This is a genomic window from Streptomyces sp. NA02950 (assembly GCF_013364155.1).
Taxonomy (GTDB): domain Bacteria; phylum Actinomycetota; class Actinomycetes; order Streptomycetales; family Streptomycetaceae; genus Streptomyces.
The window spans coordinates 8933777-8989797 of the sequence record NZ_CP054916.1 but is presented as its reverse complement, the minus strand read 5'-3'; the positions used below and the strand labels follow the sequence as shown (position 1 = coordinate 8989797).

Annotated in this window: 48 protein-coding genes and 2 pseudogenes (2 of these 50 running past the window's edge); 28 read left to right on the top strand and 22 right to left on the bottom strand. The window is 72.3% G+C overall.

Going from position 1 to position 56021, the window contains the following annotated elements; genetic code table 11:
* The 7 genes from HUT19_RS38620 to HUT19_RS38590 form a co-directional block, all read left to right on the top strand.
* Positions 1 to 945, top strand: the 3' portion of a protein-coding gene (locus HUT19_RS38620) for a MerR family transcriptional regulator (protein ID WP_176185629.1). It extends 141 nt beyond the left edge of the window; the window shows 945 of its 1086 coding nt (coding positions 142-1086); its start codon lies beyond the left edge, outside the window; the stop codon is at positions 943 to 945.
* Positions 946 to 1126: 181 nt separating this feature from the next.
* Positions 1127 to 3100, top strand: a complete 1974-nt coding sequence (locus tag HUT19_RS38615) for a glycoside hydrolase family 127 protein (protein ID WP_176185627.1) — start codon at positions 1127 to 1129, stop codon at positions 3098 to 3100.
* A 467-nt stretch (positions 3101 to 3567) separates the two neighbouring features.
* Positions 3568 to 4386, top strand: a complete 819-nt coding sequence (locus HUT19_RS38610; protein WP_254886021.1) for an ABC transporter substrate-binding protein — start codon at positions 3568 to 3570, stop codon at positions 4384 to 4386.
* Positions 4387 to 4427: 41 nt separating this feature from the next.
* A complete protein-coding gene (locus HUT19_RS38605; RefSeq protein WP_176185623.1) occupies positions 4428 to 5213 on the top strand; it encodes an amino acid ABC transporter permease in 786 nt (261 codons plus the stop codon).
* A 5-nt stretch (positions 5214 to 5218) separates the two neighbouring features.
* Positions 5219 to 6055, top strand: coding sequence for an amino acid ABC transporter ATP-binding protein (locus HUT19_RS38600; protein ID WP_176185621.1), 837 nt, complete (start codon positions 5219 to 5221; stop codon positions 6053 to 6055).
* A 229-nt stretch (positions 6056 to 6284) separates the two neighbouring features.
* Positions 6285 to 7253 carry an alpha/beta fold hydrolase gene (locus tag HUT19_RS38595; protein WP_176185619.1) on the top strand — a complete coding sequence of 323 codons (969 nt, stop codon included), beginning with the start codon at positions 6285 to 6287 and terminating at the stop codon, positions 7251 to 7253.
* A 79-nt stretch (positions 7254 to 7332) separates the two neighbouring features.
* Positions 7333 to 8472, top strand: a complete 1140-nt coding sequence (locus tag HUT19_RS38590) for a CaiB/BaiF CoA-transferase family protein (RefSeq protein WP_176185617.1) — start codon at positions 7333 to 7335, stop codon at positions 8470 to 8472.
* A gap of 78 nt (positions 8473 to 8550) precedes the next feature.
* Here HUT19_RS38590 and HUT19_RS38585 read toward each other — a convergent pair whose 3' ends face one another.
* The gene (locus HUT19_RS38585; protein ID WP_176185615.1) at positions 8551 to 10368 is read right to left on the bottom strand and encodes an ABC transporter ATP-binding protein; all 1818 of its coding nucleotides are present in this window, start codon (positions 10366 to 10368) and stop codon (positions 8551 to 8553) included.
* A 140-nt stretch (positions 10369 to 10508) separates the two neighbouring features.
* On the opposite strand from HUT19_RS38585, the gene HUT19_RS38580 reads away from it, so the two are divergent.
* On the top strand, positions 10509 to 10949 hold the full coding sequence (locus tag HUT19_RS38580; protein WP_176185613.1) for a MarR family winged helix-turn-helix transcriptional regulator: 441 nt from the start codon (positions 10509 to 10511) through the stop codon (positions 10947 to 10949).
* A gap of 107 nt (positions 10950 to 11056) precedes the next feature.
* Here HUT19_RS38580 and HUT19_RS38575 read toward each other — a convergent pair whose 3' ends face one another.
* Both HUT19_RS38575 and HUT19_RS38570 read right to left on the bottom strand, forming a co-directional pair.
* Positions 11057 to 12454 (bottom strand): alpha-amylase family protein, encoded by a 1398-nt coding sequence (locus HUT19_RS38575; protein ID WP_176185611.1) that lies wholly within the window; start codon positions 12452 to 12454, stop codon positions 11057 to 11059.
* 241 nt (positions 12455 to 12695) lie between these two features.
* A complete protein-coding gene (locus HUT19_RS38570; RefSeq protein WP_176185609.1) occupies positions 12696 to 13430 on the bottom strand; it encodes a L,D-transpeptidase family protein in 735 nt (244 codons plus the stop codon).
* 154 nt (positions 13431 to 13584) lie between these two features.
* On the opposite strand from HUT19_RS38570, the gene HUT19_RS38565 reads away from it, so the two are divergent.
* Together HUT19_RS38565 and HUT19_RS38560 are read left to right on the top strand one after the other, a co-directional pair.
* Positions 13585 to 15558, top strand: coding sequence for an ABC transporter ATP-binding protein (locus tag HUT19_RS38565; protein ID WP_176187814.1), 1974 nt, complete (start codon positions 13585 to 13587; stop codon positions 15556 to 15558).
* Complete coding sequence (locus tag HUT19_RS38560) at positions 15555 to 17336, top strand: ABC transporter ATP-binding protein (protein WP_176185607.1); 1782 nt, start codon at positions 15555 to 15557, stop codon at positions 17334 to 17336. The genes HUT19_RS38565 and HUT19_RS38560 overlap by 4 nt, the downstream gene beginning before the upstream one ends.
* Before the next feature lie 109 nt (positions 17337 to 17445).
* On the opposite strand, the gene HUT19_RS38555 is transcribed toward HUT19_RS38560, so the two are convergent.
* The gene (locus tag HUT19_RS38555; protein WP_176185605.1) at positions 17446 to 18237 is read right to left on the bottom strand and encodes a metal-dependent hydrolase; all 792 of its coding nucleotides are present in this window, start codon (positions 18235 to 18237) and stop codon (positions 17446 to 17448) included.
* Between the two features lie 136 nt (positions 18238 to 18373).
* Between HUT19_RS38555 and HUT19_RS38550 the strand changes: the two genes are divergently transcribed.
* Positions 18374 to 20887, top strand: a complete 2514-nt coding sequence (locus HUT19_RS38550; RefSeq protein ID WP_176185603.1) for an RNA helicase — start codon at positions 18374 to 18376, stop codon at positions 20885 to 20887.
* 73 nt (positions 20888 to 20960) lie between these two features.
* Entirely contained in the window at positions 20961 to 21851 is an 891-nt protein-coding gene (locus HUT19_RS38545) for an acyl-CoA thioesterase II (RefSeq protein ID WP_176185601.1), read from the top strand.
* Positions 21852 to 21891: 40 nt separating this feature from the next.
* Here HUT19_RS38545 and HUT19_RS38540 read toward each other — a convergent pair whose 3' ends face one another.
* Both HUT19_RS38540 and HUT19_RS38535 read right to left on the bottom strand, forming a co-directional pair.
* Positions 21892 to 22824, bottom strand: coding sequence for a DUF6397 family protein (locus tag HUT19_RS38540; RefSeq protein WP_176185599.1), 933 nt, complete (start codon positions 22822 to 22824; stop codon positions 21892 to 21894).
* 147 nt (positions 22825 to 22971) lie between these two features.
* Positions 22972 to 23376 carry a roadblock/LC7 domain-containing protein gene (locus tag HUT19_RS38535; RefSeq protein ID WP_176185597.1) on the bottom strand — a complete coding sequence of 135 codons (405 nt, stop codon included), beginning with the start codon at positions 23374 to 23376 and terminating at the stop codon, positions 22972 to 22974.
* A gap of 117 nt (positions 23377 to 23493) precedes the next feature.
* On the opposite strand from HUT19_RS38535, the gene HUT19_RS38530 reads away from it, so the two are divergent.
* Positions 23494 to 23922: a PPOX class F420-dependent oxidoreductase gene (locus HUT19_RS38530; RefSeq protein ID WP_176185595.1), complete on the top strand. Its 429-nt coding sequence runs from the start codon at positions 23494 to 23496 to the stop codon at positions 23920 to 23922.
* A gap of 63 nt (positions 23923 to 23985) precedes the next feature.
* Here the strand turns inward: HUT19_RS38530 and HUT19_RS38525 are convergent, their stop codons facing one another.
* Entirely contained in the window at positions 23986 to 25176 is a 1191-nt protein-coding gene (locus tag HUT19_RS38525; protein WP_176185593.1) for a zinc-dependent alcohol dehydrogenase, read from the bottom strand.
* Positions 25164 to 25664, bottom strand: a complete 501-nt coding sequence (locus tag HUT19_RS38520) for a roadblock/LC7 domain-containing protein (protein WP_176185591.1) — start codon at positions 25662 to 25664, stop codon at positions 25164 to 25166. Before HUT19_RS38520 ends, HUT19_RS38525 begins: the two co-directional genes overlap by 13 nt.
* Positions 25665 to 25941: 277 nt before the next feature.
* On the opposite strand from HUT19_RS38520, the gene HUT19_RS38515 reads away from it, so the two are divergent.
* Positions 25942 to 26583: a class I SAM-dependent methyltransferase gene (locus tag HUT19_RS38515; RefSeq protein WP_176185589.1), complete on the top strand. Its 642-nt coding sequence runs from the start codon at positions 25942 to 25944 to the stop codon at positions 26581 to 26583.
* A gap of 23 nt (positions 26584 to 26606) precedes the next feature.
* Here the strand turns inward: HUT19_RS38515 and HUT19_RS38510 are convergent.
* Positions 26607 to 26824 (bottom strand): annotated as a pseudogene (locus HUT19_RS38510) (alpha/beta fold hydrolase); the annotation flags it as partial.
* 197 nt (positions 26825 to 27021) lie between these two features.
* Between HUT19_RS38510 and HUT19_RS38505 the strand changes: the two are divergent.
* Together HUT19_RS38505 and HUT19_RS38500 are read left to right on the top strand one after the other, a co-directional pair.
* Entirely contained in the window at positions 27022 to 28596 is a 1575-nt protein-coding gene (locus tag HUT19_RS38505; protein ID WP_176185587.1) for a GMC family oxidoreductase, read from the top strand.
* Positions 28597 to 28959: 363 nt separating this feature from the next.
* Complete coding sequence (locus HUT19_RS38500) at positions 28960 to 29754, top strand: hypothetical protein (protein WP_176185585.1); 795 nt, start codon at positions 28960 to 28962, stop codon at positions 29752 to 29754.
* Positions 29755 to 29879: 125 nt separating this feature from the next.
* Here the strand turns inward: HUT19_RS38500 and HUT19_RS38495 are convergent, their stop codons facing one another.
* The 3 genes from HUT19_RS38495 to HUT19_RS38485 are packed head-to-tail and all read right to left on the bottom strand — an operon-like array spanning position 29880 to position 30590.
* Complete coding sequence (locus HUT19_RS38495) at positions 29880 to 30071, bottom strand: hypothetical protein (RefSeq protein ID WP_176185583.1); 192 nt, start codon at positions 30069 to 30071, stop codon at positions 29880 to 29882.
* Positions 30049 to 30279 carry a hypothetical protein gene (locus tag HUT19_RS38490; RefSeq protein ID WP_176185581.1) on the bottom strand — a complete coding sequence of 77 codons (231 nt, stop codon included), beginning with the start codon at positions 30277 to 30279 and terminating at the stop codon, positions 30049 to 30051. The genes HUT19_RS38495 and HUT19_RS38490 overlap by 23 nt, the downstream gene beginning before the upstream one ends.
* Positions 30261 to 30590, bottom strand: coding sequence for a hypothetical protein (locus HUT19_RS38485; protein ID WP_176185579.1), 330 nt, complete (start codon positions 30588 to 30590; stop codon positions 30261 to 30263). Before HUT19_RS38485 ends, HUT19_RS38490 begins: the two co-directional genes overlap by 19 nt.
* 176 nt (positions 30591 to 30766) lie before the next feature.
* Here HUT19_RS38485 and HUT19_RS38480 point away from each other — a divergent pair, with 176 nt between their 5' ends.
* Entirely contained in the window at positions 30767 to 31156 is a 390-nt protein-coding gene (locus HUT19_RS38480; RefSeq protein WP_254886020.1) for a hypothetical protein, read from the top strand.
* 231 nt (positions 31157 to 31387) lie between these two features.
* Here HUT19_RS38480 and HUT19_RS38475 read toward each other — a convergent pair whose 3' ends face one another.
* Entirely contained in the window at positions 31388 to 31570 is a 183-nt protein-coding gene (locus tag HUT19_RS38475; protein WP_176185577.1) for a hypothetical protein, read from the bottom strand.
* A 164-nt stretch (positions 31571 to 31734) separates the two neighbouring features.
* Between HUT19_RS38475 and HUT19_RS38470 the strand changes: the two genes are divergently transcribed.
* Together HUT19_RS38470 and HUT19_RS38465 are read left to right on the top strand one after the other, a co-directional pair.
* Entirely contained in the window at positions 31735 to 34743 is a 3009-nt protein-coding gene (locus HUT19_RS38470) for a DEAD/DEAH box helicase (RefSeq protein WP_176185575.1), read from the top strand.
* A 14-nt stretch (positions 34744 to 34757) separates the two neighbouring features.
* Positions 34758 to 36077: an SWF or SNF family helicase gene (locus HUT19_RS38465; protein ID WP_254886019.1), complete on the top strand. Its 1320-nt coding sequence runs from the start codon at positions 34758 to 34760 to the stop codon at positions 36075 to 36077.
* Between the two features lie 443 nt (positions 36078 to 36520).
* Here the strand turns inward: HUT19_RS38465 and xylA are convergent, their stop codons facing one another.
* A complete protein-coding gene (gene xylA / locus HUT19_RS38460) occupies positions 36521 to 37693 on the bottom strand; it encodes a xylose isomerase (protein WP_176185571.1) in 1173 nt (390 codons plus the stop codon).
* Between the two features lie 148 nt (positions 37694 to 37841).
* Between xylA and xylB the strand changes: the two genes are divergently transcribed.
* Together xylB and HUT19_RS38450 are read left to right on the top strand one after the other, a co-directional pair.
* A complete protein-coding gene (gene xylB, locus HUT19_RS38455) occupies positions 37842 to 39296 on the top strand; it encodes a xylulokinase (protein WP_176185569.1) in 1455 nt (484 codons plus the stop codon).
* A 27-nt stretch (positions 39297 to 39323) separates the two neighbouring features.
* The gene (locus HUT19_RS38450; protein WP_254886018.1) at positions 39324 to 40547 is read left to right on the top strand and encodes an ROK family transcriptional regulator; all 1224 of its coding nucleotides are present in this window, start codon (positions 39324 to 39326) and stop codon (positions 40545 to 40547) included.
* Here the strand turns inward: HUT19_RS38450 and HUT19_RS38445 are convergent.
* The 3 genes and pseudogenes from HUT19_RS38445 to HUT19_RS38435 all read right to left on the bottom strand — a co-directional run bounded on the left by HUT19_RS38445 (position 40534) and on the right by HUT19_RS38435 (position 42706).
* Positions 40534 to 41292, bottom strand: a complete 759-nt coding sequence (locus tag HUT19_RS38445; protein WP_176185567.1) for a GNAT family N-acetyltransferase — start codon at positions 41290 to 41292, stop codon at positions 40534 to 40536. The two genes, HUT19_RS38450 and HUT19_RS38445, sit on opposite strands and share 14 nt — an antisense overlap.
* Positions 41289 to 41776: pseudogene (locus tag HUT19_RS38440) on the bottom strand (N-acetyltransferase family protein). Before HUT19_RS38440 ends, HUT19_RS38445 begins: the two are co-directional and overlap by 4 nt.
* 66 nt (positions 41777 to 41842) lie before the next feature.
* Positions 41843 to 42706 carry a phosphatidylinositol-specific phospholipase C/glycerophosphodiester phosphodiesterase family protein gene (locus HUT19_RS38435; protein ID WP_176185565.1) on the bottom strand — a complete coding sequence of 288 codons (864 nt, stop codon included), beginning with the start codon at positions 42704 to 42706 and terminating at the stop codon, positions 41843 to 41845.
* Positions 42707 to 43075: 369 nt separating this feature from the next.
* Here HUT19_RS38435 and HUT19_RS38430 point away from each other — a divergent pair, with 369 nt between their 5' ends.
* Complete coding sequence (locus tag HUT19_RS38430) at positions 43076 to 44488, top strand: family 2B encapsulin nanocompartment shell protein (protein WP_176185563.1); 1413 nt, start codon at positions 43076 to 43078, stop codon at positions 44486 to 44488.
* A 71-nt stretch (positions 44489 to 44559) separates the two neighbouring features.
* A complete protein-coding gene (locus HUT19_RS38425; RefSeq protein ID WP_176185561.1) occupies positions 44560 to 45948 on the top strand; it encodes a family 2B encapsulin nanocompartment shell protein in 1389 nt (462 codons plus the stop codon).
* Between the two features lie 28 nt (positions 45949 to 45976).
* On the opposite strand, the gene HUT19_RS38420 is transcribed toward HUT19_RS38425, so the two are convergent.
* From HUT19_RS38420 to HUT19_RS38405, 4 genes are all read right to left on the bottom strand, one after another.
* On the bottom strand, positions 45977 to 46171 hold the full coding sequence (locus tag HUT19_RS38420; RefSeq protein WP_069860708.1) for a hypothetical protein: 195 nt from the start codon (positions 46169 to 46171) through the stop codon (positions 45977 to 45979).
* Positions 46172 to 46384: 213 nt separating this feature from the next.
* Entirely contained in the window at positions 46385 to 47521 is a 1137-nt protein-coding gene (locus tag HUT19_RS38415) for an acyl-CoA dehydrogenase family protein (RefSeq protein ID WP_176185559.1), read from the bottom strand.
* On the bottom strand, positions 47518 to 48723 hold the full coding sequence (locus HUT19_RS38410; RefSeq protein WP_176185557.1) for an acyl-CoA dehydrogenase family protein: 1206 nt from the start codon (positions 48721 to 48723) through the stop codon (positions 47518 to 47520). The genes HUT19_RS38415 and HUT19_RS38410 overlap by 4 nt, the downstream gene beginning before the upstream one ends.
* Positions 48720 to 49724: an NADPH:quinone oxidoreductase family protein gene (locus tag HUT19_RS38405; RefSeq protein WP_176185555.1), complete on the bottom strand. Its 1005-nt coding sequence runs from the start codon at positions 49722 to 49724 to the stop codon at positions 48720 to 48722. The genes HUT19_RS38410 and HUT19_RS38405 overlap by 4 nt, the downstream gene beginning before the upstream one ends.
* 254 nt (positions 49725 to 49978) lie before the next feature.
* Here HUT19_RS38405 and egtA point away from each other — a divergent pair, with 254 nt between their 5' ends.
* Genes egtA through egtD form a run of 4 tightly spaced genes read left to right on the top strand, consistent with a single transcriptional unit; the run spans position 49979 to position 54339 of the window.
* Entirely contained in the window at positions 49979 to 51235 is a 1257-nt protein-coding gene (gene egtA / locus HUT19_RS38400; RefSeq protein ID WP_254886017.1) for an ergothioneine biosynthesis glutamate--cysteine ligase EgtA, read from the top strand.
* Positions 51232 to 52575: an ergothioneine biosynthesis protein EgtB gene (gene egtB / locus HUT19_RS38395; RefSeq protein ID WP_176185552.1), complete on the top strand. Its 1344-nt coding sequence runs from the start codon at positions 51232 to 51234 to the stop codon at positions 52573 to 52575. Before egtA ends, egtB begins: the two co-directional genes overlap by 4 nt.
* A gap of 46 nt (positions 52576 to 52621) precedes the next feature.
* Complete coding sequence (gene egtC, locus HUT19_RS38390; protein ID WP_176185550.1) at positions 52622 to 53377, top strand: ergothioneine biosynthesis protein EgtC; 756 nt, start codon at positions 52622 to 52624, stop codon at positions 53375 to 53377.
* Entirely contained in the window at positions 53374 to 54339 is a 966-nt protein-coding gene (egtD, locus tag HUT19_RS38385) for an L-histidine N(alpha)-methyltransferase (protein ID WP_176185548.1), read from the top strand. The genes egtC and egtD overlap by 4 nt, the downstream gene beginning before the upstream one ends.
* A gap of 191 nt (positions 54340 to 54530) precedes the next feature.
* Here the strand turns inward: egtD and HUT19_RS38380 are convergent, their stop codons facing one another.
* On the bottom strand, positions 54531 to 55592 hold the full coding sequence (locus HUT19_RS38380; RefSeq protein WP_176185546.1) for a LacI family DNA-binding transcriptional regulator: 1062 nt from the start codon (positions 55590 to 55592) through the stop codon (positions 54531 to 54533).
* 201 nt (positions 55593 to 55793) lie between these two features.
* Here HUT19_RS38380 and HUT19_RS38375 point away from each other — a divergent pair, with 201 nt between their 5' ends.
* Positions 55794 to 56021, top strand: the start of a protein-coding gene (locus tag HUT19_RS38375; protein WP_176185544.1) for a sugar ABC transporter substrate-binding protein. 1068 nt of this gene lie beyond the right edge of the window; only the first 228 of its 1296 coding nucleotides appear in the window; its start codon is at positions 55794 to 55796; the stop codon falls past the right edge of the window.

Here is a 56021-nt window from a genome sequence, read left to right as displayed (position 1 = left end):
CTGGAGCGGGCCCGACTGGTGGTCTGGCTGCGGCGCCTGGGCATGCCGCTGGCCCGGATCCGGGCCGTGTGCGAGCTGCCGCCCCGGGCCGCTGCTCGGGAGGTCCGCGCGTACTGGTCGCAGGTGGAGGCGGACACGGCGGCCCGCCGGGAACTGGCCGCCTTCCTCGAGGACCATCTGTCCGGGAAGGACACCGCGATGTCTTCTGTTCACAGCACCCTGGAAATCCGCTACGCCGTGCTCTCCGACACCGGCGCCGTCCGTGAGAGCAATGAGGACGTCGGGTACGCCGGTCCGCGGCTGTTGGCCGTGGCCGACGGCTTCGGCGGTGGACGGCAGGCAAGCGAGGCCGCGATCGAGGCGCTGAAACCGCTGGAGGCGAATGTGCCGGGCGGTGAACTGCTGAGCGCACTGGAGGACGCCGCACGGCGGGTCCATGCGTCGGTCAGCGAACTCGCGACGTCCGACCCGGCGCTGGCGGGGGTCGGGACCACGCTCACCGCACTCCTGTGGTCGGGATCGGAACTGGGTCTGGTCCACATCGGGGACTCCCGCGCCTATCTGCTGCGCGAGGGTGAGCTGTTCCAGATCACCCATGACCACACCCTGGTGCAGTCGATGGTCGATGACGGACGGCTCACCGAGGAGGAGGCCGCGTCGCACCTCCCGCGGGCGCTGCTGCTGCGGGCCGTGGGCGGCGGAGCGGAGTTCGAACCGGACCTCGCACTGCGGGACGCCCGGGACGGTGACCGCTATCTGCTGTGCTCGGACGGGCTGAGCGGGGTCGTGCCCACCGAGGAGATCCGGCGCGTACTGGTCGCGGAGTCCGATCCGGGGCGATCGGTACGGAAGTTGGTCGCCCTTGCCCATCGGGCCGGCGGACCGGACAACGTCACCTGTGTGGTGGCACATGTGGAGGAGCGACGGGCCCTGGTCCCGGCCTGAGCGCCCCGGCCTCCAGCCGCGCAACCGTCCCCAGCGTGGGGGCGGTTGCGCCGGTCCTTGGGAAGTGGGGGACTTGTCGTGGGCAAAGCGCCTGCTTATGCTCACCGCGGCGACCGGTTCCCGTGCCTGCGACCAGGAGACTCGGCAGGATCACCGGCGGTCCGCCGTAAGGGGAAGTCACATGTCCGCAGGACCGATCCGCCTCTCGCCGGAGGCGCGCACCGCGCTGTGCCCGGCGACCGCGGCCCGTATCACCGGTGGTTTCTGGGCCACCCGACGCCGTATCAACGCGGAGGTCAGCGTTCCGCAGGGGTGGGACCGGCTCGCGGAGGCGACCGTCGTGAGCCGCCCCCGGGCCGCCGCCTGCGAAGGGCCGGGGGACGGTCGCGCGGCCGACGGCCCGTTACGGGGCGCGGAGGACCACCTGTGGCTGGAAGCGGCGTGCTGGCAGCTCGCCGAGGACGGCGGGGGCACGGCGCTGGAGGAGCTGGCCGGGCGGGTGGAGCGGCTGGTCGCGGCGGCACGGACCGAGGAGGACCGCCGTGGGCCCTCCGGCCGGATCCGGACCGAGGACCGACGGTGGCCGACACCGGTTCCGGAGTGCGGGCCGCTGCTGCCGGAGACCGAGCTGTACGGCGCGGTCCCACTCCTCCGGGCCGCGGTCGCGCACCGGCGGGCCACCGGCGAGAGCACCCTGCTCGACGTGGCGCAGCGCTACGCCGACCGCATCGGCGCCGTGTTCGACGCGGGCGGCGACATGGAGCCGGTGTGCGGGCCTCCGGGGATCGGCACGGCCCTGGTCGAGCTGTACCGGGAGACCGGGGAGCGGCGCCATCTGGAGCTGGCCGAGTACCTCCTCGACCGGCGGGAGAAGGACGGCCTCGACGCCCGTTGGCTGGAGGACCGGCCCGGCGCTGCCGGGGCGTCCTCGCGGCGGGACCGGGTGCCGGTGCGGGAGGCGTCGGAGGTCACCGGGCACGCGGTGGACCGGCTGCGGCTGCTGACCGGGGTCGCCGACCTGGCGGCCGAGACCGGCGACCTGGGGCTGCGGGAAGCGCTGGTGCGGCTGTGGGAGGACATGGCCGCCACGAAGACCCATGTGACGGGCGGGGTGGCCGCCCGGCACGGCGGGGAGTCCTTCGGCGAGGCGTACGAGCTGCCGCCGGACCGGGCCCATGCCGAGACCTGCGCGGCCGTCGCCTCGATCGGGTTCAGCTGGCGGATGGCGCTGCTGACCGGCGACGCACGCTACAGCGACCTCATCGAGCGGACCTTGTTCAACGCCTTCGCGGCCGGGGGGTCGCTGGACGGCGAGCGCTGGTCCGCCGAGAATCCGCTCCAGGCCCGTGGCCACTCCGGGGGTGGGCCCGACGGCGCACCCGACGGCCGGGAGCCGCGGCGGGCGCCGTGGGCCCGGGGTGCGTGCTGCCCGCCCCGGGCGGTACGGCTGCTGGCCTCGCTGCCGTACTACATGGCGAGCGGCGACGCCGAGGGCCTCCAACTGCACCAGTACGCCTCGGGCTCGTACACGGCGGGAGGTGGGGCGGTGCGGGTCGGCACCGCCTACCCCTGGGAGGGCCGGATCGCGGTGGTCGTGGACAAGGCCCCCGAGGACGCCGACTGGACGCTGTCACTGCGCATACCGCACTGGGCGCGGGAGTACGAGGTGACCGTCGGCGGAGAGCCGCTGGCGGTGAGGGCGCGGGACGGCTGGTTGCGGCTGCGGCGGCGCTGGCGGCCCGGCGAGGTGGTGGTGCTGAGCCTGCCGCTGTCGCCCCGGCGCACCCGGGCGGCCGCGCGGATCGACGCGGTGCGCGGCTGCGCCGCGATCGAGCGGGGGCCGCTGGTGTACTGCCTGGAGGAGGCCGACCAGCCGGACGGGGTACGGCTGGACGACCTCGCGCTCCATCCGGGCGCCCCGCTCAGCGCGGAGCACCGGCCGGGGCTGCTCGGCGGGGTGACCGTGATCGCGACCCGCGGGGTACGGAGGGCGGTCCCGCCCCGCACCTGGTGGCCGTACACGGCGGACTGCGGCGATGGCAAGGGCGCTCCGGAGGTGCCCACGGACCCGGTGCCGGTGCACTTGACCGCGATCCCGTACTACGCCTGGGCGAACCGCGGCGACGGCCCGATGCGGGTCTGGATCCCGGGGTAGCCCCGGCCCGTCCGCTCCCGTGCGGGACCGGAACTCGGCCGGTGCCCCGCACGTTCCCCGGTCAAGGGACTGTGCCCGAGCGGCACCGGCGGACGGGAGGTGCCCCTGTGAGCAGCGGATCCACGGATCGAGGACGGGAAGACGACGCGGACGGCTGGGACGACGTCGTTCTCGACGAGGATTTTGTGCGCGGAGCGGAGGTCTCCGAGCCCTCCGCGCGGACCCGGATGCTGAGCGCGCGCTGGCGGCGCGGTGCGCCCGAGTCCCGGCCCTGGCGGGCGGACGAGCCCCCGGCAGGCTGTTCTGGAGCAAGCGCCGCAGGTGGCGGCGTCGCCGCTAGCCCCGACGCCGTTATCCGGTCGCAACGCACACGGCGGGGACAAGGGGGCACGACCGATGGCAGGATGCGGGCCATATCACTGATCACGGGTTCTGTGGGGTCGTCCCCGACCATGTCCGGAGGTGCCGTGTCCGCTCGCTCCGCACTGTCCGCCACCGCCGTAGCCGCCGCATCCGCCCTGCTGGCCGGGTGCACCAGTACCGCGTCGTCCGGGTCCGGCGGCTCGGACATCAACCTGGTGCAGTCCGGGAAACTCACCACCTGCACCCATCTGCCGTACGCCCCCTTCCAGTCGAAGGAGGGCAAGGAGATCGTCGGCTTCGATGTGGACCTGGTCGATCTCATCGCGTCGTCGCTCAAGGTGAAACAGGAGATCGTCGACACGCCCTTCGAGGGCATCCAGTCCGGTGAGGACCTCAACGCCAACAAGTGCGATGTCGCCGCCGCCGGAATGACCATCAACGAGGTGCGGGAGAAGAACCTCGACTTCTCCGCCCCCTATTTCGAGGCCACCCAGGCCCTCGTCACCAAGAAGGGCAAGCCCTACTCCTCCCTCGCCGACCTCAGCGGCAAGAAGGTGGCGGTCCAGCAGGGAACCACCGGTGAGGCCTATGCCCAGAAGCATGCCAAGGGCGCGAAACTCGTCCAGTTCGAGGACCTCGCACTGCTGCTGACCGCCGTCAAGACCGGGCAGGTCGACGCGGGCGTCAATGACAACGGCGTGCTCTACGACTACGTCAAGGACAACCCGGACACCGAGGTGACGGCCGAGTTCAACACCGGTGAGCAGTACGGCATCGCCGTGCGCACGGGCAATGACGCCCTCCGTAAGAAGATCAACAAGGTGCTCAAGGCGGCCCGGTCGGACGGCCGTTACGACCGGATCTACAAGAAGTGGTTCGGCACCACACCCAAGAAGTCCGCCACGAAGCCCGCTGCGAACTGACGCCCGTGAACCGCCATCGGAGCTGAGGAGTCCGCACACTTATGGCAATGACCCGTCGGCAGCGGGCACGGGCGATACGGGCGGTGCAGTACGCCGTACTGGTCGCCGTGCTCCTCGTCTTCGTCCTGGCCGCGGACTGGGGTGAACTGCGCCGCGCGTTCTTCGACGCGGAGGTCGCCCGGTCCCTGTTCCCCGATGTCATCACCACCGCGCTGGTCAACACCGTCGTCTACACCCTGCTCGGCTTCGGTTTCGGACTGGTACTGGGGCTGATGCTCGCGTTGATGCGGCTCTCCCAGGTGCCGCCCTACCGGTGGCTGTCGATCGCCTACATCGAGTTCTTCCGCGGGGTACCGGCGCTGCTGGTGTTCATCGCCCTGGGCTTCGGTGTGCCGCTCGCCTTCCAGGTGGCCCTGGACCGCTATGTCACCGTGATGCTGGCGCTCGGGCTGGTCGGCGCCGCCTATATGGCGGAGACGATCCGCGCGGGCATCCAGGCGGTGCCCAAGGGGCAGATGGAGGCGGCGCGTTCACTGGGGATGTCCCACGCCCGGGCCATGATCTCGATCATCATTCCGCAGGCCTTCCGGATCGTGCTGCCGCCGCTCACCAATGAGCTGATCCTGCTCACCAAGGACTCGTCCCTGGTCTATCTGCTCGGTCTCTCCCTGGACCAGTACGAACTGTCCAAGTTCGGCCGGGACGCGCTCAATCAGCACCGCAGCCTCACCCCGATCCTGGTGGCCGGGGTGTGCTACCTGGTCATCACCGTTCCGCTGGGACATCTGGTGCGGCGGCTCGAGGCCCGTACGGCGAAGGCGAGGTGAGGGAGATGGCAGAGCGGAAGCAGCAGCAGGAGACCGAGCGGCCAGACGGTGTTGCCATCCGGGTCGAGAAGCTGCACAAGTCCTTCGGGGAGCTGGAGGTGCTCAAGGGCATCGACCTCACGGTGCGGCGGGGCGAGGTGGTGTGTGTGATCGGCCCCTCGGGGTCGGGCAAGTCGACCCTCCTGCGCTGTGTGAACCTCCTGGAGGAGCCCACCTCGGGCTCGGTGACCGTGGCCGGGGCGGAGGTCACCGACCCGGATGTGGACATCGACCGGGTGCGGCGCCGGATCGGCATGGTGTTCCAGGCGTTCAACCTCTTCCCCCACCTCACCGCGCTGGAGAACCTCACCATCGCCCAGCGGCGGGTGCTGCGCCGTGACAAGGCGGAGGCCCGGCGCGTCGGCCGGGAGAATCTGGGCCGGGTGGGCCTCACCGCCAAGGAGGACGCCTACCCGGCGCAGCTGTCGGGCGGCCAGCAGCAGCGGGTGGCCATCGCACGGGCGCTGTCCATGGACCCGGAGCTGATGCTGTTCGACGAGCCGACCTCGGCCCTCGACCCGGAGCTGGTCGGCGATGTCCTCGCCGTGATGCGCTCGCTGGCCGACGAGGGGATGACGATGCTCGTGGTCACCCATGAGATGAGCTTCGCCCGCGAGGTCGCGGACCGGGTCGTCTTCATGGACGACGGGGTGATCGTGGAGGAGGGCGGTCCACAGCAGGTGGTGGCCGATCCACGCCATCCGCGCACCCGGGCGTTCCTCAACCGGGTGCTGGATCCGGCCGCGGCCCGCGTCGGGGAGGTGCCGGACTCCGGGCCGCATGACGCCCGGATCGACCGCTGAGCGCGGGGCCGCGCCCGGCGTTTCCCCGGCCGGACCATCGGCACCCACTGGACGCCGCCACCACCGCTCGGACGACTCCCCGCTCCCCCGCGAGGCCCCCGGCACCGCGGGACCGGGTGTGCCCGCGCGGTGGCCGCTGTGCCTCGGAACTCCCTTGACCAGCACTTCGAACGCTGATCGGATACCCGGACAGCCACCGGCTGACGGATGACTTCGGAGGTTCTTCCGCGTGTTTGTCGATCTGCCTCTGGACCAGCTGCACGCCTACCGTCCCGCGCTGGCCGAGCCCGAGGGCTTCGACACCTTCTGGGAGCGCACCCTCGCCGAAGCGCGCACCACGGACCTGGACGCGGTGTTCACGCCGTACGAGGCGGGTCTGGGCCGGGTGCACACCGATGACGTGGAGTTCGCCGGCTTCGGCGGGCACCGGATACGGGGGTGGCTGCTGGCCCCGCGCGACGCGGCGGGTCCGCTGCCGTGCGTGGTGCAGTACGTCGGCTACAACGGCGGACGCGGGCTGCCGCACAACTGGCTGCTGTGGCCGTCCGTGGGCTACGCGGTCCTCGTGATGGACACCCGTGGCCAGGGCTGGTCCCAGCAGACGCCCGGCGCGACCGCCGATCCGGCGGGCGGCACCGGGCCCGAGGCACCCGGCATGATGACCAAGGGAATCCTCTCCCCGGACGACTACTACTACCGGCGGCTCTACACCGACGCCGTGCGCGCGGTGGCGGCGGCCCGGGCCCATCCGCTGGTGGACCCCGAGCGGATCGTGGTCAGCGGCGGCAGCCAGGGCGGCGGCATGGCGCTCGCCGCGGCCGGGCTGGTGCCCGATCTGACCGCGGCCCTGGTGGATGTGCCGTTCATGACGCACATCCGGCGCGCGCTCGAGATCACCGACGCCGATCCGTACGGCGAGCTGGCCCGGTTCTGCGCCGGTCAGCGCCATCTGACGGACCAGGTGCTCACCACGCTCGACCACTTCGACGGACTCAACTTCGCGGCGCGCGCGCAGGCGCCCGCGCTGTTCTCGACCGCGCTGCGCGATGAGATCACCCCAACCTCCTGCGGCTTCGCCGCGTACCACCACTACGCGGGCGAGAAGGAGCTGAAGGTGTGGCCGTTCAACGGCCATGAGGGCGGGGGCACCCATCAGCAGGCGGAGCAGATCACCTTTCTGCGGCGGCTGCTCGGCTGAGCCGGGTGGGGCGGGCGGTGTTGGGCCGCCGCCCCGCGCGGGGAAGACACTGGCTTATCCGTATCCGAAGGAGTCATCCGTGCCCGCACAGCCGCTGGACGGCATCACTGTCGTCGCCCTGGAACAGGCCGTCGCCGCTCCGTACGCCACCCGCCAGCTCGCCGATCTGGGTGCGCGGGTGATCAAGGTCGAGAGGCCGGGGCGGGGCGACTTCGCCCGTGACTACGACCGTGCGGTGAAGGGGGCCTCGGCCTACTTCGTCTGGATCAATCGCGGGAAGGAGAGCGTCGTCCTCGACATCAAGGACGACGCCGACCGGGCCGTTCTCGACGCGCTGCTCGCCCGCGCGGATGTCTTTGTGCACAATCTGGCGCCCGGGGCGGTGGATCGGCTCGGTCTGGGGTCACAGACGCTGCGGGCCCTGCATCCCCGTCTGATCACCTGTGCCATCTCGGGGTACGGCGCCAGCGGACCGTACCGGGACAAGAAGGCGTACGACCTGCTCATCCAGTGCGAGACGGGGCTGCTGTCGATCACCGGCAGCCCCGCGGAACCGGCACGTCCCGGCATCTCCATCGCGGACATCGCGGGCGGGATGTACGCCTACAGCGGGATTCTCACCGCGCTGTACGAGCGGGAACGCACCGGCGAGGGGACGGATCTGAGCGTGAGTCTCCTGGACGCGCTGGGCGAGTGGATGGGGCACCCGTACTTCACCCAGGAGTACGGCGGTACGCCCCTCGCACGCAGCGGCGCCCGCCATCCGTCGATCTCCCCGTACGGCGCCTATCGCTGCGGCGACGGCGCCCAGGTGTTCCTGAGCGTGCAGAGCGACCGCGAGTGGGTGGCCCTGTGCGAACGGGTGCTGCGCCGCCCCGAGCTGATCCGTGATCCGCTGTTCGCCGACAATCCGACGCGCCGCGCCCATGACGAGAAGCTGACGGCCGAGCTGGAGGAGTGTTTCGCGGGGCACACCGCCGAGGGGCTGATCGCGCTGTTGGACGGGGCCGGTATCGCCAACGCCCGGCTGCGGGACGTCGCCGGGTTCGCCGCGCATCCTCAGCTGGCGGCCAGGGAGCGCTGGGGTGAGTTCGGCTCCCCCGTCGGGCCGCTGCGGGGGCTGCTGCCCCCGGTCGAGGTGGCGGGGCGCCGGGCGCCGATGCGGCCGGTGCCCGAACTCGGCGAGCACACGGAGGCGGTGCGCGCCGAGTTCACCTGAGCCACCCGCTGTCGGTATTCCGGGGCCGCTGCCGCTGTTGCTGGACCTGCCGGTGTTGCTGAACCGCTGCCGCTGTTCCTAGACGGCCGGGGCGGGCGACAGCTGGGCGTCACGGCGCACCAGGGCGGCATAGCGGCCGTCCCGGGCCATCAGCTCCTGGTGGGTACCGCTCTCGGCGACCCGGCCGCCGTCGAGCACCACGATCTGGCCGGCGTCCCGCACCGTGGACAGCCGATGGGCGATGGTGATCGTGGTGCGTCCCGCCGACAGCGCGTCGATGGCCTCCTGGACGGCCTGTTCGGTGCGGGTGTCGAGAGCGCTGGTGGCCTCGTCGAGGATCAGCACCGGCGGGTCGCGCAGAATCGTCCGGGCGATGGCGAGGCGCTGCTTCTCGCCGCCGGAGAACCGATAGCCCCGCTCGCCGACCAGGGTGTCGTAGCCGTCGGGGAGGGATGCGATGTGGTCGTGGATTTGCGCGGCCTTCGCCGCCGACACGAGCTGCTCATGGGTCGCGTCGGGCTTGGCGAAGCGCAGGTTGTCGGCGATCGAGGCGTGGAAGAGATAGGTCTCCTGGGAGACCACGCCGACCGCGCGGGCGAGGGTGTCGAAGTCGAGGTCCCGGACGTCGACTCCGTCGATCAGCACCCGGCCGCCGGTCACGTCGTAGAGCCGGGGCACCAGATAGCTGAGGGTGGTCTTGCCGGAGCCGGTCGGACCGACGACGGCCAGGCTGTCGCCCGCCGGAACGGTCAGCTCGATTCCGCGCAGCGTCCCCTGGGCGGAGGCGGGGTCCTGGGTGTTGTAGTCGAAGTCGACGCCGTCGAAGCGGACTTCACCGCGCACGCTCTCCAGCCGCCGGGGCTCGGCGGGCTCGGTGATGTCGATCGGCAGGTCGAGGTACTCGAAGATACGGGCGAAGAGCGCCAGGGAGGTCTGCACCTGGACACCGGTGGACAGCAGGCTCACCGTGGGCCGGAACAGACCCTGCTGGAGCGAGACGAAGGCGACGAGGGTGCCGATGGAGACCGAGGGGCCGCCCGTCTGGAGGGCGACTCCGGCGGCCCAGTAGATGACGGCGGGCATGGCGGCCATGACGATGCCGATGGTGGACATCCGCCAGCGGCCCGCCATGTTGGAGCGCACCTCGAGTCCGACCAGACGCTCGGACTCCCGGGAGAACTCCTCGGTGAGCGAGGCGGACCGGCCCATGGTGCGGCCGAGCAGGATTCCGCTCACCGACAGGGATTCGGTGACCATCGCGGACATCGAGGCCATCTGCTTCTGGCGCTGTGAGGTGATCTTCTTGCGCTCGGCGCCGACGCGGCGGCTGATCCAGACGAACAGCGGCAGCAGGAGCAGCGAGACCACGGTCAGCCGCCAGTCGAGGGCGAGCATGGCGACGACCGTGGCGACGACGCTGGTGAGGTTGGAGACCAGTGAGGTCGCGGTGGAGGTGACGGTGGCCTGCATGCCGCCGATGTCATTGGCGATCCGGGACTGGACCTCACCGGTGCGGGTGCGGGTGAAGAAGGCGAGCGGCATCCGCTGGAGCCGGTCGTAGACGGCGGTGCGCAGGTCGTGCATCACCCGCTGGCCGACGGTGGTGGAGATGAACGTCTGGAGCACCCCGAAGCAGCTGGTGACGACGGCCGCGGCGATCATGCCGAGGGCCAGGAGGGTCAGCAGTCCGGTGCGGCGCTCGGGGATGGCGGTGTCGAGGACCTCACGCAGCAGAAAGGGCGAGGCCACCGAGACCAGTGCGGAGGCGGCGACGAGCAGGCCGACCACGGTGAGGCGGCTGCGGTAGGGGCGGAAGAGCCGGAGGATGCGGCGCACTTGGGCGGGACGCTCCGGCTCGGCGGCCGATGCGGTCCCTGACGCGTCGTCGTGGTGCATGGGCTCCTTCTGGTGGCAGGGTCCGGCGGCGGAGGACGCACCGCCGCCGGGGACCGGGCGGTCCGGTCGGCAAAGTCATCGGAGCATAGCTCATTGTTACCTACGCTCACAATGAACACGGTCCTGATAGACTGCCGATCATGCCCGAGCCCGAGACCTCCGGCCTCCTGGCGGAGCAGCTGCTGCGCCTGACACGGAAGCTGCACCGTGCCCAGAAGCGCCATATGGAGCCCCTGGGTATCACCCCCGCCCAGTCCCGGCTGCTGCGCACCGTCGCACACACCGACGAGCCGCCGCGGATGGCGGATCTGGCGCAGCGGCTGGAGGTGGTGCCGCGTGCGGTGACCACGCTGGTGGACGCCCTGGAGGCGCATGGCTCGGTGCGCCGGGTACCGGATCCGACCAACCGGCGGGTGGTGCGCGTCGAGCTGACCGACTCCGGCCGCTCGACCCTGCGGGCACTGCGTGACGCACGCCGGACGGCCGCCGAGGACATCCTGGCGCCGCTCAGCGCCGAGCAGCGGGAGGTCCTCGGCGGACTGCTGGACACCCTGTCCACCGCTCACGGCCACGGCTGCTGAGACACCATCGCCGCGATCGCGCCGCGCGTACCCGAGACACGATCGCGCCCCGCGTGCGTCAGGCGCGTACGCGGGGCGCGGGGCGCCGACCGGAAGCCGGCGGGGGGTCAGCCCTTGGCGCCGGTGTGCAGCGCCAGTGCGCTCTTGGCCGGGACGGTGGTCCGCACCGTGCCGTCGTCGGCGACCGTCACCGTGTTGCCGTCACACCTGTCCGGTGCCGCCTTGGCCACATTGCAGTAGGTACCTGCCGGAAGCGAGGTGCTGAAGGTCTCCCTCAGCTCTCCGTCGCCGTTGTTGAGGGCGACGAACCCCTTGCCGCCGCGGCTGAAGGCGAGGGCGCTGCCGCCGTTGTCCCACCAGCCCTTCAGCTCGGCACCGGCGACCTGGTTGCGGAAGCCGACCATGCCGGTGATGTCGGTCCTGGCGTGGGTGCAGGTCCAGCCGCTGCCGTTGCCGCAGCGGGCCGCGCCGCCCGCGGGCGGGCCCGCGTCCCTGTCGGTCCACTCGTAGCCGGAGTACACATTGGGCGAACCATAGGGCGAGGCGAGCATGAAGACGTTGGCGAGGGTGTAGGACGCGCCGTCCTTGGAGGTGAGGGTCGAGCCGTTGCGCTCGGTGTCCCAGTTGTCGACGAAGGTCCGGGCCTTGTCGCTGCTCAGCTTTCCGTCGGCCACCGACTTCAGCTGGGCGATGTTGCCGCCCTGGAACGCGCTCTTGAGGTGGCCGCCGTAGCGGAACTCGTCCACGTCGCCGATACCGGTGTACTCCTCGGGCGAAACGGCCTCGCCCGCACCGTAGATGACTTCCGATACCCACATGCCCGGGTCGGCCATCCTGCCCTTGATGGCGGCCAGGTCGCCGGCGGCCATGTGCTTGGCGGCGTCGATGCGGAATCCGTCCACGCCCAGCGAGCGGAGGTCGCTGAGATAACCGGCGATGGCACCCCGGACGTAGTCGCTGCCGGTGTCGAGGTCGGCGAGGCCGACGAGTTCGCAGTTCTGGACCTCGCCTCGGTTGCCGTAGTCGCCGATGTCCTTGCGGCAGCCGTGGAAGTCCTGGTCCTGGTAGGTACCCGGATAGGTGTACTTCGTGTAGGCCGTACCGCCGGTGCCGGTACCGGAACCCGACGACATGTGGTTGATGACCGCGTCGGCGATCACCTTCACACCCGCCTGGTGACATGCGCCCACCATGTTCTTGAAAGCGTGCCTGTCACCGAGCCGTCCGGCGATCCGGTAACTGACGGGCTGGTAGGAGGTCCACCACTGCCCGCCCTGGATGTGCTCGGAGGCGGGCGAGACCTCCACATAGCCGTAACCCGCCGGGCCGAGCGAGTCCTTGCACGCCTGGGCGACCGCGTCGTACCTCCACTCGAACAGTGTGGCGGTGACCGTCTTGTCGCCCGGCGGTGTGGCCTGGGAGGACCAGGGGGCGACGGTGGCGATGGCGGCTGCCGTGAGCAGCCCGGCCAGCGCTCCGCCCAGCAGACGGGACCGGTGTCGCATAAAGCGGCTCCTTCGGGATCCGGGCACCGGAGTGCCCACGAAGGCAGCCACGCGCCAGGCCACCGTGGGGGGTAGCGGAACCGCCGCACCGGGGGCGGTGGTTCCGCACGGCAGCCTGCCGGGCTGGCGCTGAACACGTCAAGAGATGACGCAAAGGTTTCCAGTCAGTTGCAGAAACATTTTGCGCAGTGACGTACGGACGCAACGGGCGCAAGCTCAGGCGTCTCAGGCGTGCGCAACCTCAGGCGGCCAGATGCGCGCCGTCCCCCATGACCACCACCGGGTGCTGCTTGGGGTCGAGGTTCTTCAGCAGATACTCCATCCCGGACTTGGAGAGGCTGACACACCCCGACGTACCGCTGCCGTGATCCATGTGCAGCCAGATGGAGCCGCCCTTGCGCTGCCCTTCGGGCCGGGTCGGATCCAGCGGTGAGGCGCCCTTGACGCGGTTGTAGTCGATGGCGATGACGTAGTTGAAGTCGGTCCAGTGGGACTTGGGCCAGTAGTGGGGCGCGGCAAAGGAGTTGGACGCGCTGTAGGGCAGCCGGGCGCCGGGGTCGGGCAGCACGCCACCCGCGTCGCTGAGCGTGTAGACGCCCACCGGGCTGCGCTTGTCGCCCTCGTGATGGCTCGTCGTCCAGCCGCGCTTGCCGTTGTGCGCCGCCCAACTCCGAGTGCGCTCCCAGGACTTGCCCTGCTTGGTGTACAGCACGACAGTGGAGTCCGCGGAGTTCACCCCCTTGCCGTAGACCGCCACGACCTGGCGGGCCTGGGACGGGATCCGGGACTGGAGGGCATCGCCGACCTTCGGGATGCGGGTGGGGTCCGACGCGGACGCCGCGCCGCGCTGGGCCTGCTTGCCCTCGCCGTCCTTGTCGCCCCCGCTGTCACCGCCACCGCCGCAGGCCGTGAGGAGGAGCAGGGCGGCGGCGGCAGCGGCCGCCGTACGCATGGACATCGTGCCGGACATTCGCATGTCTCCCATCGTCCCATCCCGGCGCGGAAGCACCGTACGCGGAGTGGCGTGTTCCCTGCTCTCGCAGGAAAAAGCAGTTGAATCCGCATCCCCCGGGAGGCGAGCCTTGCTCGTCTGTCTGCCAGCCCGAGCACTGCCCGAGACCTGGGACGTCATGCACATTCGCGATCTTCCCTACATCGATCCCGGCCGACCCGACGTACGGTCAGGTTCCCGGTTTCTCTTCTGGCTGGGCAGGAACCAGCTGGGCGGACAGATCAAGGCCGCGCTGTGGGGGCTGCTGCACATGGCGGCCCTGGTGTGCTTCCCCGTAGCGATCGGCTTCGGAGTGCAGGCGGTGGTGGACCGCTCAGGTGGTCGCCTCGCCCTGGCCGGGGCGCTGATGGTGGGGCTGACCGTGCTCACCGCGCTCGGGGACGTGATGCTGCACCGGGCCGCCGTCACCAACTGGATCACCGCCGCGGCGCGGGTGCAGCAACTGCTGGCCCGCAAGGCGGTGGAACTGGGCTCGGCCCTCACCCGCAAGGTGGCGGCGGGCGAGGTGGTGGCCGTCTCCACCGGCGATGTCGAGAAGATCGGCTGGTTCGTGGAGGCACTGTCCCGCTTCACCGCGGCCGCGCTCACCACCATCGGGGTGTGTGTGGCCCTGGTGATCTACCAGCCCGCGCTGGGCGCGGTGGTGGCACTCGGGGTGCCCGCGCTGGCGCTGGCCGTACTACCGCTGCTGCCGCCCGCGGCCCGGCGGGCCGATCAGCAGCGGTCGAAGGCCGGGCGGGCGACCGAGCTGGCCTCGGACACCGTGGCCGGGCTACGGGTGCTGCGCGGTATCGGCGGTGAGGAACTGTTCCTCGGCCGCTACCGGCGCGCGTCGCAGGAGGTGCGGGTAGCGGCGGTGCGCAGTGCGCGGATGTGGGCGCTGATCGCTGCCGTCCAGGTGGCCCTTCCGGGGCTGCTGCTGATCGGCGTCGTCTGGTACGGGGCGGTGCTGGCCCAGGACGGGCGGATCACGGTGGGCGAGCTGGTCACCGTCTACAGCGCGGTCACCTTCCTGCTCTTCCCGCTGCGCCACTTCGAGGAGATCGCCATGGCGTACTCCTTCTCCCGGCCGTCCGCGCGGCGCGCGGCACGGGTGCTGGCACTTGAACGGCCCTCACCGGGGCGCGGCGGCGCCGGCCGGGACCTCGATGGCGGGAGCCGGGGCGCCGGGGGCGGCGACCACGCGGCGGCGGACGGCGTGACAACGCTCCGCGGCGATCTGTACGACCCTGCGAGCGGCATGCTCGCACCGGCCGGGCGGCTGACCGCGGTGGTCTGCGGCGACCCGGACGCGGCGGGGCGGCTGGCGGACCGGCTGGGCGGGCATCCACCCGAGCGGGCCACGGACGCCGATGGCTCCGGCGCGGCGCCGTCGGCGCTGCTGGGCGGGGTCGCGCTGGACGAGGTGCCGCTGGCCGCGGCGCGCGGCGCGGTGCTGGTGCAGGACAAGGATCCGGTGCTGCTGTCGGGGACGCTCACCCAGCTGCTCGACGTACCGCGGTCGGGCCGGGTCGGCGCGCAGCAGGCTCTGGACGCGGCCCAGTGCGGCGATGTGCTGGAGGCGCTGGCGCAGGCGTCCCTCGACGAGGCGGGTGAGGCGGACGCGATGCGCACACGGATCACCGAGCGCGGCCGTTCGCTCTCGGGTGGCCAGCGGCAGCGGCTCGCGCTGGCCCGTTCGCTGGTGACCGACCCGGAGGTGCTGGTGCTCGACGAACCCACCTCCGCCGTGGACTCGCACACCGAGGAGCGGATCGCGCAGGGGGTGCGACGGCTGCGGGAGGGGCGGACGACGGTCGTCCTCACCTCCAGCCCGCTGCTGCTGGACCGGGCTGACCGGGTGGTCTTCGTGCACGAGGGCGAGGCGGCCGGGGTGGGCACCCATCGGGGACTGCTGCGCAGCCACCCCGTGTACCGCGCGGTCGTCACCCGTGAAGCGGACGACGAGCCCGGCGGCCGGACGGCGCCGCGGGACGGTGCGGAGCCGGGCGGCGCGGAGCCGGGCGGCGCGGAGCCGGGCGGCGCGGAGCCGGGCGGCGCCGCTCTCGTGGACATCGAACGGATCGAGGAACAGATCGAGGAGTCGGCATGATCGGTGTGGCACCCCCCGGCTACGACCCGGCCGCGCCGGAGTCGGCGACAACACTGCCCGTCGGCACGCCTACAACCGTGCGGGCCTATGTGCGGGAGCTGCTGCGGCGGCACCGCGGGGCGTTCACCGTGCTGATGGTGGTGAACGCCACCGCCGTGCTCGCCTCGATGGTCGGCCCGCATCTGCTCGGCCGTTTGGTCGAGGATCTCGCGGAGGGCCGGGACGATCTGCCCGTCGGGCGCACGATCACGCTGTTCCTGGCGGCACTGGTGGTGCAGACCGTGTTCGTGCGGATGGTGCGGCTGCGCGGTGCGGTGCTGGGCGAGCAGATGCTCGCGGATCTGCGGGAGGATTTCCTCGTACGGTCGGTGGGTCTGCCGCCGGGTGTGCTGGAGCGGGCCGGGACCGGTGATCTGATCTCCCGGATCACCACCGATATCGATCGGCTGGCGAACGCGATGCGCGAGGCCGTGCCGCAGCTGGTCATCGGTGTGGTGTGGACCGGGCTGCTGCTGGGCGCGCTGACCGTGACCGCCCCGCCGCTGGGGCTGGCGGTACTGGTGGCCCTTCCGGTGCTGGTGGTCGGCTGCCTCTGGTACTACCGCCGGGCGCCGGGCGCCTACCGCTCGGAGGCGGCCGGGTACGCGGCGGTGGCCGCGTCCCTCACCGAGTCCGTGGACGCCGGGCGCACCATCGAGTCCCATCGGCTGGGCGACCGGCGGATCGCCCAGTCCGAGCAGCGCATCCAGCAGTGGGTCGCATGGGAGCGCTACACGCTCTGGCTGCGGTCGGTGCTGTTCCCCGTGATCAATGTGAGCTACACGCTGATCACCGGATCGGTGCTGATGATCGGCGGCGTCTGTGTGATGCGGGGCTGGATGTCCATCGGCGAGCTGACGACGGGGGCACTGCTGTCGCAGATGCTGGTGGAGCCGATCGGACTGATCCTGCGCTGGTACGACGAGCTCCAGGTGGCCCAGGTGTCGCTGGCCCGGCTGGTGGGAGTGCGGGAGATCGAGCAGGGTTCCGGGGACGGGGGTGTGACGCCCGAGGGCCGGGATGTGCGCGCCGACGAGGTGCGCTTCGGCTACCGGGCGGGCAGCGATGTGCTGCACGGGGTGTCCATGAAGGTGCGGCCGGGGACCCGGCTGGCACTGGTGGGGCCGTCCGGGGCGGGCAAGTCCACCCTGGGACGGCTGCTCGCCGGGATCTACGCGCCCCGGGCGGGCGAAGTGACCCTGGGGGGTGCGGAGCTATCGCGGATGCCCGCGGAGCGGGTGCGTGAGCATGTCGCCCTGGTCAACCAGGAACACCATGTCTTCGTGGGCTCACTGCGGGACAACCTGCTGCTGGCCCGCACCTCCGCGCGGGACGCGGAGCTGTGGGCGGCACTGGGCGCGGTGGACGCCGACGGCTGGGCACGCGCGCTGGAGGACGGCCTCGACACGGAGGTGGGCTCGGGCGGGCTGGCGCTCACCCCGGCGCAGGCGCAGCAGATCGCGCTCGCCCGGCTGGTGCTCGCCGATCCGCAGACCCTGGTGCTGGACGAGGCGACCTCGCTGCTGGATCCGCGGGCGGCGCGCCATCTGGAGCGCTCGCTCGGCCGGGTGCTGGAGGGCCGGACCGTGGTCGCCATCGCCCATCGTCTGCACACCGCGCATGACGCGGATGTGATCGCCGTGGTCGAGGCGGGCCGCATCAGCGAACTCGGCAGTCATGACGAACTCGTCGCGGCGGACGGGGCGTACGCGGCCCTGTGGCGGTCCTGGCACCAGTGAATGTCCCGGTGCGGGTGCCGGTGAGCTGCGGCGGGCGCCCCGGCCCGGTGGGAACCGGGCCGCGGTGGTCGGATCCGGATGCGGGATGGCCGGATCCGGTCCGGAATGGTCAGATGAGACCGAGGGCGCCCAGTCCGCCCACACCGCCGAGCACCATGAAGACCGGCATCAGCACCTTCAACTCGACCCAGCTGCCCGCCCGGAAGCGCATCGGCTTCGGCGGGCCGACCGGGTACCAGCGCTTGCGGCCGATCGGGATGGGCCACAGGATCGGGCAGCCGGAGACGGTCAGGGCGTCGCCGACGTCGTGCACCAGGGCGCCGAGGACGATCGGCAGCCCCAGCCAGAGGTACTCCTGTCCGGGCGCGGTGAACAGCCAGTCGGCACCGTTGCCCGGCTTGTTCAGGATGTCGGCGAGGATCCAGGCGCTCGTCGCTCCGAGCAGCCAGACCAGGACATCGCTGGAGACCCGGGCCATACGCCACAGCAGCCCCTCGACGGCCAGCACCATATGAACGAAGAGGATGAAGAGAACGGCCCAGCGGCCGCCGGCCATGGCGAGCACCGAGGCACCGGCGCCGATGAGAACGGCCCAGAGCCAGGTGTGGGTGAGGGTGCGATGGCCTCCCGTGCGACGGGGGTCGCCCGGCTTCTTGGTGGCCTTGTAAACGGAGTACGAGATCTTGTCGATCACTTCGCACAGGCCCCGGGAGATCGGCCCGAAGGCGCGGGATATCGTCGCCGCCTTGTGGTCGAGGTCGGGGGCGAGCGCCGCTCCGGCGCAGATCAGGGCGCCGGCGGCCAGCACCGGCCAGGGCATCTCGTGGCCGGCTGCCGCGGCGGCCGCCCCCACCCCCAGCCAGGCCGCCGCTCCGGACAGCGAATGCGCCGGTCCCATCATGGTCGTACCCCGCCCCTGTTCGTGCCCCCGCCCAGGCGGGAGTTGGTTGCTTCGGCCCGCCACAGCCTAGCGGTGGACGATCTTCGTCCGCACAGCCGGTTCCCGTCCCACCGCGGAAAGCAGGCAGTATAGAGACGTGACTCTTATCGATCAGCTGCCGAGCGACGCCGACCCCGACGCCCTCTTCGAGGCTTTCTCGTCCTGGGTCGAGGAGCGGGGCATCTCGCTCTATCCCGCCCAGGAGGAAGCGCTGATCGAGGTGGTGTCGGGCGCGAACGTCATCCTGTCCACGCCGACCGGTTCGGGGAAGAGTCTGGTGGCGGCGGGCGCCCACTTCGCCGCCCTCGCCCGTGACCAGGTCACCTTCTACACGGCGCCGATCAAGGCGCTGGTCTCGGAGAAGTTCTTCGAGCTGTGCAAGCTGTTCGGCACCGAGAACGTCGGCATGCTGACCGGGGACGCGTCGGTCAACGCGGACGCCCCGGTCATCTGCTGTACGGCCGAGGTCCTGGCGTCCATCGCGCTGCGGGACGGCAAGGACGCCGATATCGGCCAGGTGGTGATGGACGAGTTCCACTTCTATGCGGAGCCGGACCGCGGCTGGGCCTGGCAGATCCCGCTGCTGGAGCTTCCGCAGGCCCAGTTCATCCTGATGTCCGCGACGCTCGGCGATGTGAGCCGGTTCGAGGAGGATCTGACCCGGCGCACCGGGCGGTCCACCGCGGTGGTGCGGTCGGCGACGCGGCCGGTGCCGCTGAGCTACGAGTACCGCACGACACCGCTCACCGAGACGCTGACCGAACTTCTGGAGACCCGGCAGGCGCCCGTCTACATCGTGCACTTCACCCAGGCCGCCGCCGTGGAGCGGGCCCAGGCGCTGATGAGCATCAATATGTGCACGCGCCAGGAGAAGGACGAGATCGCCTCGCTGATCGGCAACTTCCGGTTCACCACCAAGTTCGGCCGGAACCTGTCCCGTTACGTCCGGCACGGGATCGGTGTGCATCACGCCGGAATGCTGCCGAAGTACCGGCGGCTGGTGGAGAAGCTGGCGCAGGCCGGACTGCTCAAGGTCATCTGCGGTACGGACACCCTCGGAGTGGGCGTCAATGTGCCGATCCGGACGGTGCTGTTCACCGCGCTGACGAAGTACGACGGGCAGCGGGTGCGGACGCTGCGGGCACGGGAGTTCCACCAGATCGCGGGACGCGCCGGTCGGGCCGGTTTCGACACCGCGGGATTTGTGGTGGCCCAGGCGCCCGAGCATGTCGTCGAGAACGAGAAGGCGCTCGCGAAGGCCGGGGACGATCCGAAGAAGCGCCGCAAGGTGGTCCGCAAGAAGGCGCCGGAGGGCTTCGTCAACTGGGGCCAGAACACCTTCGAGAAGCTCATCGCCTCCGACCCCGAGCCGCTCACCTCGCGCTTCCGGGTCACCCACGCGATGCTGCTGTCGGTCATCGCCCGGCCGGGCGACCCTTTCGAGGGAATGCGCCGACTGCTCGAGGACAACCACGAACCGCGCAAGAACCAGCTGCGGCACATCCGCCGGACCATCGCCATCTACCGCTCGCTGGTGGACGGCGGGGTGGTCGAGCGGCTCGGCACACCGGACGCCGAGGGCCGTATCGTCCGGCTGACGGTGGATCTGCAACAGGACTTCGCGCTCAACCAGCCGCTGTCCACCTTCGCACTCGCCGCGTTCGAGCTGCTGGACCCCGAATCGCCGTCCTACGCCCTGGACATGGTCTCCGTCGTGGAGTCGACACTCGACGATCCGCGGCAGATCCTCGCCGCGCAGCAGAACAAGGCGCGCGGCGAGGCGGTCGCGGCGATGAAGGCGGACGGCGTCGAGTACGAGGAGCGCATGGAGCGCCTCCAGGACGTCTCCTATCCCAAGCCGCTCGAGGAACTGCTCTTCCACGCCTACGGTCTCTACCGCAAGAGCCATCCGTGGGTCGGGGACCATCCGCTGTCGCCCAAGTCGGTGATCCGCGACATGTACGAGCGGGCGATGACCTTCACCGAGTTCACCTCGTTCTACGACCTCGCCCGGACCGAGGGCATTGTGCTGCGCTACCTCGCCAGTGCCTACAAGGCGCTGGACCACACGGTGCCGGACGATCTGAAGTCGGACGACTTCCAGGACATCATCGCCTGGCTCGGCGAGATGGTGCGCCAGGTCGACTCCAGCCTCCTCGACGAATGGGAGCAGCTGGCCAATCCGGAGGAGGAGTCCGCGGAGGAGGCGCAGGAGCGCGCCGATCAGGTCCGGCCGGTCACCGCGAACGCCCGCGCCTTCCGCGTCCTGGTGCGCAACGCCATGTTCCGCCGGGTGGAGCTCGCCGCGCTCGACCATGTCGCGGAGCTCGGCGAGATGGACGCGGACGCCGGCTGGGACGAGGACGCCTGGGCGGAGGCGATGGACAAGTACTGGGAGGAGTACGAGGAGCTGGGCACCGGACCGCAGGCCCGCGGGCCGAAGCTGCTGCGGATCGAGGAGCGGCCGGAGGACGGGCTGTGGCGGGTGCGGCAGACCTTCGACGACCCGAACGGGGACCACGACTGGGGCATCTCGGCCGAGGTCGATCTGACCGCCTCCGACGAGGAGGGCCGCGCCGTGGTCCGGGTCACCGACGTGGGTCCGCTGTAGCCTCGGTAGCCTCCTGAGCCCCGTCCCCACCGCGAGCCGCCTCGCGGGCCCCCTCAGCGAAGGAACACCGCCGATGACCAATCCCGCCGAGCGTCTGGTGGATCTGCTCGATCTGGAACGGATCGAGCAGAACATCTTCCGCGGTCTGAGCCCCGATGAGTCGCTCCAGCGCGTCTTCGGCGGCCAGGTGGCCGGACAGGCGCTGGTGGCCGCCGGGCGGACGACCGACGGGCAGCGCCCGGTGCACTCGCTGCACGCGTACTTCCTGCGCCCGGGGCGGCCTGGCGTGCCCATCGTGTACCAGGTGGAGCGCGTCCGGGACGGACGTTCCTTCACCACCCGCCGGGTCGTCGCCGTGCAGCAGGGTCGGACGATCTTCAATCTGACGGCCTCCTTCCACCGTCCGGAGCCGGGCATCGAGCAGCAGCTGCCGATGCCCGAGGTGCCTGAGCCGGAGAGCCTGCCGAAACTCGCCGACGAGATCCGCGCCCATCTGGGGGCCCTCCCCGAGGCGCTCGCGCGGATGGAGCGCCGTCAGCCCTTCGACATCCGCTATGTCGAGCGGCTGCGCTGGACGGACGACGAGCTCAAGGGCGCGGAGCCGCGCAGCGGCGTCTGGATGCGGGCGGTCGGCCCGCTCGGGGACGATCCGCTGGTGCACACCTGCGCGCTCACCTACGCGAGCGACATGATGCTGCTGGACGCGGTGCGGGTGCCGGTCGAACCGCTGTGGGGCCGGCGGGGCTTCGACATGGCCTCGCTGGATCACGCCATGTGGTTCCACCGGCCGTTCCGCACCGATGAGTGGTTCCTCTACGACCAGGAGTCCCCCGTGGCCACCGGGGGCCGGGGGCTGGCGCGCGGCCGGATCTACAACCGCCAGGGGCAGTTGCTGGTCTCGGTGGTGCAAGAGGGGCTCTTCCGCCCGCTGACACCCGGCGCGGGAGCCTCACAGAGCAGCTGAGGGCAACGGCACGGATCGTGAGGGCGCTTCCGGCCATGGCTCAGCGCCTGCCGGTCAGCCTGCGCCACAGCCCCCGCGGACGGTCCGGGGACCGGTGACGGCCTCCCCGGTGCGGGGTCTCCTCCGCCTCCGGGCACGGTGCGGGCCGTAACGCGCGGGCGTTTCTCAGGGCTTCGGTGAGCGCGGCCCCGTAGCGCAGGATCTCCCGCGGGTCGTCCGCCGTCACCGTCCTGTCGATCACCTCGCGCACCGGACCGCTGTCGGGACGGACCCGGACCAGGGCGGGCCTCAGCTCCCGCAGCTGACTCCGCTCGTACGGATCGCCGACGACGGAGGCGAGGTCGTCCGGCCCGAGCGCCGAGGCGAGGACCGCGGCCCGGGCCCAGGGCTCCTCGGTCCGGGTGAGCAGCTGCCCGATCCGGCGGCTGCGCCAGGTCTCGGCGCGCCGGTCCTCCCCCGCGGCCAGCGCCGCGCTCAGTCCCGGCGGGGTGCGGCCGGACAGCAGCTCCGGCTGCCGTGCCCCCAACTCGGTCAGATCCGCCGCCAGATAGAGCCACACCACCGCCCGATAGCGGTTGACATAGAAGCGGACCGGGGCGAAGAAACCGCCGCGCGCCAGCCGGGTGAGCCGCCCCGGGCTGATGTCCAACAGCTCGGCCCCGTCCGCGGTGCCGACCACCCGGAGCCGGGCGGCCAGCGCCTCCGGGAAGCCCTCGGCGGTGGTCAGCCGCACCAGCTCCGCGCGCGCCACCCGCGGACCCGCGTCGGTGGTGAGAGTGCGCACCTCTCCCAACTGAACGGCGAGCTCGAACTCGCGCGGCTTGAGCCCCAGTGCACGGGCCGCCGCACCGAACGCGACGCCCTCCCCCGCCCGGGCCGGGCGGGGCTCCTCCCCCGACGAGCCGGGCTCCGGTCCGGGCGGAGCCCATGGTCCCTGACGCTCCTTCAGCCCCGCATGCATCTGCACAGTCATCGCGCTGTCCTCCCCCGCGACCCATCAATCACTGACAGTGACGACGATAGCCGCGTGGCGCGGCGGTGCGTCAGGGCTGTGGATAACTTTCGCGGGGCGCGGGTCAGCGCCTCACGAGCACCTGCGGAAGGCCTGTGCCGGGCCGGGTCAGCTGGGCGCGCCGCTCTCCTGCCTCGCCTCCACACCCAGGTGCTCTCCCACTCGGTTCACCAGCAGCGTCATCTCGTAGGCGACCTGGCCCACATCGGCCTCCGGCCCGGTGAGCACGCACAGGCAGCTGCCGTCACCAGCCGCCGTGACGAAGAGGACCCCCTCGTCGAATTCGACCATCGTCTGCCGCACCCGGCCGGTCCGGAAGTGCAGACCGGAGCCCTTGGCCAGGCTGTGCAGCCCCGAGGCGACCGCCGCCAGGTGCTCGGCGTCCTGGCGCTCGAGCGTGGAGCTCGCCCCCGTCACCAGCCCGTCGTTCGACAGCACCAGAGCGTGCTGTATCTGTGCGATCCGCTCGGTCAGGTCGTCCAGTAACCAGTCGAGTCCCTTGTTGAGTGCCATGTCATTTCCTCCCCGATTCCCCAGAGCTGCGTGCCAGCCTTTCTCACTGCCGCCGTCTGGGCAACCCGCCCTGTCCGCCATCGCGGGGATGTGGACCGTTTGACGCAGGATGGAGACATGGCACAGAAAATGACCAAGGATCAGTGGCAGACGTTCGTCTCCGAGGGCACCCGCACCGGCAAGCTCTCGACCGTACGGGCCGACGGAAGCCCGCACATCGCGCCCGTCTGGTTCCTCCTCGACGGCGACGACCTCGTCTTCAACACGGGCCAGGACACGGTCAAGGGGCGTAACCTGGCCCGGGACGGCCGGGTCAGTCTCTGCGTGGACGACGATCGGCCGCCGTTCTCGTTCGTCACCGTACAGGGCCGCGCCGAGCTCATCGACGACGTGCCGCAGGTCCGTGACTGGGCGACGCGGATCGCCGCGCGGTACATGGGCGAGGACCGCGCCGAGGAGTACGGCGCACGCAACGGCGTACCGGGCGAATTGCTGGTCAGGGTGCGCATCGAGAAAGTCGTCGGGTTGGCTGACATCGCCGACTAGCCACCAGCTGGCGACATTCGACCGAAATCCTTCGCTTCGCGGCGGGCTGTTGTCCACCCACCTCTACGGTCGCATCAGGACTTTGATCGCTCCGTCCTCCTTGTGCTGGAACAACTCATAGGCACGGGGAGCCTCGTCCAGCGGCATGCGGTGGGTGGCGAACCCGTCGACGTCCAGCGGGTCCTCGTCCGTCAGCAGCGGCAGGATGTGATCGACCCAGCGCCGTACGTTCGCCTGCCCCATCCTCAGCTGGATCTGTTTGTCGAACATCGTCATCAGCGGCAATGGATCGGCCATACCGCCGTACACCCCGGTGAGGGAGATGGTGCCGCCGCGCCGTACCAGCGCGATGGCGAGGCGCAGCGCCGCCAGCCGGTCGACCCCGGCCTTCGCCGTGAGCCGGGCGGCCCAGTCCCGGGGGAGGAGGCCCGCGGCCCGCTGGGCCGTCCGGCCGAGCGGGCTGCCGTGGGCCTCGGCGCCCACGGCGTCGATGACGGCGTCCGGTCCACGGCCGTCGGTGAGGGAGACGACGGCCTCGACGAGATCTTCCTGGCGGTCGAAGTCATGGAGGTCAAAGACCTCCACCCCGTCGGCGCGCGCCCGCCGCAGCCGCTCGGGCACCAGGTCCACCCCGATGACCCGGCCGGCTCCCTGGAGCGTCGCGACCCGGCAGGCCATACCGCCGATGGGGCCGAGTCCGAGGACGGCCAGCGTGCCGTCCTGCGGAATGGCCGCGTACTCCACCGCCTGCCATGCCGTGGGCAGGACGTCGGAGAGGTACAGGAAGCGGTCGTCCGGCGGTCCTTCCGGCACCTTGATCGGTCCGTAGTGGGCCTGGGGCACCCGCAGATACTCCGCCTGGCCGCCCGGGACCGCGCCGTAGAGCCTGCTGAAGCCGAAGATCTCCGCGCCCATGCCGTGTTCGACGACCTGGGTGGTCTCGCACTGCGTCGGCAACTCCGAGCGGCACATCCAGCAGTTTCCGCAGGCGATCTGGAAGGGCACCACGACGCGGTCGCCGGGGCTGAGGTTCGTCACCTCCGGGCCGGTCTCCTCCACGATGCCCATCGGTTCGTGGCCGAGGATGTCGCCGGGGGTCATGAAGGGCGTCAGCACCTCGTAGAGGTGGAGGTCGGACCCGCACAGCCCGGTGGTGGTGATCCGGACGATCGCGTCCGTGGGCTCCTTGATGATGGGGTCGGGGACCGTCTCCACGCTCACCTCACGCCGGCCCTGCCAGGTCACCGCTCGCATCGCCGTGTCCCTTCGCCGTGGTTCTCGGCAGCCCCGTCCGGGTACCCCGGGGGGGGCCGGCCGAAGCGGCGCCGGGGCCACGATCCGCGCCGCCCGTGCGGGAACGCGTCCATACGCTCCACCAGCCGGGCCGTCTCGGCGACCACCGCGGCCGGGGCGGCTCCGGCGGCGCCCAGGACGGCCAGACACCCGCCGTCCCCGGTCGCCGCGACGCAGAGGTGGCCCGCTGCCGTCTCGATCACCGTCGGACGGGCCCGGCCGGCGCGGGAGCGGCGCCCGGCGCTCCTGGCGAGGCTGTGGAACCCGGAGGCAACGGCCGCCAGGTGTTCGGCGTCGGGGCGGGAGAGTCCCCGGGACGCGCTCACCGTGGTCCCGTCGCCGGAGAGGATCACCACGTGGCGTACGCCGCGGCCGCGGTCCACCAGATCGTCCAGCACCCGGTCGAGATCGGTCAGGGAGCGAGCGTCGGCACCACGATGCTTGGTCATGAGCGGTCTCCCTCGGTCCGCGCCCACCGCACCGGGCGGCGCTCCGGCTGTCCCTTGGGCCAGGTGTCCCCCTTGGGGCAGGGACGCTAGACCCGGTCGGGGCGCACGATGGGGGCGGGTTACGGAACTGCCGGATATTGACAGGGACAGATGCCAGTGCGATCGATCTATGCCCGAATGTGTACGTCAACGGAGGCCGGCCATGGCTTCCGCTTCACGGAGAGTGGTGCACCGGGAGTGGTCCTTCCACGGTGACCGGCCGACAGCGAGGAGTGATATGCCCCAGGACGAGTACAAGCAGCACCGCCACCACGGCCCCGGTGCGGGCAGCACGGCCGAGGTACGTGAGTTCTTCACACCCCGGGCCGCGGGCTGGGACAGCCGATTCCCGGACGACGGACCCGCCTACGTGGCCGCCGTCGCCGAGCTGGGGCCGCGCACCGGGGACGCGGTGCTCGACGCGGGCTGCGGCACCGGCCGGGCGCTGCCCGCCCTGCGCGCCGCCGTCGGTCCGCGGGGCACCGTTCTGGGAGCCGATCTCACCCCCGCCATGCTGGAAGCCGCCGTCCACGCGGGGCGGGACGGCGCGGCGGTGCTGATCCTCGGCGACGTCACCCGGCTGCCCCTCCGAGACAACAGCCTCGACGCGGTGTTCGCCGCCGGGCTGATCTCCCATCTCGGCGAACCCGGCCCCGGGCTGCGCGAACTGGCCCGGGTGGTACGCCCCGGCGGACGGCTCGCGCTGTTCCACCCGGTCGGCCGGGCCGCGCTCGCCGCCCGTCACGGCCGTCACCTCACCCCAGGCGATCTGCGGGACGAGCCCAATCTGCGGCCGCTGCTGGCCCGCTCCGGCTGGCACCTGGAGTCGTACACGGACGAGGACACCCGCTTTCTGGCGCTGTCGGTACGTCAGGACTGAGTGCAGGGCCGAGTCACGACCTCGAGCCGCATCGTCGCCCGCCACAACGGGCCGACCCGCTCGAGCGTCTCCTCGAAGCCGCCGCCCCGTACGGACGCCTCCTCCGTGTACGAGGCGATCTTGCTGGTGCCCGCCGTACGCGGCGGATCCGGATCGAGACTGGCCTCGGTGAGCACCAGACGGGAGACCAGTTCGGGCGGCGTGCCGCGAGCACGGTGGCGACCGCCCCGCCCATGCTGTGCCGGGCCTTGGGACTGGTAGGCCACGACAGCGAAGGGCAACTTCACAGCTGCGCTCACGATGGCGACCGTCTGAGGCACGCACCCATATGTCAAGGGCGGTCCTCCGGCCAAGCTCCCGGCAACCGCGAACGCTCCTGGCGGTCCTCGACCAGACTGGTCGGTCAGGCATCAGAGGCACGCGCCGAAAGGACGTTGGATGTACGACTACATCATCGTGGGGGCGGGATCTGCCGGCTGCGTGCTTGCCGCCCGTCTCAGTGAGGATCGGGACGTGCGGGTCTTGCTGGTGGAGGCCGGCCCGGTCGACGACGCGCGGGAGATCCACGTCCCGGTGGCGTTCGCGAAGCTGTTTCGCACCAAGTATGACTGGGACTACCTGACCGAGCCCGAGCCGGGTCTCGAGGACCGCCGCTGCTACCTGCCCCGCGGCCGGATGCTCGGCGGCTCCTCCTCGATGAACGCCATGATTTACATCCGCGGCAACCGCCGGGACTACGACGCCTGGGCCGCGGCCGGGGCCCAGGGCTGGAGCTGGGACGACGTCCTGCCGTACTTCCTGCGCGCCGAGGATCACCACGCCGGTGCCTCCGCCTGGCACGGTGCGGGCGGGCCGCTCCCGGTCAATCCGGGGCGTTCGCGCAGCCTGCTGGTCGACGCCTTCCTCGCTGCGGCCCAGCAGGCGGGGCACCGGTTCAACCCCGACTTCAACGGCCCGGAACAGGATGGCGTCGGGTACTACGAGCTTACCCAGCGCAACGGCTTGCGGTGCAGCGCGGCCGCCGCCTACCTGCATCCCGTCCTGGATCGGCCGAACCTGCGGGTGCTCACCGCGGCCCAGTGCACCAGGATCCTCTTCGACGGGGGCCGGGCCGCCGGCGTCGAAGTGGACCGCGGCGGCGTCATGGAAGAACTGCGGTGCGAGGGCGAGGTCATCGTGTCGGCGGGGGCCTACAACTCGCCCCAGCTGCTGATGCTTTCGGGGATCGGCATCGCGGACGAGCTGGCGGCCCATGGCATCACGCCCCGGGTGGACCTTCCGGTGGGCGAGAACCTCCAGGACCATCCGCACCTGCCCGTCATCCATCTGACCGACACCGAGTCCCTGTTCACCGCGGAGACCCCCGAGAACGTGCGGCTGCTGGAGTCCGAGGGCCGCGGCCCGCTGACTTCGAACGTCGGCGAGGGCGGCGGATTCTTCCGCACCACCGACGGCCTCGACGCCCCGGACGTGCAGATCCATGCCGTGCCCACGATGTTCCACGAGGAAGGCCTGGGCGCGGCCACCGACCACGGCTTCCACATCGGCGCGGTGCTGCTCGCGCCTACCAGCCGCGGCAAGGTCGCGCTGCGCTCGGCCCTGCCCAGCGCGAAGCCGCGCATCGTCCACCATTACCTGGCCACCGGGGAGGACCGGGCGACGGCGGTACGCGCGCTGCGGCTGGTGCGCGATATCGTCGGCCGCCCTGCCTTGCGGGCGCACCACCGGGCGGACTTCCTGGTGCCGGCCGACGACAGCGGTGCCGGCCTTCTCGCGCACGCGCGGTGTGTCCTGCACACCCTGTACCACCCCACGAGCACCTGTGCGATCGGCCCGGTGGTGGACCACGAGCTGCGTGTGCACGGCGTGACGGGGCTTCGGGTGGCCGACGCCTCGGTGATGCCCACTGTGGTCCGGGGGAACACCAACGCGCCGACGATCATGATCGCGGAGCGGGCGGCGGATCTGATCCGCGGTGCGTCGGCCGCGGCGGCTGCCGCAGGGACCCGGTAACGGTGCACCACGCGGCGCTGAGCAGAAGATGATCCACCCTGACAGGGCCGCACCAGCCACCGCGGTGACACAGTGCAGCGCAACCCACACCACGTATGACCGCATTCTCCTCAGCTGCGGGAAACGAGCCCGCTGGGCAGGGTGCGACAACAGGCGCAGGGCGACCGACTGGCAGCATCAGCCCACCACCTCCCTCGCCACCTCGGGCCGAACCGACCTGGCTGCGGCGCACCCTGGAGACCCTGCGCGCCGATTCCGGCGACTGACCTGGTCGCAGCCGTCTCGACGCCGTGGCTACTGGCTGGTTAGGGTGCGCCGACGACGGATCGCCCATCGGATCCGGGAGCTCAAGAGGAGGCTGCCGTGCCCGCCACGGAGGAGTCAGGCGACGACGCGCTGTATGTGCTGACCGCGGTACTGCTGACACCCGCTCAATTCCCGAGCGTGCTCGGCGACGACTACCCCGAGGTGTGCGCCGCCCTCGGTCTGGAGCCCTACGACGTCGGTTACGGCCTGGTGCTGGGGCAGGACGGCCGCGGGGCGCGCTGGACGGTGGTCACCGACGACGTCTCGCTCGTGGCCTGCGCCATCGCGACGTGGGACTGCGGTATGGAGTACGACCTGTCCCTCAACGAACGCACCGTGGTCGCCTCCCTTCCCGGCTGGCCGCTCGCGGTGGCCGTGGCCGCCCCCGGCGTTCCCGCACCGCACGACCCCGAGCCCGACCCGAAGCTCGGGCACACCGCCAGGCCGCCGCTCGCACCGCCGGACTCCGAGCGGTGGGGGCCGGCGCAGCGGCGGCTCGGCGCGGACGAGATCGCCCTCCAGTGGGCGATCTGGCGTGAACAGGTGGACAGCGACGTCACCTTCGTCGCCCCCGGCGAGAAGCCGCACACAGGGGTGCGAAGGGTGCTCGAAGAGGTGCGCGGCTATCTGCACACGCCCCCGCCGCTGGGCCGGGTACGCTCCGCGTTCGCCGCCGGTGACGCGCGGACCCTGCGGGCCGACGGGCCGGGCTGGAGCATGGTGGCTCGCACCGACGACATCGCCTTCGTCCTGCTGGACGACGAACCGGGCGAGGTGCTTCCGGTGGGGCGCGGCCCCGAACTCCCGGGGCTGCTGACGGCGCTGGACGAACTGGCCGTACGCCCCCACTGAGCCCGGGGGCGCGGGGCGGGCGTGCGCCCGTCCCGCGCCATGGCGCGCACGACGCGGCGTGGCCCCGGGCGGATGGGCGCTGAGGCGGGCGCGTGCCGGGAGCAGACGCGCGCCGGGGCGGACGGTCACCAACCATCCCCGGGGTCGACGAGCAGGGCCTGTTCGGCCGTGTCCGGGTCGTCGTACCGGCGCAGCGCGTCGAGCTCGGCCCGCCAGACGTCCGCCCAGCCGCTCTGCCTTCCGATCACGCGCACCAGCGTGAGGGCGGTGAGTCCGGCCGCCCCGCCGCCGTGCTCACGCAGTTGTGCGGACGACACTGAGGGTCGCTTCGCGCACCGCGAGGTTGTCGTGGCTCAGAAAGGTCTCACGGCCGGTCAGCCGGTCGGGGCGCTCCTCGACCAGCGCCAGATAGCGTTCCCAGCGGGCCGGGGAGGCGTCGCCCGCGTGCAGCCCGGCGCAGGCGACGGCGAAGGCGGCGTCGGACGCCTCGCGCCGCAGTCCCGCGGTCAGGAGCCCGTCCACCACGGTGTTAGCCGGTCGGCGACGCCGGGTTCGCCGATGCGGGCGAGCAGTCCGCGGGCGAGGACGGCGCGGACGTCATGGTGCCGCCCCGGTTCGTCCCAGGCGGCGAGCAGGGCGGCGAATGCCGTCTCACCGGGCAGTTCCACCCGTGCGCGGGCGGCCTGCTTACGGCTGCCGACCGGGGTGTCCCTCGCACGCGCGACGGGTGCGAGGGTGGCGACGGCCGCACGATCGGGCACGGATGCCAGCACCCGGCGCACCGCGCCCATGGCGGCCCGGCCGCGCACCCCACCGGTGCCCGCGTGGTGGAGCAACAGGGGCAGTACGGGGCCGAGGGGGGCGGAGACGAACGGCTGCGCGCGCGGTTTTGACGCCTGACGGGAATCCGTTGGGCTCTGGCAATCTCGCCACTTCTGGGGTGGATACGACGTCCTGGCGTCGGGCCGGCGCTTCCGGCCGGGTAGCCCGATGGCGGTGGAGGATTGACGAGATGCTTGCCCAGTTCGTGTCGTTCGACGGGTTCGATCCGATGGATGTCATCGCGCCGTCCGCCGCGACCGCCGCGACCGCCTCCGCGACAGCTGTGCCGCGGCCGGAGCACGGTGTCCCGCACACCCCACTGTGGCCATCCGACGCCGACAGCCCGTACGGCTCCCCCTGCGAGCTCGATCGCCTGCCGGTCAGCGCGGCCACACGGACCGAGCTGGAGACGTTGTGCGAGTGGGACCAGTCGTCGATCGACTGGGACTACCCACCGGATCCGTCCCCGTGGCCCGAAGAGGAGTGGCGAGCGTTCAGAGAACGGGCGCACGCCGCACTGGCGGCTCTGCGCCGTGAGGTGGGCGATGGCTGGACGGTCGAGGACCGAAGCCGGTTGTGACTCCGGGCTCGGGGATCCGGGGACCCCGGGTGGATCGCGGTCTTCGTCATGACCCGGCCGGTACGGCGGTGCGTATCCGCGCTGCCGTACCGGCCGCGGCCATCCCTCTCCCCCGCCTGGCCGGGTCCCGCGTGGGGGCTCCGGGCGGCCCGCGATCGGTGCTGCACGGTCACTCCCACGTGCGTGCCGCCGTGGGCCCCGGGCCCGGCCAGCGGTCCTGGGCGGCCGGGGTCAGCGGCCGAGCTCCTTACGGGAGACCCGGCGCAGCCTGCGGCGCTGGGAGGGATCCAGCAGCAGATAGGCCGCGGCGGGCACGCCGACGAGCACCAGCAGGGCCGCCCAGAAGGGCAGCAGCCACATCAGGATCACACCTGCCGCCACACCTCCGGCGGCGACCTTCGCGCGCGTGGACATCTCACCCGCCTCCTCTTCGGCTCCGAGCCGCGTTCCTCACGGCCCTGAGCCGCGTTCACTCCTCACAACGCACACCGGCGGTCTCCGGTTCCTCATTCCTCCCGCAGTCCTGTACCCTCGGCCGCCCCGACCCGCTAGTCAAATTTGAGGAATAAATCAGCGCTGTGACACCACCCCGCGCGGCGACGCCCTCCGAGATCGCCGAACTCTGCCGTTCCACCACGGTCTTCCTGCCCGCCGACCCGGCACGCACCGGACGGGTCGCCTTCTGGTGTCCGGGCGGGCCGCCCCCGTCCGGCCCCGGCTCCGTCGAGGAGCTGACCGTCGTCGTTCCCGAGGTCCCGCACGGCCCGCATGACCCGGACGACCGCGCGGACGGCGGTCCCGACGACGGCCGTGCCGTCCGCACCCGTACCGTCCCGGCGCTCGTACTGCCCCTGAGCGCCGCGCTACCGGTGCTCACCCGCGCCCGCGCACGGGCCGCCGCCCGCTCGGCGGACAGTGCGGCCGACACCGACCCCACGGCGGCCTTCTGGGGCGCCGCCGCCGTGCTCGCCCTCCAACTCGCCGCCCGCGGACGGCTGCTGCCCGGCCTCACCGCCGCCGACCACGACGCCTGGCGCGTCGGCCCGCTCACCCCCGAAGATCTGGACCGGCTGCGCGAGCTGGCCGCCGCCATGCCGCCCGCCGCGCACGCGCTGCCGCTGCCCGGCACCGACCCCGTTCTGCTGCCCGAGCCCGAGCGGCATCTGCGCGCCTTCCTCGACGCGGTGGCGGACGGGCTGCCGCGCTCCCCCGCCGCGTCCCTGGCCGCGGGCGGCCCCGCGTTCGCCGCCGCCGCGCCACCGGTGCGTCTGCCCCAACAGCGTGCCTGGGCGGCCGATGTGGCCGCCGGGCACGACGCCGGAGTCCGGCTTTCGCTCCGTATCGAGGTGCTGCACGGCGACATCCAGCCCGCGGACGACGATCACAGCCGTGCGGACGACCACAGCCAGGCGGACGACCACGACCAGGCGGCCGGACCGGACTTCCGCGCCGTTCTCCAGCTGCACAGCCTCACCGACCCGGCCCTCGTCGCGGACGCCGCCGACATCTGGGCGGGCACCTCCTCCGTCGGCGCGGCACTGGGCCCGCGCGCCCGGATGGACGCGCTGCTCACCCTGCGGCGCGCGGCCCGCGCCTGGCCCCCGCTCACCCCACTGCTGTCGGCCGCCGTGCCCGATGCGATCGACCTCGCCGACGAGGAGGTCACCGAGCTGCTCGGCTCGGCGGCGGAGGCGCTGGACGCCGCCGGAGTCCAGGTGCACTGGCCCAAGGAGCTGGTGCGCGGGCTCACCGCCCGCGCCGTCATCGGACCCGACGAGGACGGTGACGCCGAGGGCGACCACGGCCCCCGGACGCCGTCCTTCCTCTCCGCCGACGCGCTGCTCCGCTTCAGCTGGCGGTTCGCCATCGGCGGCCAGGACCTCACCCGCGAGGAGCTGGAGCGGCTCGCCGAGGCCAGTCGACCGGTGGTGCGGCTGCGCGACCAATGGGTCGTCCTGGACCCGGAGTCGGCGCGCCGCGCCCGGGATCGCACGGACCGCAAGCTCACCCCCGTCGACGCGCTCGACGCCGTCCTCACCGGACGTACGGAGGCCGACGGCACCGTCGTCGACGTCCAGCCCACCGGCTGGCTCGCGGCGCTGCGCGACCGGCTCGCCGACCCCGAGGGGACCGCCCACCCCGGGCAGCCGTCCGTCGCCCATCCCGCGGCGCTCGCCGCCACCCTGCGCGACTACCAGCTGCGCGGGCTGGACTGGCTGGCCCGGATGACCTCGCTCGGCCTCGGCGGCTGTCTCGCCGACGACATGGGCCTCGGCAAGACCGTCACGTTGATCGCGCTGCATCTGCACCGCCAGGGCGTCCCCGAGGCCGCCGGGCCCACCCTCGTGGTGTGCCCCACCTCCCTGATGGGCAACTGGCGGCGCGAGATCGAGAAGTTCGCGCCGGGCACCCCGGTGCGCCTCCATCACGGCACCGCCCGCAGCCTGGACCATCTCGGCGACGGGGAGTTCGTCCTCACCACCTACGGAACGATGCGGCTCGACGCCCGGCGCCTGGCCGAGGCCGGACCCTGGGGCATGGTGGTCGCGGACGAGGCCCAGCACGTCAAGAACCCGTTCTCGGCGACCGCCAAGCAGCTGCGCACCATCGGGGCGAAGGCCCGCGTCGCACTGTCCGGAACACCCATCGAGAACAACCTGTCCGAGCTGTGGGCGATTCTCGACTGGACCACCCCCGGGGTGCTGGGCACCCACGGCGCCTTCCGCAGGCGCTACGCCCAGGCGGTCGAGAGCGGCAGCGATCCGTCCGCCGCCGCGCGGCTGGCGAAACTCGTCCGGCCCTTCCTGCTGCGGCGCCGCAAGTCCGACCCGGGCATCGCCCCCGAACTGCCGCCGAAGACCGAGACCGACCGCGCCGTGGCGCTCACCGCGGAACAGGCCGGGCTCTACGAGGCGGTGGTGCGCGAAATCCTCGCCGAGATCTCCGGTACCGACGGCCTCGTCCGCCGCGGGCTGATCGTCAAGCTGCTCACCGGCCTGAAGCAGATCTGCAACCACCCCGCCCAGTATCTGAAGGAGGAGCGCCCCACCGTCCCCGGCCGGTCCGGAAAGCTGGAGCTGCTGGACGAACTGCTGGACACCATCCTCGCCGAGGGCGCGAGCGTGCTGGTGTTCACGCAGTACGTCCAGATGGCCCGCATCCTCGAAACACACCTGGCCGCCCGCGGGGTGGCGACCCAGCTGCTGCACGGGGGCACCCCGGTGGCACGGCGCGAGGAGATGGTGGGGCGCTTCCAGGACGGTGAAGTGCCGGTGTTCCTGCTGTCGTTGAAGGCCGCGGGCACCGGGCTGAACCTCACCCGGGCCGAACATGTCGTGCACTACGACCGCTGGTGGAACCCGGCCGTCGAGGCGCAGGCCACCGACCGCGCCTACCGCATCGGGCAGACCCAGCCGGTGCAGGTCCACCGCATCATCGCCGAGGGCACGGTGGAGGACCGCATCGCCGCGCTGCTCGAGCGCAAGCGAGAGCTGGCGGACGCGGTGCTCGGCACCGGCGACGCCGCGCTGACCGAACTGACCGACGCCGAGCTGGCGGAGCTCGTGGAGCTGAGGGGGACCGAGTGATGAGCCATGAAGCCATGAGCCATGACCGGAACGCCGGTGCCGTCCCGCGCCCGGAGCGGGTCTTCGACGCGCTGCCGCCCGCCCGCGGCCGCGGTTTCGCCCGGACCTGGTGGGGCCAGGCGTGGCTGAAGGCCCTGGAGGACACGGCGCTCGACGGCGAGCAGCTCAGAAGCGGGCGCAAGCACGCCCGCGAGGGCGCGGTCGGCGCGGTGTCCGTCCGTCCGGGCCGGATCACCGCGGTGGTGCGGGACCGGGACCGTACGCCCTACCGCTCCGACGTCCTGCTCCAGGAGCTGAGCGAGGACGCGTGGGACCGGCTGCTGGAGGTGGTCGCGGACCGCTCGGGCCATATCGCCGCACTGCTGGACCGCGATATGCCCCCGCAGCTCGTCGAGGACGCGGCCGCCGCGGGTGTCGAGCTGCTGCCGGGGATCGGCGATCTGGAACCGGAGTGCGCGTGCGAGGCGTGGGACCACTGCCCGCACACCGCCGCGCTCTGCTACCAACTGGCCCGGCTGCTGGACGAGGACCCGTTCGTGCTGCTGCTGATGCGCGGGCGTGGGGAACGGGAACTGCTGGACGAACTCCAGGTGCGCAGCGTGGCGCGGGCCGCCCGGCAGGCGTCGGGCGAGTACGCCACGGCGGGGCCGGAGCCGGTACCCGCCCCGGCGGGCGTCCCGGCCCGGGAGGCATTCGCCGCGCCCGGCCCTGTCGCGCTGCCCGTGCCCCCGCCGCCGGTGACCTCACCGGGCCGGCCACCGGCGCTGGCCGGTGGCGCGGAACCGGCACCGGGGCTGGATGTGGCGGCGCTGGAGTTCCTCGCCGCGGACGCGGCCGTACGCGCCCAGCGGCTGTTGGCCGAGGTGCTGTCCCCCGGCCACGCGACCGCACCGGTCACCCCGGCGGTCCCGGACACGCTCACGGTGTGGCAGGACACGGTGCGGCTGTCGGCGGCCGGGCCTCCGGAGGAGGTCGCGGGGCGGCTCGCGGCGGGCTGCGGCCGCGAACGCGCCGAACTGGCGCGCGCGGTCAGGGCGTGGGGGCACGGCGGACCCGCCGCCCTCGCCGTCCTGGAGGAGGAGTGGACCCCGGACGCGGAGGCGCTGGCCCGTGCCCGCGCCCGCCTCTCCGCCGCGTGGGAGGACGGCGAGCGGGCGCCGCGGCTGCGGATGGCGGGCAACCGGTGGACGGTGGTGGGGTCCGACACCCAGGTGCGCCTGGGGCACGACGGCCGCTGGTGGCCGTACCGCAAGGAGCGGGGCCGCTGGTGGCCGGCCGGGTCCGCCGCCGACGACCCGGCGGCGGCCCTGGCGGCCTTGGAGTCGTCCGGCTGAGGACGCGGCACCCGGCCGACCCCGGGTGGTGGCCCTCGTCCGGGGGCCACCACCCGGGGCACGCGGTTCCGCCGTGTGCCGGAAACCACCGGGTGGTCGGCGTCCCGCCGGTGACGCGCCGTGCCGCGGGTGGCAGCCGCCCGGCACCGGCAGCCGGTCGGTGCGCCGCCCCGGGGGACGCCTCGCGCACCGGCCACGCCCCGACAGCCCGAGGCCAAGGCCAGGCGCGGGCGCGTACGGCCGCCCTGCCGCACGCGGCGGCAGACGCCGCACACCGCGATACCCCTCGCGTCCCCTCGGCTCAGCCAGGCGGGCCGGGCAGCGGTCCCGTGGCCGGGAGCACCACGCCCGTCCCGCGGGTCGACCAGCGGCCCGTCGGTGCGCTGTCCCACGGGCCGCGGTCGTATCCCGGCCGCCCGGCCGCTACGGGCCGCAGGAGCCCCTCAGCCGCGTGCCCCCAACAGGTGGTCCATGGCCAGCTGGTCGAGGCGTTCGAAGGCCATACCACGTGAGGCGGCCGCCTCGAGGTCGAACTCCTCGAAGGCGGAACGGTCCGTGAGCAGGGCTGCCGGGGTCTCGCCCGCGTCGAGGGTGGGCCGGGACAGCTGGTCCAGGCGGGAGGCGCGCAGCGCCTGCTGGACCTCGGGGTCGGCGCGGAAGGCCGCGGCCCGCTCCTTCAGGATCAGGTAGTTCCGCATGCACCCGGCGGCGGAGGCCCAGACGCCCTCGATGTCCTCGGTGCGCGGCGGCTTGAAGTCGAAGTGGCGCGGGCCCCGGTATCCGGCCGTCTCCAGGAGGTCGACGAGCCAGAAGGCCGCCCGCAGATCGCCCGCGCCGAAGCGCAGGTCCTGGTCGTACTTGATGCCCGACTGGCCGTTGAGGTCGATGTGGAAGAGCTTGTCCGCCCACAGGGCCTGGGCGATGCCGTGCGGGAAGTTCAGCCCGGCCATCTGCTCGTGGCCGACCTCCGGGTTCACCCCGAACAGCCCCGGCCGCTCCAGCCTCTCGATGAAGGCCAGGGCGTGGCCGACGGTCGGCAGCAGGATGTCGCCGCGCGGCTCGTTCGGCTTGGGCTCGATGGCGAAACGCAGATCGTAGCCCTGCTCGGTGACATACGCGCCGAGCAGGTCGAACGCCTCCTTCATCCGGTCCAGCGCGGCGCGTACGTCCTTGGCGGCGCCGGACTCCGCGCCCTCGCGCCCGCCCCAGGCAACATAGGTCGTGGCGCCCAGCTCGACGGCGAGGTCGATGTTGCGGAAAGTCTTGCGCAGGGCGTACCGGCGTACGTCCCGATCGTTGGCGGTGAAGGCGCCGTCCTTGAAGACCGGATGGGTGAAGAGGTTGGTGGTGGCCATGGGCACGGTCATACCGGTGGCCTCCAGGGCCTGCCGGAAGCGTTTGACGCGGGCTTCGCGCTCGGCCTCCGGCGCGCCGTGGGGGATCAGGTCGTCGTCGTGGAACGTGACGCCCCAGGCGCCGAGTTCGGCGAGCCGGGTCACCGCCCCAACGGGGTCGAGCACCGGGCGGGTGGCGTCGCCGAACGGGTCCCGGCCCTGCCAGCCGACGGTCCAGAGGCCGAAGGTGAACCTGTCCTCGGGGGTGGGGATGTAGCTCATCGCGGCTCCCTCGCCTATTTCGTCATGGCGCTTTACAAATTAGTATGCGCAAGCATTCCGGGGAAGCCCCGACAGCCGCACACCGCACCCCCTCACACACCACACACCCATAAGCCCCGCACACCTGGGACGCAAGGGAGGGCCCGAGATGGCAGCAGCCGTGCCCGTGCCGGAAGGACCGCTGGTCGTCGGCGTGGACAGCTCCACGCAGTCGACCAAGGCACTGGTCGTCGACTCCGCGACGGGGCGGGTCGTCGCACGCGGACAGGCCCCGCACACCGTCACCGGCGGCACCGACGGCACCGGCAAGGAGTCCGTGCCGGAGCAGTGGTGGGAGGCGCTGGCCGAAGCGCTGCGCCAGTGCGGGGCCCCCGCCCACGAGGCGGCCGCGGTCTCCGTCGGCGGCCAGCAGCACGGTCTGGTCACCCTGGACGCCTCCGGCCGTTCGGTGCGGCCCGCGCTGCTGTGGAACGACGTGCGCTCGGCCCCGCAGCGCGACCGGCTGGTGGCGGAGCTGGGCGGTCCGAAGGCGTGGGCGGAGCGGATCGGCAGTGTGCCCGCGCCCGCGTTCACCGTCACCAAGTGGGCCTGGCTCAGGGAGAACGAACCGGAGGCGGCGCGTGCCACCGCGGCCGTACGCCTCCCCCACGACTACCTCACCGAGCGGCTGACCGGTCACGGCGCGACCGACCGCGGGGATGCCTCGGGCACCGGCTGGTGGGCGTCGGCGACCGAGGCGTACGACGAGGACATTCTCGAGCGGGCGGGGCTGTCGCCGGAGCTGCTGCCGCGGGTACTGCGCCACGGCGAGGCCGCCGGGACCGTACGGGACCTCCCGGACCTCTCCCTCCCCAGCGGCGCCCTGGTGGCCACCGGCACGGGCGACAACATGGCCGCCGCCCTCGGACTCGGGCTGCGCCCGGGGCAGCCGGTGCTGAGCCTGGGGACTTCCGGCACCGTGTACGCGGTCTCGGCGCACCGGCCCGCCGACCCCACCGGGGTGGTCGCGGGGTTCGCCGACGCCCGTGACGCCTGGCTGCCGCTCGCCTGCACCCTCAACTGCACACTGGCGGTGGACCGGATCGCGGCGCTGCTCGGCCGGGAGCGGGAGGCGGTGGAGCCGGGCGGCTCGGCCGTACTGCTCCCCTTCCTGGACGGCGAGCGCACCCCGCATCTGCCGCGGGCGTCCGGTCTGCTGCACGGGCTGCGCCATGACACGACGCCCGGCCAGGTGCTCCAAGCCGCCTATGACGGCGCCGTGTTCGCCCTGCTCACCGCGCTGGACCGGGTGCTGTACGGCGAGAACTCGTCCGATGCGCCGCTGCTGCTCATCGGCGGCGGCGCCAAGGGCACGGCATGGCGGGAGACGGTGCGGAGGCTGAGCGGCCGTCCCGTGCAGGTGCCGCGCGCCCAGGAGTTGGTCGCCCTCGGCGCCGCGGCCCAGGCCGCCGGGCTGCTGCTGGGGGAGGACCCGGCGGCGGTGGCCCGGCGCTGGGCGACGGCACAGGGGCCGTCCTACGATGCGGTGCCGCGCGACGAAGCGACGCTGGAGCGTGTCGCGGGGGTGCTGTCCGACGCCGACGGTCTGCTCCACCGGACCTGACGCACCACGAGAGAGGAGACCACGACGGTGGCACCGCCACTGCCCCACACCCAACAGGCGATGCGCCGGCGCAATCTGTCCCTCGTCCTGCACACCGTGGCCGCGCGGGGCCCGCTGTCCCGCGCGGCCGTCGCCGGTGAGGTCGGGCTGACCCGGGCCGCGGTCTCGACCCTCGTCGACGAGCTGATCAGGGACGGGCAGCTGGTCGAACTGGGCCCCTCCTGGCCCGGTACGGTCGGCCGCCCCGGCAGCGCGCTCCAGCTGAACGAGCGCGGTCCGGCCGGACTCGGCGCGGAGATCGGGGTGGACCGGCTGGCGGTCTGCGCGGTGGACCTGCGCGGGCGGATACGGGCCCGGACGGAGATCGCCGCGGCGAACCGGGACCGCGCCCCGGAACCCGTCCTCGGCCAACTGGCCGACCTGGTACGGCAGGTGGCAGCCGACGCGGAGGGCGCGGGGCTGCGGCCGGTGGGGCTGACCGTGGCGGTGCCCGGTCTGGTGGCCCGTGAGTCGTCCCTCGTCGTCCGCGCCCCCAACCTCGGCTGGGAGGGCGTGGACATCGGCCCGGGACTCCGCGCCGAGCTGCCCGGCCTCCCCCTGACCGTCGGCAACGAGGCCAACGTGGGCGCGCTCGCCGAGCTGTGGCGCGGCGGCCACGACCCGGTGCCCCGTGACTTCGTCCATGTCTCGGCCGAGATCGGCATCGGTGCCGCGGTGGTGCTCGACGGACAACTGCTCCGCGGCACACACGGTTTCGCGGGCGAGCTGGGCCATGTGCCGGTACGCCCCGAGGGGCCCGAGTGCCCGTGCGGCGGACGCGGCTGTCTGGAGCGTTACGCGGGCGAGGAGGCGGTGCTGCGGGCGAGCGGCCTCTCCCCCGAGCAGGCCGACGCCGAACATCCCGGCCCCGGCGGCCGGATCGCCCTGCTGGCGGTGCGGGCCGCCGCGGGCGACCGCCGGGTGCGTCGCGCGCTGCGCGAGGCGGGCGCGGCCCTCGGTATCGCGCTCGCGGGCACGGTGAACCTGCTGGACCCGCAGAAGGTGGTGCTCGGCGGGGCGCTGACCCCGCTGGCGCCCTGGCTGCTGCCCGCCCTCGAAAAGGAACTGGGGCGGCGGGTGGCGGACCCGGCCCGGCCCGGCCGGGAGATGGTCACCGTCTCCCTCCTGGGCGCGGAGGGCCCGCTGCTCGGTGCCGCCCACTCCGTCGTCCAGGCGGTCCTCGACGATCCCTCGGCGTTCAAGGCCCCGTGATGTGCTCCGGGCCGGTGAGCCGCGGGCCCAGGATGCGGTGCAGCCGGTGGGCGGCCGGGCGGAAGCCCCGGTGCGGCCAGAAGACGGAGGCCAGCGGATTGGCCGCCCGCCAGTCAGTGGCGCAGACGGTGAACCCCCGCCGTGCCGCGTCCGTCAGTGCCCATCGGGTCAGAAGGGTTCCGACCCCGGAGCCGCGGGCGTGCGGGGCGGTGGCGGCCAGCAGCAGTTCCAGCGATCCTTGGGGCTTGAGGAGCGAGGACTCTCCCGCCGGGACCGGGCGCATGACGATGAAGCCGTCGACACCTCCGCTTCCCTCGGCGACCCAGTACGCGACCTCCGGGTCGCTCAGCAGCTCCGGATGGCCGGAGCGCAGGACGTCCCACATCGGCTGGTCGGCGAAGGCGAAGACGGGCGGGGCCGTGTGGGCGGCGTTGACGAGGCCGCGCGGCGGCTCGAGGGCGTCGATGTCCGAGGGGTCCGCGCGACGGACACCGCTCGGCGGCCGGTCCGGGCCAGCAGACAGCCCGCCACCGCACCGCCGCGGAGGGCGACCGCACCGCGCGCCGTCGTCCCGGGCCCGGCGCAGGAGGGACACACACGCCGCGCGGGTGGTGTGGCGCCCGTCGAGGGCCGGTTCCCGCCGCCGGGCGCGACGGTGCCGGGCGGCGAGCAGTGCGGCGGCCGCGTCGAGCCGCTCGGGGCCGAACGGTTCGACGGCCGGGCCCGGTGGTCCGGCGGCGCTCACAGGTACCGGTGCATGATGTGCAGCCCGACACGTCCCTTCGTCGGATGCTCGAACGCCTCCGGGACGGTGCCCACCACCTCGAAGCCCAGCGAACGCCACAGCGAGACCGCCTGGGTGTTGCTCTCCACGACGGCGTTGAACTGCATGCCCCGGTAGCCCTCGGCCCGCGCCCACTCCAGGACGTGTTCGCCCAGGGCTCGTCCGATGCCGCGCCCGGCGTGCTCGGGCGCCACCATGAAGCTGGCGTTCGCGATATGCGAACCGGGGCCCATGTGGTTGGGGTTCATCGTGGCCGTGCCGAGCACGGTGCCGTCCGGGTCGGTGGCGACGACGGTACGGCTGGGGGTTCGAGCATCCAGAGGTCGCGGGCCCGGTCCTCGTCGAGGTCGCGCGGATAGGTGTAGGTCTCTCCCTCGGCGACGACGCGGTGCAGAATGGGCCAGATCGCCGGCCAGTCCTCGGGGGTGGCGGTCCTGATGAGCATGGGGCCAGCATGAGCGGAAAGACGGCGGGCCGCGAGTGGTTTCCCGGCCCGCCGTCACCGCTGCGGTCAGGAGGCACGGCGCAGGAAGTCCTCCAGGCCCGCGAGATCGTCGGTGTTGAGGTAGTCGACGTCGGCGGCCAGCAGTTCGCGCCACAGCGCGTCGCGCTCCGGCCCCGCCGCGTCGGGCGTGGCCCAGAAGCGCACCCGCTGGCCGGCGCGGTGCGCGGCGCCGGCGATCTGCCGCAGCTTCTCCCGCTCCGCCGGTGGCATGGCGCCCGCGCCCTGCCAGGTGAAGGTCTTGTTCCAGTCGGCGCTGACGAGCGGGATGAAGGAGGCGGGCACCCCGGTACCGAGGTCCTCCAGACGTCCGTCGTAGAAGGCGTGTCGCACCTTCTCGGCCTCCATGGGGGCGCGTGCGCCGCGGTCGCCGGAGATGACGGCGGTCACCGGGCCGCGGCGCACCCGGCCGCCGACCCCGCCATAGGCGGCGCTGAACATCGGGCCGTAGCGGCGCAGCCGGTGGGCGAGTGCGCGGTAGGTGGCCTCGCCCGGGGTCTTGAGGTCGATCAGGAGCTGGAGGGAGAGGTCGTAACCGCGGTAGACGCGGCCTCCATTGGCCTTCACCCGCCGGGCCAGCGGGTCGAGGTAGAGCGCTTCGAGGGTCCGGGCGGGGTCCAGGTCGGTGGCGTCGTGGGCGACCAGCAGCGCGCCGTCCACCAGCCAGATGTCGGCCTCGACGCTGCCGAAGCCGTGGGAGAGCGCGTCGGTGAGCGGGCGGGGGTGCTCGTAGTCGTTGTGCGCGTGGGCTCTGGCCAGCGGCGGTGCGGGCCTGCGGGTGGCCGTCGTACCGGCGAAGGCGGGGGTGGCCACACCGCCCGCCACGGCGGCTCCGAGGGTGACGACAAAGGCGCGGCGCGTACGGCGTTCCATGGGGCCTCCCGGCTCTCGTCCCGGCGTGGTGCTCGGATGTGCGCGGTGAACGCCAGTGAGTATCGGGGGACCGTGGCCCCAAAGGGCAGAGCCGCGCGAAGAGTTCGGCGGGCGGACTCCGGCCATTTCCCCGCCGTTCCCGCGTCACCCGGGGCCCCGGGGTGCGCTGCCCGCCGGCGGACGCCGGAGGGCGGATCCGGTGGGTTGCCCCACGGAACCGGAGTATTTACCCGTTCCTTGCCTTCGTCCCAACCTTCCGGGCGCCCACACTTTTGAGTGAATGCACAGGTCCAAAGGCCGCTGATAGCTTGGGAGTTGCTCAGGGGGATTTTCTCTTGAGGTCCGTACAGGGGTGGGTGAGCATTCACGATGACGACGTCCGTTGAACGGGGTTCCGGTACCGACGATTCGCAGCCGCTGTCGAGTCTCGGCACGGCCGCCGCACGGAATCTGGCGACGACGACCAAGTCCGTTCCGCAGATGCAGGGAATTTCCTCGCGATGGCTGCTGCGCATGCTGTCGTGGGTGCATGTGCCGGGCGGCACCTACCGGGTGAACCGGCGTGCCTCGCACACGCTCGGGGACGGCCGGGTGGAATTCACCACCACCGGTGCCGAGGTCCGGGTCATTCCGGTCGAGCTGCGGGAGCTTCCGCTGCTCCGCGGCTTCGAGGACACCGATGTCCTCGAGGCGCTGGCGAACCGGTTCACCCAGCGGGAGCTGGCTCCCGGCGAGGTGCTGGTGGAGGCCGGGCGTCCGGCCGACGAGCTGTATCTGATCGCCCACGGCAAGGTCGACAAGCTGGCCGAGGGTGCCTTCGACGATCCCTCGGTGGTCGGCACGGCCGCGGGCGGTGACCACCTCGGCGAGCGGGAGCTGGCCTCGGCAGAGGGCTGCACCTGGGGCGTCACCGTCAAGGCGGTCACCTCCTGCACCGTCCTGGCGCTCTCCCGCCAGGAGTTCGAGGAGCAGATGGACCGCTCGGGGGCGCTGCGGGAGCATGTGGAGGCGGTGCGCGCGGCACCGAAGGCCCCGGCCAACGAGCACGGCGAGGCGTCCATCGAGCTGTCCTCCGGCCATGCGGGCGAGCCCGTGCTGCCGGGGACGTTCGCCGAGTACGAGCTCGCGCCCCGCGAGTACGAGCTGAGCGTGGCCCAGACCGTGCTGCGGGTCCACACCCGGGTCGCCGACCTGTACAACGACCCGATGAACCAGGTCGAGCAGCAGCTCCGGCTGACCATCGAGGCGCTGCGGGAGCGCCAGGAGCACGAGCTCGTCAACAACCCCCGGATCGGTCTGCTGCACAACGCGGATCTGTCCCAGCGCATTCACACCCGCGGCGGCCCGCCCACCCCCGACGACCTCGACTCCCTGCTGGCCACCGTGTGGAAGGACCCGGGGCTGATCCTCGCGCATCCGCGCGCCATCGCCGCGATCGGCCGGGAGTTCAACAACCGTGGCATCTCCCCGCAGAGCGTGGAGGTGAACGGTCATGCGGTGCCCGCGTGGCGCGGGGTGCCCATTTTCCCGTGCAACAAGATCCCGGTGACCCGCAGCGGGGTCACCTCCGTTCTCGCGCTGCGCACCGGCGAGGAGAACCAGGGGGTGATCGGGCTGCATCGGACCGGAATTCCCGATGAATACCAGCCGAGCCTCTCCGTGCGGTTCATGGGAATCAGCGAGCAGGCCATCATCTCGTATCTCGTCAGTGCCTACTATTCCGCGGCCGTTCTGGTCCCGGACGCGCTCGGAATCCTGGAGAACGTGGAAATCGGCCTCTGACGGCCCGCCATACCTTCCGGTGCCCCTCGCATACGTTCCCGAATACCTACCGAAATGAGTGATGAGCACAGATGACCACTTCCGTGGAGTCCGATGAGCAGCCGCTGAGCCTGGGCACGGCCGCCGCACGGAATCTGGCGACCACGACCAAGTCCGTTCCGCAGATGCAGGCCATCTCGTCGCGGTGGCTGCTGCGGATCCTGCCCTGGGTGCAGGTGTCGGCCGGCACCTACCGGGTGAACCGGCGGCTGAGCTACACGGTCGGTGACGGGCGGGTGGAGTTCGTCTCCACCGGGTCGCGGGTGCGGGTCATCCCGCCGGAGTTGGGTGAGCTGCCGACGCTGCGCGGCTTCTCGGACACCGCCGTGCTGGAGTCGCTGGCCGACGCCTGTGTCCAGCGGGAGTACGCGCCCGGGGATGTGCTGGTCGAGGCCGGCCGCCCGGCCGATCAGGTGTATCTCATCGCCCATGGCAAGGTCCGGCAGATCGCCCCCGGCGCCTATGACACCGATACGGCGCTCGCGGTGCTGGCCGACGGGGAGTACTTCGGCGACCCCGTGCTCACCGGCCCGGAGCATACCTGGGACTTCACCGTCCGGGCGGTCACCCGCACCACGGTGCTCACCCTCCCCCGCCGTGCCTTCCAGGAGGCGGCCGACCGCTCCGAGGCGCTGCGCGGCCATCTCGAGGACCGGGAGAACCGGCCGGAGCCCGCGCGGAACCGGCGCGGCGAGGCCGATATCGCGATCGCCTCGGGCCACTCGGGCGAGCCGGTGCTGCCGGGGACGTTCGCCGAGTACGAGCTGAGTCCGCGGGAGTACGAGCTGAGCGTGGCCCAGACCGTGCTGCGGGTCCACACCCGGGTCGCGGATCTCTACAGCGACCCCATGGACCAGGTCGAGCAGCAGCTCCGGCTGACCATCGAGGCGCTGCGCGAGCGCCAGGAGCACGAGCTCGTCAACAACCGGGAGTTCGGTCTGCTGCACCATGCGGATCTGTCCCAGCGCATCCACACCCGCAGCGGCCCGCCCACCCCCGACGACCTCGACGAACTGCTGACGCGACGCCGCAAGACGCAGTTTCTGCTGGCCCATCCGCGGACCATCGCGGCGTTCGGGCGGGAGTGCAGCAGCCGGGGCCTGTATCCGCAGGGCACCGAGGTCCACGGGGTGGCGGTGCGGGCCTGGCGCGGGGTGCCGCTGCTGCCGTGCAACAAGATCCCGGTCAGCGAGTCCGGCACCAGCTCCATCCTGGCGATGCGCACCGGGGAGGAGAGCCAGGGCGTCATCGGCCTCCACCAGACCGGGATCCCCGATGAGTACGAGCCCAGTCTGAACGTCCGGTTCATGGGCATCAGCGAGCAGGCCATGACGTCGTATCTGGTCAGCGTCTACTACTCGGCGGCGATTCTGGTGCCTGACGCGCTGGGTGTTCTGGAGGACGTCGAGATCGGCCGCTGAGCGGTGCCGCGGTCGCCGCGGGCGCGGGTCAGGGGCGAACGCTGCTGACCACGTCCGCTGTGGCGGCGAGCCCTTCGGAAATGGTGGGCGCCACACTGCTGCTGGCCAGGTAGAAGCCGAGCGTCACACAGACCAGGGCATGGGAGATGCGCAGTCCGCCGCTGCGCAGAAAGACCACCGCCAGGATCAGAAGCAGCAGGACCACGGAGATGGAAATGGCCATGGGGAGCCTCCTCGGCCGCTACGGAGGATCGGAATCCGGCCGTCAGTGTGGCCCAGAATCGCCCATGACCCGCCGAACCGTGGTGCTCCGGACGGGTGCCGATCTGCTGTTCGGAATGGATGCCGGGTGGTCCCGGTGCCGGTGGTCCCGGTGCGGGAAGGGGTCCGCCCCGGCGCTCAGGCGCCGGGGCGGACCGCTACCGCCGCCGGGCGGTCAGCCGGTGGGTGCCGGGAGGTCCACCAGCCCGGCCAGGAGTTGACGATGACGGCCGGGCGTCCCCAGCGCGATTTCGTCGCTCTTGGCCCGCTTGAGGTAGAGATGCGCCGGGTGTTCCCAGGTCATCCCGATACCGCCGTGCAGCTGTACGCACTCCTCGGCGGCGTGCACGGCCACTTCGGCGCAGTGCGCCTGGGCGACGGCCACCGCCACCGGGGTGTCCGGGCTGTCCGCGGCCAGGGCGTCGGCGGCGTACCGGGCGGCGGCCCGGGCGGAGACCAACTCCAGCCACAGCGCGGCCATCCGGTGTTTCAGCGCCTGGAACGAGCCGATGGGCCGGCCGAACTGATGGCGCTCGCCGGTGTGGCGCACGGCCTCGGTCAGACACCATTCGGCGATCCCCAGCTGTTCGGAGGCGAGCAACCCCGCCCCGGTCAGCAGGGCACGCCGGACCGCGTCCCCGGCCCGTTCCGCAGCGGCCACCCGGCGTGCGGGCGCGCTGTCGAGGGTCACCGTGGCGAGCGGCCTGGTGAGGTCCAGTGAGGTGAGCGGTTCGAGGGTGGCTCCGGGTTCGGTGGTGTGCACGGCGTACAGCCCGTAGCCGTCCGGCCCTTCGGCGGGGACGAGCAGCACCTCGGCACCCAGCGCGCCCGCGACACCGCGGACCTCGCCGCTCAGGGTTCCGTCGCCGCCTGCCCTTACGGTGGCGGGCGGGGTGCCCTCCCCCGGGGCGCTGGACAACGGCAGGGCCAGCGCGCCGGTCGTCCCGCCCTCGGCGAGTCCGCCGAGCAGCCGTGCCACGGCCTCCTCGTCGGTGTCGCAGCCGAGAAGGGCGGTGACGGCCAGGACGGCACTGGTGAGGTAGGGCACGGGGGCCACGGCGCGGCCGAGTTCCTCCATCACCACCGCCGCCTCGCGTGCGGTGGCGCCCTGTCCGCCCAGCTTGTCGGGGACCAGCAGCCCTGCCGTGCCCATCTCGGCGCCCAGCGCCTGCCATACGGCGGGGTCGTACGGCCGGTCGCTCTCCGCCTGGGCGAGGACGGCCGGGGGCGGGCAGCGGTCGGCGAGCAACGACCGTACGGCCGCGCGCAGATCGTCCTCGGCCTCGGAGTAGAGCAGATCCGGGGTGCTCATCGGGGCAGGTCCTTCCACGCGACGTCCTTGTCGGTCCGCGGCTCGGGCGGCAGGCCCAGGACGCGTTCGGCGATGATGTTGAGCAGCACCTCCGAGGTGCCGCCCTCGATGGAGTTGCCCTTGGCCCGCAGATAGCGGTAGCCGGCGTCGCGGCCGGTGAAGTCGACGTGTTCGGGGCGGCGCAGCGTCCAGTCGTCGTAACTCAGCCCCTCCTCCCCCAGCATTTCGACCTCCAGCGCGCTGAGCCGCTGGTTGAGGTGGGAGAAGGCGAGCTTCATGGCCGAGCCCTCCGGGCCGGGCTGGCCGAGCGCGAGCTGCTGGCGCAGCCGTTCGCTCGCCAGCCGGGCCGCCTCGGCGTCCGTCCACAGCCGCAGCAGCCGCTGGTGGAGATCGTGCGTGCGCAGCTCGGGCCGCTCGCGCCAGGTCCCGGCGACCAGGCCGATCATGCCGCCCTCGCGGGGGACGCGGCCGCCGCCGATGGCGACCCGCTCGTTCATCAAGGTGGTCTGGGCGACCCGCCAGCCCTCGCCGATCTCGCCGAGGCGGCGGCTGTCGGGGATGCGCACGCCGGTGAGGAAGACCTCGTTGAACTCCGCCTCACCGGTGATCTGCCGCAGGGGCCGCACCTCGACACCAGGGTCGGTCATATCGCAGATGAAGTAGGTGATGCCGCGGTGCTTGGGCAGATCGGGGTCGGTGCGGGCGATGAGGATGGCCCAGCGGGCGATATGCGCGCTGGAGGTCCACACCTTCTGGCCGTCTACCACCCAGGTGTCGCCGTCGCGTACGGCGCGGGTGCCGAGGGCCGCGAGGTCCGATCCGGCGCCGGGCTCGCTGAACAGCTGGCACCACACCTCCTCGCCGGTCCACAGCGGGCGCAGCAGTCGGGTGCGCTGCTCGTCGGTGCCGAAGCCGAGGATGGTGGGGGCGGCCATGCCCAGGCCGATACCGATGCGGCGGGGGTCGTTGTCGGGTGCGCCGGCGGCCTCGAGTTCGGCGTCCACGACGGACTGGAGGGAGCGCGGGGCGTCCAGGCCGCCGAGGCCGACCGGGTAGTGCACCCAGGCGAGTCCGGCGTCGAAGCGGGCCCGCAGGAAGTCCAGCCGGTCGGTGCCGGCCGGGGGGTGGGCGTCGAGGAGTGCGCGGACGCGGCGGCGCAGTTCGGGGGCGTCCACGGCGGTCCGGTCCCGGGCGGTGGTCATCGGGCCCCTCCCGTCGCCAGGCCGGGGACGACGACCACACGGCCGGTGGTGACGCCGTCGGCGACGCGCTGGACGGCTTCGGCCGCGCCAGCGAGCGGCACCCGCTCGCTGACCAGGGGCCGTACGGTGCCCTGGGCGGCCAGCTTGGTCAGTTCGTCGTGGCAGGAGCGGACGGCGGCCGGGTCCTTGGTGTTGTACAGGCCCCAGTGGAGGCCGAGGATGGCGTAGTTCTTGACCAGGGCGTGGTTGAGGGCGGCCTGCGGGACGACGCCGCTGGCGAATCCGACGACCACGATGCGGCCCTCGAAGGCCACGCACTTGACGGACTTGGCGAAGGCGTCGCCGCCGACCGGGTCGTAGATCACATCGGCGCCGCGTCCGCCGGTGGCCTCCTTGACCGCGGCCACGATGTCGTCCTCGCGGCGGTCGAGGACGAGGTCGCAGCCCAGTTCACGGGCGACTCGCACCTTGTCCGCGCCGCCGACGACGCCGATGACCCGGGCGCCGGCCGCCTTGCCGAGCTGGACGGCGGCGGTGCCCACCCCGCCCGCGGCGGCGTGCACCAGCAGGGTTTCTCCTGATTGCAGCCGGGCCCGGCGGTGCAGACCGAACCAGCCGGTCTGGTAGCCGATGTGCAGCGCCGCGGCCTCCGCGTCATCGAGGGCGTCGGGGGCGGGGAGCGCGTTCGCCGCGTCCACGGCGACCAGCTCGGCGAAGCCGCCCGACGGCAGGGTGGGGGTGGCCAGGACCCGGGAGCCCACCTCGCCCTCGGCGCCCTCGCCGACGGCGACGACCTCACCGCACAGTTCGACGCCCGGGGTGAACGGCAGCGGCGGCCGGACCTGGTACTGGCCGCGGCACAGCAGGGCGTCGGGGAAGTTGACGTTGACACCCAGGACCCGCACCAGCAGCTGTCCCCGCCCCGCCACCGGATCGGGCACGTCCGCCAGGCGCATGACCTCGCGCGGCTCGCCATTGTCGTGCACTCGCCATGCCTGCATCCGGTGGCCTCCACAAGCTCTCGGTAGCGGCGTTCTCTACGCCGAGGCGGCACATACTAACCAGTCGGTACGACACTGAAAACAGCCCCGTCCTGTGGCATCAGCCATCCTGCCGCTTCCGTCCGGCGCTGCGGGAACTCCTGTGCAACTCTGGAGGCACTCTTGAGCCCCGGCACGTCAGCAGGTGAAAGTGGGCGAGATATCGGTTCGCAGCACGGCGGACCGGTAGCCCGAACGGGACGGGAGAGACGACTGTGCCCGACAGCAAGGCGATCAGTGAGGCCGAGATGGAGGCCAGGCTGCACGGCATCTGTTTCAAAACAGGGCCGCCGCGCCGTATCGGTGTTGAGCTGGAATGGCTCGTGTACGACCCGCACGACCCCGTACGACCCGTGGAGGTGGCCCGGCTGGAAGCCGCGGTCACCGCACTGCGCGGACTGCCGCTCCGGTCCGCGATCACCTTCGAACCCGGCGGCCAGGTGGAGCTGAGCTCCCCCCCGGCCGACTCCCTCACCGCATGTGTGGAGTCCGCCGCCGCCGATCTGGTTCTCGTCCGCACCCTCCTCGCCGGGCTCGGCCTCGGTATTGCCGGGCATGGGCATGACCCCTGGCGGCCGCCACGCCGGTTTCTTTCCACGCCCCGCTACGAGTCCATGGAGACCTATTTCAACCGCCGGGGCCCGGCGGGGCGGTCCATGATGTGCAGCACCGCCTCGGTCCAGGTGTGCGTGGACGCCGGGCAGGAGGAGCCCGGTCCGCTGGGTCTGGGGCGGCGCTGGCGGCTCGCCCACCTAGTGGGCGCCGTCCTGACCGCCGCCTTCGCCAATTCGCCGCTGTGCGAGGGCCGGCCCACCGGCTACCGCTCCACCCGGCAAGCCCTGTGGGCCTCGATGGATCCCGGCCGCACCCTCGCCCCGTCCGACGGCAAGGACCCGCGCGCCGCCTGGACCCGCTATGTGCTGGACGCGCCGGTGATGGCCGTCCGGGCCGAGCACGGGCCGTGGACCGTTCCGGACGGACTCACCTTCCGCCAGTGGGCCCGTACCGCACTGCCCCGGCCACCCACCCTCGACGATCTCGACTTCCACGTCTCCACCCTCTTCCCGCCCGTGCGGCCGCGCGGGCATCTCGAACTGCGCATGATCGACGCGCAGAGCGGCGACGACGGCTGGATCGTGCCCCTCGCCGTCACGGTGGCGCTCTTCGATGACCCCCAGGCCGCGGAAACCGTCTACCGCGTGGTGAAACCCCTCGCCGAGACCGCGGGCTCCGCGCCCGCTCCGTGCAATCCGCTGTGGCTGAGCGCGACCCGGGACGGTCTGGCCGACCCCGAGCTGCGGACCGCCGCCGCCACCTGCTTCGCCACCGCGCTGGAGGCACTGCCCCGGCTGGGTGCCTCCCCCGCCATCACGTCCGCCGTCGCCGACTTCACCGACCGCTATGTGGCCAGAGGCCGATGTCCCGCCGACGATCTGCTCGCCCCCGTCCCCGGGAAGGAGGAACGGCCATGACCGCTCCCGACTCCGACCTCCTCGATCTCGATCCCGAGGCGCTGCGCCGGCGCGCCGAGGCCGCGCTGCGCACCGCGCGCGAACGCACCCACACCCTCACCACCTGCGTGGACGACCACGACCTCACCGCCCAGCACTCCCCTTTGATGTCCCCGCTGGTGTGGGACCTGGCTCATATCGGCAACCAGGAGGAGCAGTGGCTGCTGCGCGCCGTCGGCGGACGGGAGGCGCTGCGCCCGGAGATCGACTCGGTGTACGACGCCTTCGAGCATCCGCGCGCCGAGCGGCCCTCACTGCCGCTGCTGGCACCGTCCGAGGCCCGGGGCTATGTCTCCGAAGTGCGCGGGCGGGTGTTCGACGTCCTGGAGCGGATCGAGCTGCGCGGCGCCCCGCTGGTCGACGCGGGCTTCGCCTTCGGCATGATCGCCCAGCATGAGCAGCAGCACGACGAGACCATGCTCATCACCCACCAGCTGCGGCTCGGGCCCGCCGCGCTGACCGCCCCGGAGCCGCCGGACACCGTCGACGGGGGCGCGCTGCCCGAGGAGGTCCTGGTCCCCGGCGGTCCGTTCACCATGGGCACCTCCACCGAGCCCTGGGCGCTGGACAACGAACGGCCCGCCCACCGGCGGCTGGTCCCGCCCTTCTGGATCGACACCGCCCCGGTGACCAACGGTGCGTACGCCCGGTTCATCGCGGACGGCGGCTACGCGGAGCGCCGCTGGTGGACTCCGGAGGGCTGGGCGCACATCCAGGAGCACGGGCTGAGCGCCCCGCTGTTCTGGCGGCACGAGGGCGGGCAGTGGCTGCGCCGCCGGTTCGGGGTGACCGAACCGGTGCCGGAGGACGAGCCGGTGCTGCATGTGAGCTGGTACGAGGCGGACGCCTACGCCCGCTGGGCGGGGCGCCGGCTGCCCAGCGAGGAGGAGTGGGAGAAGGCGGCCCGCCACGATCCGGCGACCGGCCGCTCGCTGCGCTATCCGTGGGGCGACGAGGACCCCACCCCCGACCATGCCAACCTCGGCCAGCGCCATCTGCGGCCCGCACGGGCCGGGAGCTATCCGAAGGGTGCCTCCCCGCTCGGCGTCCGGCAGCTGATCGGCGATGTGTGGGAGTGGACGTCCAGCGACTTCCTGCCCTATCCGGGGTTCAGCGTCTTCCCCTACCCGGAGTACTCGCAGGTCTTCTTCGGGCCCGCGTACAAGGTGCTGCGCGGTGGCTCGTTCGCGGTGGACGCGGTGGCCTGCCGGGGCACCTTCCGCAACTGGGACCTGCCGGTCCGCCGGCAGATCTTCTCGGGGTTCCGCACCGCCCGCGACGCCGCCGCGGAGGCCGCGTGAGGGCCACCGCCGGATACGCCGTCCCCGCTGCCGGGGGGTGGGGCTGATGTGCCGGCATCTCGCCTACCTCGGACCGGAGACCACCATCGGCGAGGTGGTCAGCGCTCCGCCGCACAGTCTGTTCTCGCAGTCGTGGGCGCCGCGGCGGCAGGCCCACGGCACCGTCAACGCCGACGGGTTCGGCGTCGGCTGGTACGCGCCGGAGGACCCGGTGCCCGCGCGCTACCGGCGTGCCGGGCCCATCTGGGGCGATCTGTCCTTCGCCGATCTCGCCCGGGTGGTGCGCACCGGGGCGCTGATGGCCGCCGTGCGCGACGCCACCGAGGCGAGCGCGGACGGGGAGGCGGGCGCCTCGCCCTTCGCCTCCGGGGTCTGGCTGTTCAGCCACAACGGCGCGGTGCGCGAGTGGCCGCGCTCCCTCGCGGAGGTGGCCGCGTCACTGCCGCCCGCCGACCTGCTGAGCCTGGCGGCGCGCTGTGACTCCGCGCTGGTGTGGGCGCTGGTGCTGCACCGGCTGCGGCTGGGGCACGCAGCGGGCGAGGCGCTGGCCGGGGCCGTCGAGACGGTGGCCGCCGCCGCGCCCGGTTCGCGGCTGAACCTGCTGCTCCTGGACGGATCGACGATCGCCGCCACCGCGTGGGGCGACACCCTGTGGTACCGGGCCGACCCGGGCCGCGCGGTGGCCGTGGCCTCCGAGCCGTACGACGACGATCCGCTCTGGACGGAAGTCCCCGACCGCACCCTGCTGACCGCGACCCGTACCGAGGTTCTCCTCTCCCCCCTCAAGGAGGCTTCCGCGTGAGCTCCTTCACCATGACCCGCACCCTGCCCGTGGACACCACCACCGCCGCGCTGCGCGCCGATGTGGCCGACGGGCTGACCCGCACCCCCAAGCAGCTGCCGCCGAAGTGGTTCTACGACGCCCGTGGAAGTGAGCTCTTCGAAGAGATCACCCGGCTGCCCGAGTACTATCCGACCCGCGCGGAGCGGGAGATCCTCAGAGCGAGGGCGGCCGAGATCGCCGACGCCACCGGAGCCAGAACCCTGGTCGAACTGGGCTCCGGCTCCTCGGAGAAGACCCGTCATCTGATCCGGGCACTGCCGGAGCTGCGGACCTACGTCCCGGTGGACGTGAGCGAGAGCGCCCTCGAACCGGCCGGGCGCGCTCTGCTCACCGAACATCCGGAACTGACGGTGCACGCCATGGTGGCCGACTTCATGACCGGGCTCACCCTGCCCGAGGAATCGCCCGGGCCGCGGCTGCTGGCGTTCCTCGGCGGCACCATCGGCAATCTGCTGCCGTCCGAGCGGGCGGAGTTCTTCACCGCGGTGAGCGCGCTGCTGGCCCCGGGTGACGCGCTGCTGCTCGGCACCGACCTGGTCAAGGACGAGGCCACGCTGGTCGCCGCGTACGACGACGCGCAAGGAGTCACCGCGGCGTTCAACAAGAACGTGCTCGCGGTGCTCAACCGCGAGCTGGGCGCCGACTTCAACCCGGCGGACTTCGACCATGTGGCGGCCTGGAACGCCGAGGAGGAGTGGATCGAGATGCGGCTGCGGGCCCGCAAGGAGCTCACCGCGAAGATCCCCGCGATGGATCTCGCCATCCACTTCACGGCCGGGGAGGAGGTCCGCACCGAGGTGTCGGCCAAGTTCCGGGAGGGCAAGGTGCGGACCGAACTGGCCGCTTCGGGCCTGGAGCCGCGGCGCTGGTGGACCGACGCCGAGGGCCGCTTCGCGCTGTCGCTGGCGGTCCGTACGTAGTCGGCGCACGGGTGTTTCCGGTGGCCGCCGCCCGCGTCCGGGCGGCGGCCACCGCCGTGAGCACGGGCCTGCGGCTTGCGCAGGAAGCCGCGAGGTGCCGATAGACGTCCGCGGCTGCGTCGTGGCTGATCGCGCAGTACCCCGCGCCCACTTCGGGGCGCAACCGGTCCACCGGACTTCAGCGAGGCCGCTCACGCCCTGTCCGGTGGGGCGGCGGTGCTGCCGCGAGGGGCCAGCCGGGGGACGTCGTCCTGGACCCGTACCGCCGCCTCCCCGTCGAGCAGCGCGATCAGCCGCTCGGCGGCATGCCGCCCGAAGGTTGCCGTGTCGCGTACCAGCGCGGTCAGGGAGGGGTGGGTGCTGCGGCACAGCACGGAGTCGTCCCAGGCCACGATGGAGAGATCGGCCGGGACGGACAGACCGCGCTCGGCGGCGGCGGCGAGTCCGGCGACCGCCATCACGTCGTTGTCGTAGACCAGGGCGGTGGGCGGCCGCTCCCGCGCGAGCACCCGGCTGGTGGCCTCGGCTCCCTGTGCGTCGGAGTAGTCGGTGGTCACCGAGGCCACCTCGGTGAGCCCGCGGCGCTCGGCCTCGGCGCGCAGCGAGCGCATCCGGCGCCGGGTGTGGGCCAGTTCGGGCAGTCCTGCGATATGCACGATCCGGCGGTGGCCGAGGTCGTGGAGATGGCCGACGATCGAGGCCATCGCGGCGGCGTCGTCCGCCCAGAGGTTGGAGATGCCCGGGTGGGCGGTGGGCTCGGCGGCCTGGTCGTCGGTCATGGAGCCGATCACCACGGCGGGCAGTCCCAGTTCGTCGAGCAGGTCAGGCCGGGGGTCGTCCCGGCAGGGGTCGACCACGAGGACCCCGTCCACCCGGTGCTCGGCCCACCAGCGGCGGTAGGTGGCGCATTCGGCGTCCAGGTCCTCGACCACCTGGAACAGCAGGCCGAGGCGGCGCGGGGAGAGCGCTTCCTGCACCCCGGAGACCAGTTGCAGGAAGAACGACTCGACGCCGAGGGTGCTGGCGGGCCGGGCGAGCACCAGGCCGACGGTGGCCGAGCCCTCGCCGGACAGGGCACGGGCGGCCGTGCTGGGCTGCCAGCCGAGCTGTTCGGCGACGCGCCGCACCCGGTCGCGGGTGGCCGCCGAGACACCGGGGCGGTCGTTGAGCGCGAAGGAGACCGCGCTCTCGGAGACCCCGGCGCGGCGGGCGATGTCCTTCATGGTGGGGCGTCGGGCCGGTGTCCGGCGCATGGGCGTCCTCCCGCTCCCCGGACGGTGGTCATTCGAGGAGATCACTAAAGCGCTTGAGCTGGATTAAGACTAAAGCGCATTAGTTCGCGACGGAAGTCTTGACGCAACTCCCGCTTCGGGTGCAGTTTTTGGTCTGCCCGCTCCGGCCCTTCCCGCTTCCACCGGACTCACGCCGGCTTCGATCGAAGGAGCTCGTCGGCCATGCCCATATCCCGTAGAGCGACCGCCGCCATCCTCCCCCTCCTGCTCTCCTCCATGGCCCTGACCGGCTGCAATGGAGATGGCGGCGGAGGCGGATCGAGTGCGGACGGCAAAATCGAGGGCAAGATCCGTTTCCAGACCTGGAATCTCCGGGCCAACTTCAAGGACTACTTCAACGGCCTGATCGACGCTTTCGAGGAGAAGTATCCGGATGTCGAGGTCGCGTGG

Bases quoted from the DNA above. Each gene is read 5' to 3' on its own strand.
- HUT19_RS38570 (WP_176185609.1), bottom strand. From the start codon at position 13,430: ATGCGAATGTCCGGCACGATGTCCATGCGTACGGCGGCCGCTGCCGCC.
- HUT19_RS38380 (WP_176185546.1), bottom strand. From the start codon at position 55,592: ATGCGCCGGACACCGGCCCGACGCCCCACCATGAAGGACATCGCCCGC.
- HUT19_RS38540 (WP_176185599.1), bottom strand. From the start codon at position 22,824: ATGACTGTGCAGATGCATGCGGGGCTGAAGGAGCGTCAGGGACCATGG.
- HUT19_RS38600 (WP_176185621.1), top strand. From the start codon at position 5,219: ATGGCAGAGCGGAAGCAGCAGCAGGAGACCGAGCGGCCAGACGGTGTT.
- HUT19_RS38475 (WP_176185577.1), bottom strand. From the start codon at position 31,570: ATGTCCACGCGCGCGAAGGTCGCCGCCGGAGGTGTGGCGGCAGGTGTG.
- HUT19_RS38560 (WP_176185607.1), top strand. From the start codon at position 15,555: ATGATCGGTGTGGCACCCCCCGGCTACGACCCGGCCGCGCCGGAGTCG.
- HUT19_RS38580 (WP_176185613.1), top strand. From the start codon at position 10,509: ATGCCCGAGCCCGAGACCTCCGGCCTCCTGGCGGAGCAGCTGCTGCGC.
- HUT19_RS38585 (WP_176185615.1), bottom strand. From the start codon at position 10,368: ATGCACCACGACGACGCGTCAGGGACCGCATCGGCCGCCGAGCCGGAG.
- HUT19_RS38405 (WP_176185555.1), bottom strand. From the start codon at position 49,724: ATGCAGGCATGGCGAGTGCACGACAATGGCGAGCCGCGCGAGGTCATG.
- HUT19_RS38555 (WP_176185605.1), bottom strand. From the start codon at position 18,237: ATGATGGGACCGGCGCATTCGCTGTCCGGAGCGGCGGCCTGGCTGGGG.
- HUT19_RS38435 (WP_176185565.1), bottom strand. From the start codon at position 42,706: ATGGAACGCCGTACGCGCCGCGCCTTTGTCGTCACCCTCGGAGCCGCC.
- xylB (WP_176185569.1), top strand. From the start codon at position 37,842: ATGGCAGCAGCCGTGCCCGTGCCGGAAGGACCGCTGGTCGTCGGCGTG.
- HUT19_RS38465 (WP_254886019.1), top strand. From the start codon at position 34,758: ATGAGCCATGACCGGAACGCCGGTGCCGTCCCGCGCCCGGAGCGGGTC.
- HUT19_RS38605 (WP_176185623.1), top strand. From the start codon at position 4,428: ATGGCAATGACCCGTCGGCAGCGGGCACGGGCGATACGGGCGGTGCAG.
- HUT19_RS38515 (WP_176185589.1), top strand. From the start codon at position 25,942: ATGCCCCAGGACGAGTACAAGCAGCACCGCCACCACGGCCCCGGTGCG.
- HUT19_RS38615 (WP_176185627.1), top strand. From the start codon at position 1,127: ATGTCCGCAGGACCGATCCGCCTCTCGCCGGAGGCGCGCACCGCGCTG.
- egtC (WP_176185550.1), top strand. From the start codon at position 52,622: ATGTGCCGGCATCTCGCCTACCTCGGACCGGAGACCACCATCGGCGAG.
- HUT19_RS38415 (WP_176185559.1), bottom strand. From the start codon at position 47,521: ATGAGCACCCCGGATCTGCTCTACTCCGAGGCCGAGGACGATCTGCGC.
- HUT19_RS38420 (WP_069860708.1), bottom strand. From the start codon at position 46,171: ATGGCCATTTCCATCTCCGTGGTCCTGCTGCTTCTGATCCTGGCGGTG.
- xylA (WP_176185571.1), bottom strand. From the start codon at position 37,693: ATGAGCTACATCCCCACCCCCGAGGACAGGTTCACCTTCGGCCTCTGG.
- HUT19_RS38525 (WP_176185593.1), bottom strand. From the start codon at position 25,176: ATGCGAGCGGTGACCTGGCAGGGCCGGCGTGAGGTGAGCGTGGAGACG.
- HUT19_RS38535 (WP_176185597.1), bottom strand. From the start codon at position 23,376: ATGGCACTCAACAAGGGACTCGACTGGTTACTGGACGACCTGACCGAG.
- HUT19_RS38545 (WP_176185601.1), top strand. From the start codon at position 20,961: ATGACCAATCCCGCCGAGCGTCTGGTGGATCTGCTCGATCTGGAACGG.
- egtB (WP_176185552.1), top strand. From the start codon at position 51,232: ATGACCGCTCCCGACTCCGACCTCCTCGATCTCGATCCCGAGGCGCTG.
- HUT19_RS38480 (WP_254886020.1), top strand. From the start codon at position 30,767: ATGCTTGCCCAGTTCGTGTCGTTCGACGGGTTCGATCCGATGGATGTC.
- HUT19_RS38410 (WP_176185557.1), bottom strand. From the start codon at position 48,723: ATGACCACCGCCCGGGACCGGACCGCCGTGGACGCCCCCGAACTGCGC.
- HUT19_RS38565 (WP_176187814.1), top strand. From the start codon at position 13,585: ATGCACATTCGCGATCTTCCCTACATCGATCCCGGCCGACCCGACGTA.
- HUT19_RS38505 (WP_176185587.1), top strand. From the start codon at position 27,022: ATGTACGACTACATCATCGTGGGGGCGGGATCTGCCGGCTGCGTGCTT.
- HUT19_RS38575 (WP_176185611.1), bottom strand. From the start codon at position 12,454: ATGCGACACCGGTCCCGTCTGCTGGGCGGAGCGCTGGCCGGGCTGCTC.
- HUT19_RS38520 (WP_176185591.1), bottom strand. From the start codon at position 25,664: ATGACCAAGCATCGTGGTGCCGACGCTCGCTCCCTGACCGATCTCGAC.
- HUT19_RS38425 (WP_176185561.1), top strand. From the start codon at position 44,560: ATGACCACTTCCGTGGAGTCCGATGAGCAGCCGCTGAGCCTGGGCACG.
- HUT19_RS38530 (WP_176185595.1), top strand. From the start codon at position 23,494: ATGGCACAGAAAATGACCAAGGATCAGTGGCAGACGTTCGTCTCCGAG.
- HUT19_RS38430 (WP_176185563.1), top strand. From the start codon at position 43,076: ATGACGACGTCCGTTGAACGGGGTTCCGGTACCGACGATTCGCAGCCG.